The sequence below is a fragment of the Burkholderia sp. E168m22 genome (genome assembly GCF_001319805.1).
Taxonomy (GTDB): domain Bacteria; phylum Pseudomonadota; class Gammaproteobacteria; order Burkholderiales; family Burkholderiaceae; genus Burkholderia; species Burkholderia orbicola.
Genome location: NZ_BBSK01000013.1, coordinates 1 through 57,039, shown reverse-complemented (window position 1 = coordinate 57,039; position 57,039 = coordinate 1). Strand labels below are relative to the sequence as shown.

Below are 57,039 nucleotides of genomic sequence, written 5' to 3'. Positions count from 1 at the left end.
GCGTGGGGTCCGCGAACAGCGTCGACAGCGTGCGGCGCGTCGCTTCGTGCTCGATCGCGCGATGCAGCTTGCTGCACAGGTTCGCCGGCGTGAAGTGCACGCGGCCGTCGCTGGTATCCGCCGACGGGCTGACGGTGGCCGCGTTCGCGGTCCACATCGCCGACGCCGAGCTCGCCGCGGCGAGCAATTCGGGCGCCTGCTTCGCGGCCTTCGCGATCACGTCCGCGTCCTTGCCGGAGAAGCCGAGCTCGCGCAACAGGCGCAGCGACGGCCGCTCCTGCGGCGGCAGCACGCCTTGCGCGAAACCGAGATCCGCGAGCTGCTTCATCTTGCGCAGCCCCTGCTTCGCGGCGGCCTTCGGGTTCGCGGCCGACTTCTCGTTGTTGAGCGACGCCACGTTGCCGAACGACAGCCCGGCGTAGTTGTGGGTCGGGCCGACGAGCCCGTCGAAATTGGCTTCTTGTGCGTTCATCGTCGTTCCCTCGATCAGAAATGCAGGCCCGGCGACAGGCTCGCGGGCAAAGTCAGTTGCGTGCTTTCCACCGACGCCATCGGGTACGCGCAATAGTCGGCCGCGTAGTACGCGCTCGGGCGATGGTTGCCCGAGCGGCCCGTGCCGCCGAACGGCGCGGCGGACGATGCGCCATTGGTCGGCCGGTTCCAGTTGACGATCCCGGCGCGGATCGTGCGGCGGAAGTGCTCCCACACCTTCGCGTCGTCGGCCAAGAGCCCGGCGGACAGGCCGAACGCCGTGTCGTTCGCGCGCTCGATCGCCTCATCGAACGTCGCGTAGCGGACGATCTGCGCGAGCGGGCCGAAATGCTCTTCGTCGGGCAGGTTCGCGACGCCCGTCACGTCGACGATCGCCGCATTCACGAAGCCGAGGCGCGGATCGCGCTGTGTCATCGCGACGATCGGCTTCGCGCCCTGCTCGACCAGGCGCGCCTGCGCATCGACCAGCTTCGCGGCCGCGCGTGCCGAGATCACCGCGCCCATGAACGGCTGCGGATCGGCGTCGAACACGTCGGCGGTGATCTTCGACGTGACGTCTGCGAAGCGCGCGAGGAAGCGGTCGCCGAACGCGCCCTGCGGCACGAAGATGCGGCGCGCGCACGTGCAGCGCTGGCCGGCCGACAGGAACGCCGACTGGATCGTGTGATGCACGGCCGCGTCGATGTCCTCGACTTCGCCGATCACGAGCGGGTTGTTGCCGCCCATCTCGAGCGCGAGCACGATCTCCGGACGGCCGCCGAACTGCTTGTGCAGCAGCGTGCCCGTATCGGAACTGCCGGTGAAGAACAGCCCGTCGATCTGCCGATGGTTCGCGAGCGCGATGCCGGTGTCCTTCTCGCCCTGCACGAGGTTCAGCACGCCGGCCGGCAACCCGGCTTCCTGCCACACCTCGACCGTCGCGCGCGCGACGCCCGGCGCAAGCTCCGACGGCTTGAACACGATCGTGTTGCCGGCGATCAGCGCCGGCACGATATGACCGTTCGGCAAGTGGCCGGGGAAGTTGTACGGGCCGAACACCGCGACGACGCCGTGCGGGCGGTGACGCAGCACCGCGACGCCGTCGGCCATGTCCTGACGCTTCTCGCCGGTGCGTTCCTGATACGCCTGGATCGAGATGCCGACCTTCGCGGCCATCGATGCGACTTCGGTGCGCGCTTCCCACAGCGGTTTGCCCGTCTCGCGGCCGATCGCGGTCGCGATCGGTTCCTTGCGCTCGGTGAGCAACGCGGCGAAGCGCTTGACGATTTCGCAGCGCGCTTCGAAGTCGAGCGCCGACCAGCCGGCGAACGCGCGACGTGCGCTCGCGACCGCACGGTCGACGTCGGCCGCCGACGCGCTCTCGCCCTGCCAGGCGACGGCGTCGGTGCCGGGGTTGCGCGAAGCGAAGACGGGGCCCGAGCCTGCGACCCAGGCGCCGTCGATGAAGAGTTCCGTCATGATTCGTTTATCCCTGTTTGACTTTGAGCGGCAGTACGCGGACCGGATCGCCGGCCTTCACGTCGAGCGCGACGGCATCGTCGGCCGACAGCACGAACGCGCCGTTCGCGACCACGCCCGGCGCGACGCCGACGCGGAAATCGCCCAGCGACGTGTTCGACACCAGCGACCGAGGGGCGTCGTCCCGCGCGTCGGGCACGCCGATCGCGACCGGTACGACGACGCTCTCGCGCACCGTGCGCAGGTCGTTGACGTGGCATTCGAGCACGGGGCCCGCGTCGAAGATGTCGACGTGGTTCTGGTAGCGCAGCCCTTCGGCTTCGAGCATCTTGCGGGCCGGCAGCGTGTCGCGGTGCGTGAGCCCGACCGCGTCCTGCGCGTCCTGCGGCAGCAGGTCGACGTATACCGGATAGCGCGGCATCAGTTCCGCGAGGAACGACTTGCGGCCGTGCGAGCTCAGGTAATCGGCCGCGTTGAAGTCGATCTGGTAGAAGTGCGAACCGACCGCGCGCCAGAACGGCGACGTGCCGTCCTCGTCGAAGTGGCCGCGCAGTTCCGCGCAGATGCGTTCCGGAAAGCGGTCGCGGAACTGCGCGATGAACATGAAACGCGAGCGCGACAGCAGGCCGCCGACGCCGCCCGTGCGATAGCGCGGGCTCAGGAACAGCGAGCACACTTCCGCGTAACCCGTCAGGTCGTGCGAGATGTTCAGCGCGGACATCCGCGTCCACACGCCGAGCTCCTGGCTCGCATGCACGACCGTGCTCACGCGGTAGTTGTAGAACGGCTGCTCGAGGCCGACCTGCGTTTCGATCCCGCACACGCCCGCGATGTCGCCCGTCTTCGATTCTTCCATCACGAAGAAGTAGCCGGCTTCGCCCGGCGCGGCCCGGCCTTCGAGCGTGCGGCGCGAGCGTTCGATGCGCGCGGCGAGCGCGTCGCGGTCGGGCTTGAACGTGGTCAGGCCCGGCCCGGTTTCCTGCGCGAGCGACACGAGCGCGTCGACGTCGCCCGTTTGTACGACCCGAACGACGATCATGCTGCGTCTCCCTTCAAATCTTCCTCGTCGCGGCGGTGCAGCGGCACGCAGCGCACGACATCGCCGTCCTTCACGTCGAGCGCCGCGCGCACGTCGCCGGCCAGCGGCGCCTCGGCGCCGCCCGCATCGGCCGTGTCGCCCGGCAGGTCGGCCAGCACGCAGCGGAACGATTCGCCGCTGCCGGTCGACACCATGTACGCGACGTCGCCCTGCTGGTGCGCGGCCTCGCGCACGACGCGCTCCGACGCCTGCTTCACGCACGCGGTACGGTCGACCTGCGCGGTCAGCACCGGGCCCGCGTCGAAGATGTCGACGAAGCGGTCGGGCTCGAAGCCTTCCTCGAGATGGATGTCGTACGCGAGCAACGCCGTTTCGTTCGGCTCGCCGAGCACGCGCTGCGCGGCTTCGGGCAACAGCGGCACGTAGAGCGGATAGGCCGGCATCACTTCCGCGATGAACGTGCGGCTGCGGCCGCCCGACGCGATGTCGACGTCGGTGAAGTCGCGGCCGAAGAACTTGCGGCCCACCGCTTCCCAGAACGGCGATGCGCCGTTGCCGTCGCTCACGCCGAGCAGCAGCGTGAATACTTCCGGCGTGAAGCGGCGGCGGTTCGCGGCGATGTACATCATCCGGGCGCGCGAGATCAGGTGCGCGGCCGCGTCGCCGCGCAGCGACGGATCGACGTAGAAGCCCGCGAGCCGGCTCTTGCCGGTCAGCTCGTGCGACATCGTGAGCGCGTGGATCTTGCGGTTCACGTGCAGCTCGCGCGACGCGTGGATCAGCGCGTCGTTGCGGAACGCGTAGAACGGCTCCGAGTAGCCGGCCGCGGCCACGATGCTCGCCGTGCCGAGCAGCTTGCCGGTCGACGAATCCTCGAGCACGAAGAGGTAGAACTCCTCGCCGGCGAAGTCGACGTCCGCGCGAAACGAATCCTCGGAAAGCGCCACACGCGCTTCGAGCGCCGCGCGGTCGTGCGGCAGCGAGTGCAGGACCGGCTGCGCGGTGCGCGCCATGTGCGCGAGCGCATCGAGATCCGTGAGTTTGCCGGGGCGAACAAATAGCATCGTCGTTCCTGTCTGCGATGGGCGCGCCGATCAGCGCGCGGTGGCTTCCTGGGCCGCGAGCACTTGTTCGACCGCTTTCTCGAAGCGCTTCACGCCTTCGTCGAGCAGGTCGAACGGGATCACCAGCGACGGGACGAAACGCAGCACGTTCGGGCCGGCGATCAGCATGATCAGGCCGTTCTCGGCGGCGGTGGTGACGAAGTCCTTCGCGCGGCCGTCGAATGCGGCGGTGAGTTCCGCGCCGACCAGCAGGCCCTTGCCGCGCACGTCCTTGAAGATGCCGAAGCGCGCGTTGATGCGTTCCAGCGCGCCCTTCAGGCGCACGCTGCGTTCGCGCACGCCTTCGAGCAGCGCCGGGTCGCCGATCAGCTCGACGACCTTGTCCGCGATTGCCGATGCGAGCGGGTTGCCGCCGTACGTCGTGCCGTGCACGCCGACCTTGAAGTGCGCGGCCAGTTCGTTCGTCGTCAGCATCGCGCCGATCGGGAAGCCGTTGCCGAGCGCCTTGGCGGTCGTCAGGATGTCCGGCGTGACGCCCGTGTCCATGTAGGCGTAGAACTGGCCGGTGCGGCCCACGCCCGTTTGCACTTCATCGAAAATCAGCAGTGCGCCGTTGGCGTCGCACGCTTCGCGCAGCGCCTTCAGGAACGCCGGATCGGCGGGGATCACGCCGCCTTCGCCTTGTACCGGCTCGACGATCACGGCGCAGGTTTTCGGGCCGATCGCGGCCTTCGCGGCTTCGATGTCGTTGAACGGCAGGTGCTTGATGCCTTCCGGCACCGGGCCGAAGCCTTCCGAGTACTTCGGCTGACCGCCGACGCTGACCGTGAAGAACGTGCGGCCGTGGAACGACTGCACGAACGACACGATTTCGTACTTATCGGCGCCGTGGCGGTCGAAGGCGACGCGGCGCGCGAGCTTCAGTGCGGCTTCGTTGGCTTCCGCGCCCGAGTTTGCGAAGAACGCGCGATCGGCGAAGGTCAGCGATTCGAGGCGCTTCGCGAGGCGCAGCACCGGTTCGTTCGTGTAGCCGTTGCCGATGTGCCAGAGCTTGCGGCCTTGTTCGTCCAGCACCTTCAGCAGTTCCGGGTGGCCGTGGCCGAGCGACGTGACCGCGATGCCGCACGCGAAATCGATGTACTCGCGGCCGGCCGTGTCCCACACGCGGGAGCCCTCTGCGCGATCCGGCACGAACGGGGCGGGAGAAAATACCGGCACCATCACTTCGTCGAATGTCTGGCGGGTCACGGTCGAGGTCGTCATGGTCGTTCCTTTCGGTTTCGTAAGAGGGTTCAACAGGATCAAGTTTAGGTAAGGGTGACGCAAGCGTCTTGCGGAATTGCGACGGGTTCTATCGGAAGGTTTTGGTTTTGCCCTTTAGGGCCGGGGGGCGGCTACGCCGTGTCGGTATTTTGGGGCTTTTTCTCTCTTGTCTGGGGCTTACTTCCGGTGTCGCGAAGCACCTGCAATCGTGTCGGTCTATTAGCGTCGCCCCTGCGCGGGGCAGCGGTCACTTTTCTTTGTCTTGCCAAAGAAAAGTGACCAAAAGAAAGGCGCGGGGGTGTCAGGATTTCCGTGTTCAAGGCGGGTGGAGCAATTACACGGAAGGCCGAACGAATCGATCTGCGTAAAGGATAGCGAATTGGTTCATGGCCGTCTTCCAGTCATGCGCGGCACTTCCCCAATTCGCGGTGATGTTGCGCAAGGCCAGCCAGATGAGTTTGGTGGCGGCCTCGTCGGTCGGGAAGTGACCACGGGTCTTGATGATCTTGCGCAACTGCGAGTTGATATTTTCAATCGCGTTCGTCGTGTAGATGATCTTGCGCACACCCGGCGGAAACGCAAAGAACGGGATCACGCGATCCCAGGCGTTGCGCCACGCGCTGCTGACGGTCGGGAATCTCTGGCCCCACGGGCCATTCGCAAACGCATCGAGTTCAGCCTGAGCGGCTTCCGCGCTGGGAGCGGCGTAGATCGGTTTGATCGCGGCGGCCAATCCTCGGCGGTCCTTCCAACTGGCGTAATCGAGGCTGTTGCGGATTAAATGGACGATGCAGGTTTGCAGCGTCGTGGCGGGAAACACCACTGCCAGCGCTTCGGGCATGCCCTTCAGACCGTCCGTGACGGCGATCAGGATGTCGTGAACACCGCGCGTCTTCAGATCGTTGAATACCTTCATCCAGAATTTGGCCCCCTCGGTATTCTCGATCCACAGGCCCAGGATCTCCCGCGTGCCATCGGGCAGCACGCCCAGCGCGAGGTACACCGCCTTGTTGCGCACGACGGCGTCTTCGCGAATCTTGACCCGCAGTGCGTCGAAAAACACGACCGGATACATTGGCTCGAGCGGCCGGGCCTGCCAGGCGGTTACTTCGGCCATGACCTCGTCGGTGACCGAGCTGATGAAGTCGGGCGAGACCTCAGTACCGTACTGTTCCAGCAGGAAGCCTTGGATCTCGCGTACGGTCACGCCTCGGGCATACATGGCGACGATCTTGTCGTCGAAGCCCGTGAAGCGCCGTTCGTGCTTGGGAATCAGGATGGGTTCGAAGCTGCCATCGCGGTCACGCGGCACCTCGATACGGATCGGACCGTCTTCGGTCAGAACCGTCTTGGCCCCTTTGCCGTTGCGCTGATTCGTGGCGTTGGACGGCTTGGCAGCACCGGGTGGGTAGCCGAGATGATGGCTCATCTCGCCGCCCAGTGCCCGTTCGATCAGCGCCTTCTTGAGCGCCAGCGTTGCGGCATTGATGGCTTCAGCCGTCATCGGACCGTTGCCGAACTGCTCAAGCAGCCCGGCCGGAATCGCCGGCAGAGCCGCCGGCTGGGCTTTCGGTTTGCGAGGCATAAACTCTCCTTGGGAGCATGTTATGCCTTAAACACAAAATTCCTGACAGGCCCAAAGGCGCTCGGATATCGCATGACCTCCCGGTGCCATCGCCAACAAAGTGGTCCGCACAAAAGTGTCCGCGCCAGTCAGGAATCCGGAGTGGTTCGAGCAATGGTTCTGACACCGCTGCCTACGCAACAGAGCGGTATACCGCCCCCTAGCTCCGTCCTCGCTTCGCTCGGCCGACAGGTCCATCCCCACCAATTCCGACTTCACCTCCCTCGCAAGGGACCCGCCGTACTTTCAATTAACGGAATTCGCTGCTTTGCCCCGCGAGAAAAATGCGGGGCGCAAACATATCGTCGTCACGAAAAATCAATCGTCAAACGATCGGTCACTCAAAGGGGGAACACAGAAAAAGTGCCTGGCTGCCGACATCTGATGGAGGAAGCACGAACGTAACCACCCGCCCTGAAGTACCTTGCAGCCGAGCGCAGCGAGGATGGAGCTAGCGGACGGTATACCACTCCGCGGGGTAGCGAGTGGTGTCAGAACCATTGCTCGAACCACTCCGGATTCCTGACTGGCGCGGACACTTTTGTGCGGACCACTCGGGGCGCCATGGCACCGGTAAGTCATGCGATATCCGAGCGCCTTTCTTTTGGTTACTTTTCTTTGGCAAGACAAAGAAAAGTGACCGCTGCCCCGCGCAGGGGCGACGCTAATAGACCGACACGATCACAGGTGCTTCACGCCAACCGCGAGCAAACCACCAAACAAACCAAACCCAAACCTCAATCTTTCCCGCGCTCGACGAGCGCCCCACCCCGAGGCTCACTGCCCCCGCCGGTCTGCTTCTCGAGCCACGCTCTTCGATCCTCCCGAGGCGTAACCCCAAACCTTTCGCGGTAAGCGTTGGAGAAGTGCGCAGCAGAAGAGAACCCACAAGCGAGAGAAACCTGAACAACCGACTTGCTGGTCCGCTGCAACTGCGTCCGAGCCTTGAGCAACCGAAGATTGAGGTAATACTTGGAGGGCATCGCCCCGAGATACTGCCGAAAGAGCCGCTCCAACTGTCGGCGCGAAACGCCGACCAATCCGGCGATCTCATCGGTAGTAAGCGGATCCTCGACATTGGCTTCCATCAAGAGCAACGCGTCATTCAACCGAGGATGCCGCTCCCCCGGAGCAGTAACAAAAGGAATCCTCTGCCGCTCCTCGCCGCTGCGCAGTGTGCCGGCTCCCAGCGCATCGGCAATCCGCTCCGCGAGATCCGCCCCATGTTCCCGGCCAATCATGGCCAGCATGAAATCGACGGTCGCCTGCCCACCGGCACAGGTCGCCCGATCGCGATCGATCTCGAAGATCTGCTGCGTGACGATCGACCGCTCGAACTGCTCGGCGAACTGCTGATACGTCTCCCAGTTCACGCTCACGCGATACCCGGAAAGCTGGCCCGCCATCGCGAGCCACCACACGCCGTGGTGAATACCCGTCACGACCGGCGTACGCTGCCCGACCCGCGCGAGACTCGCGAGAAACAACCGGTAATCGGCAAACTGCTGAAACCGTTCGGACACGACGATCAACCAGTCGCACGCGATCGCATCGTTGAACGCCGCATCGGCATGCCACTGCGCGCCGCCCGCGAGCGGCACCGGCCGCCCGTCCCACGAACACACCTGCCAGCGGTACAGGAGCCGCCCGTCGATCTCGTTCGCGAGATTCAGCGCATCGACGATCGGCCCCACGCCCGACATCGACACGGGCGGCAATGCAACGATCGCCACCTGCGTCGTGCGGGTGGCGCCTGCGGGACGAGACACCGGTACCACGGTTGAAACCTGCCCTGTCGCGTTACTTGAGGCTGCCCGACAGGAACTGCTTGAGCCGCTCGCTCTGCGGGCGCACCAGCACTTCCTTCGGATCGCCCTCTTCCTCGGTCCGCCCCTGATGCAGGAACATCACGTGGTTCGACACGTTGCGCGCGAAGCCCATCTCGTGCGTGACGACGATCATCGTGCGGCCTTCCTCGGCCAGCTTCTGCATCACCTTCAGCACTTCGCCCACCAGTTCCGGATCGAGCGCGGAGGTCGGCTCGTCGAACAGCATCACGTCCGGATGCATCGCCAGCGCACGGGCGATCGCCACGCGCTGCTGCTGGCCGCCCGACAGATGCGACGGATACTGCTTCTCGACGCGCGGCGGCAAACCGACCTTCTCGAGATACTCGCGTGCACGCTCCTCGGCTTCCTTCTTCGAAATGCCGAGCACGTGCACGGGCGCTTCCATCACGTTCTCGAGCACGTTCATGTGCGCCCACAGGTTGAAGTGCTGGAACACCATCGCAAGCTTCGTGCGAATGCGCTGCAACTGCTTGTGATCGGCGACTTCGAGCGCGCCGGCGCGATCGGTCTTGGTGCGCACGGCCTCGCCGTCGACGACGATCTGCCCCGCATTCGGCCGCTCGAGAAAATTGATGCAGCGCAGGAACGTGCTCTTGCCCGAGCCGCTCGCGCCGATGATGCTGATGACGTCACCAGCCTTCGCGTTCAGCGACACGCCCTTGAGCACCTCGTTGTCGCCATAGCGCTTGTGAATGTCGACCGCGGCCAGCTTGACGGAAGCGGACGCGCTCGTTTGGGTGATCTCGGCCAACTGGCTCTCCTCGAAGTAATTCAATGACGGGCGGCCGCGAGGTACGCGAGCCAGTGGCGCTCCGCGCGGCGAAACGCCGCGACGAGTGCGAACGATACCGCAAGATAGATCAGCGCGGCGATTCCGAACGACTGGAACGCCATGTAGGTCGCGGAATTGGCGTCGCGCGCGACCTTCAGGATGTCCGGCACGGTCGCGGTGAACGCGACCGTCGTCGCGTGCAGCATCAGGATCACCTCGTTGCTGTACAGCGGCAGCGCGCGACGCAGCGCCGACGGCAGGATCACGCGGCGGTACATCGTGAACGGCGACATCCCGTACGCGCGCGCCGCCTCGACCTCGCCGTGCGGAATCGCGCGGATCGCACCGGCGAAGATCTCGGTGGTGTACGCGCAGGTGTTCAGCGCGAACGCAAGAATCGCGCAGTTGAAACCGCTGCGGAAGAACGCGTCGAGCAGCGAGTGCGAACGCACGAACTCGAGGCTGTACATGCCCGTGTACATCAGCAGCAACTGCACGTAGAGCGGCGTGCCGCGGAACACGTACGTGTAGAACCGCACGGGCATCGACACCCACTTGTTCCTCGACACGCGCGCGACCGCGAGCGGCACCGCGCACACGAAGCCGAGCGAAATCGATGCGACGAGCAGCCACAGCGTCACCGCGAGGCCAGACAGGCGCTGGCCGTCCCAGAAAAGGAACGCCTTGCCGAATTCCTGGAGGATCTCGATCATAGTTCTGCGTGCCGCACGCCCATGGAATAACGCTTCTCGAGCTGGATCAGCACGAGGTTGGAGACGGTCGTGATCGCGAGATAGATCAGCGCCGCGACGAGGATGAAGAAGAACATGTTGAACGTGCTCTTGCCGGCGTCCTGCGCGGCCTTCACGACGTCCGCGAGACCGATGATCGACACCAGCGCGGTCGCCTTCACGAGCACCTGCCAGTTGTTGCCGATGCCCGGCAGTGCGAAGCGCATCATCTGCGGAAACATGATCCGCACGAACACACGCGCGCCGCTCATCCCGTAAGCCGAGCCGGCTTCGAGCTGGCCGCGCGGCACCGACAGGAACGCGCCGCGAAACGTCTCGGTGAAGTACGCGCCGTAGATGAAGCCAAGCGTCAGCACGCCGGCCACGAACGGATCGATGTCGATCTGGTTCCAGCCGACGAGGTCGGTGAACTGGTTCAGCCAGATCTGGATGCTGTAGAACAGCAGCAGCATCAGCACGAGATCGGGCACCGAGCGGATCAGCGTCGTATAACCGGTCGCGATCGCTCGCAGCACCCGGTTGTGCGACAGCTTCGCCACCGCGCCGATCAGCCCCAGCGCCACCGCAGTGGCGAGCGACAGCACCGACAGCTCGATGGTCTGCACGGTGCCGGCCCAGAGGACGGGACCAAAGCCGTAAAGGAACACGCGCGTCTCCAGAGTTGAATGAATGCCGACGCGACAGCCTGTCCCGCGCCGGGGTGACGCGGATAGTCGCAAGCGAAATTGATTGCCTCAAATCACCGTGCGCGCGATTGCTGCGTCGCAACAATTCGTCCCACCATTTCTGCGCACGGCCTACACCGCTGTTTCAAAAGGAAAAAACCCGCTTCCTGACAGTCGGATGACGCGCCGGGAAGCGGGTTTTTTGCAATTTTCCGGTCGCTTTTTCGATATAGCGCCGGGCTGGCCGTCCGGCCGAATGGGCAGGTCCAGGCCCACGCCACACAATCGCTCGCTCATGCCCGCGACGCGCTGCGCGACTGGCTGAAGAAACGCCGCGCGTGAACGTCAGCGCCCTTTCAGGATGTCGGAGCGCGAGGTCGTATAAACGAGCCCGTCCGGGCCGAAATGGACGTTGAAGAACGCGTCAGTGTTGACGCCGTCCTCGAGCCAGCGCCAGCTCCAGACCGTCTCGGGCTTCAGCGGATATTGCGCAATGTCGCCGGGCTTGCCGAGCAGCCGCCGCACCTCGTCCTCGTCCATCCCCGGGCGCACTTTCGCGAAATTCTCGGCGGTCAGCACCTGCGTCGCGCCCGTGTAGCGCCCGTTCGCATCGAGATCGACGAACCACGTCTGGTTGCCCATCGGGCCGCGCGGATACTCGAGACGCTTCGAGCCGTCGGTGAACGTGCGCTCGGTCTCGGGCTTGCCCATCGTGCCGCGCACGTCGGCCTCGGTCGATTCGCCGACCTTCAGCCCTTTCAGCAACAGCGGCGCGGGCTTGATCGCGTTGAAGAAGTCCCTGATACGTTGCACGTCGAGATGGCCTTGGTCGTCGCAACCGGTCAGCGCCAGCGCAGCGGCCAGCATCGTCACGGAAAGCAGCCGGAAACGAAAAATCATCGGAAGAGTTGCGCGTCGAGAAAACACGCGGCAAGGATACCCGCGCGACGCCAAAAGCGCGAGACGGGCCGTGCAGCCCGTCCCGTGTTCAATGCGTCGTTTCGGTTTCGGTCCGGGTTTCGGACGCCCGGTTCGCCGGCGGCGCCGTACGCGGCCCGGCCAGCGGTGCGCCCAGCCGGCGGCGCGTGCGCACCAGTTCGGCAAGCTGCCACGAGCCGAGCGCGAGGCAGCCGAACAGCACCTCGCGCCCACGCTTGACCACCGCGAGCGACAGCGCCGTCTCGCGATCGACGCCGAACATCTGCGCGAGCAGCACGACGGTCGCTTCCTGCACGCCAAGCCCGCCCGGCACCATGAACGCCGCATGCCGCACCGCCTGCGTCATCGCCTCGATCGCGATCGCGCCGCCGATCGACACCGGATGGCCGAGCAACGCAAGCGCCCAGTAGATCTCGAGCACACCGAGCACGTAGCCGGCCAGTTGCCAGAAGAAGGCGCTGAACAGCAGGCCCGTGCGCGACATCAGCGAATCGATGTCGGCGTCGAGCCGGCGGCCGTCGACGCCCTGCAGCAGCCGGTGCGAATCGCCGAGCAGGCGGCCCGCGAAACGCTCGATCGCATGGAAGATGCCGCCGCGCCGCATCAGCACCACGCCGAGCACCGGCAACGGCAGCGTCAGCAGCAGCGCGAGGGCGATCGTGCCGCCGCCCATGTTGTCGGTCGTCGCGAGCAGCAGCACGAGGCCGAGCGCCGCGAACGCATACTGGACGACGATCGTCACAAGCACCTCGACGATCACCGACGCGGTCACGCGGCTCGCGTCGGGCACCTGCCAGCGCGCGAGCCGGATGCCGACGATCTCGCCGCCGATCCCCACCACGGGCAGCAGCCGGTTCACGGCCTCGCGCACGGTCGCGATCCACCACAGGAACGGCAGCGAACTGCGCCGGTCGAGCAGCTGGTGCCAGGCATACGCATCGAGCAGCAGCGGCAGCGCGTGGAACGGCACGAGCCACAGCAGCGCATAGCCGGCGCGCGCGAGCATCTGCGACACGTCGCCGACGCCTTCGTGCAGCCCCAGCGCGAGCAGGATGCCGATGCCGATCGGCCAGCCGAGCCACTTGATCCACTTGCTCATGACGGCTGCGCTCCCGGTGCGCGCGACGCGTGCGCGCCGCGTCGGGCCGCAGGCTCGCCGAATACATCGGCAAAGCCGCCGGTCGCGACGCCCGCCGCCTTCAGCGCGGCCGCGACGCGCGGCGACAGCAGCGCATCCAGTTCGTCGACCGGCCGGTAGCCGGCCATCGTCGGCGTGATCGGTCCGTCGCCGGCCTCGGCCGGATGGCAGTAGATCTCGCCGACACCCGACGGCAGCTTCGCGAGCGCATCGAGCAGCACGGCCTCGTCCATCGCGCCCGTGTGCTCGATGCCAACCACGTAGTCGTTGTGCGCGAGCCCCGCGCGGTCGAGCCGCGCGCGCACCAGCGCGATCCACGGCTTGAGCAGCGCCGGCGCGCTCGTTTCGTACGGCAGCCGCACCGCGCGCAGCCCGTAGTCGCGGCCGATCTCGATGATCATCGACAGCACGGTCGGATGCAGGTGGAAATGCTTGTGCGCGTTCACGTGGTCGAGCGGCAGGCCGCTCGCCGCGAACGCGTCGAACTGCGCGCGGATCTCGCGGCGCAACTGTGCGCGCACGTGCGGCAGGAAGAAGAAGCGACAGCCGTCCTTCGCCATCGCGTCGCCGAAGCGCCCGTCGGGCCCGACGAGCGCGGGAATCTCATGCGCGGGCAGCGTGGCCGGCCCGTCCGCGAGCACCAGATGCAGGCCGACCGCGAGCGACGGCAGCCGCCGGGCGCGTTCGATCGCATCCTGCGCGGCGGGGGCGCCGACCATCAGGCTGGCGGCGTTCAGCACGCCGTCGCGGTGCGCGCGCTCGACCGCCGCGTTGACGCGCGGGTGCAGCCCGAAGTCGTCCGCGGTGAAGATCAGCGCCCGCGCCGCCCGCTGCGTCGTCACGGATTACGCCTCGTGCGCGCGCAGGAAGCGGAAGAACTCGACGCCTTCGCGCAGGCGACGCTTCATCATGTCCCAGCTCGTCAGCATCTCGCGCACGATTTCCCAGATCTTCGACGGACGGAAGTAGAACTGGCGATAGAACTGCTCGAGATGGTGATAGATCTCGTCGCGCGACAGGTGCGCATAGCCGATCGCCGCAAGCTGCACGCCTTCCTTGCTGACCAGGTTGATGGTCTTGTTCTCTTCCATCCAGCCGTTTTCCACGGCCTGCTTGTACAGCGTCGTGCCCGGATACGGCGCGGCGAGCGACACCTGGATCGTGTGCGGATTGATTTCCTTCGCGTACTCGATCGTCTTCTTGATGGTTTCCTGCGTCTCGCCCGGCAGGCCGAGGATGAAGGTGCCGTGGATCTTGATGCCGAGCTTCTTGCAGTCCGCGCTGAAGCGGCGCGCGAAATCGGTGCGCACGCCCTTCTTGATGTTCACGAGGATCTGGTCGTCGCCCGATTCGAAGCCGACCAGCAACAGGCGCAGGCCGTTTTCCTTCATGATCTTCAGCGACTTGTACGGCACGTTGGCCTTCGCGTTGCACGACCACGTGATGCCGAGCTTGCCCAGGCCGATGGCGATGGCTTCGGCGCGCGGCAGGTCGTCGGTGAAGGTGTCGTCGTCGAACATCAGTTCCTTCACTTCCGGCATGTTGTCGCGAATCCACTTCGCTTCCGCGAGCACGTTCTCGACCGAGCGCGTGCGGTAGCGATGGCCGCTGACCGTCTGCGGCCACAGGCAGAACGTGCAGCGCGACTTGCAGCCGCGGCCCGTGTAGATCGACACGTACGGGTAGTTCAGGTAGCCGATGAAGTAGTTGTCGATCTTCAGGTCGCGCTTGTAGACGGGCGCGACGAACGGCAGTTCGTCCATGTTCTCGAGGATCGGACGCGCTTCGTTGTGCTCGATCGAGCCGTCCTTCGCGCGCCAGCTCAAGCCCTTGATCTCGGGGAACGGCTTGCCTTCGGCGAGCTCCTTGCAGGTGTAGTCGAATTCCTCGCGGCACACGAAGTCGATCGCCTCGCTCGCCGTGAGCGAGTTGTGCGGATCGACCATCACCTTCGCGCCGACCATGCCGACCAGCATCGACGGCTTCATCTTTTTCAGATCCTGCGCGAACATCGCGTCGGTCGGGAACGACGGCGTGCTCGTGTGGATGATCACGAGATCGTAGTCGTTGGCGATCTTCAGCGTTTCCTCGACCGACAGGCCGTCGGCCGGCGCATCGACGACGCGGCTGCCCGGCACGAGCGCGGCCGGCTGCGCGAGCCAGGTCGGATACCAGAAGGAACGGATTTCGCGCTTCGCCTGATAGCGCGAGCCGGCTCCGCCGTCGAAGCCGTCATACGAAGGGGCCTGCAAGAACAGCGTTTTCATGAATGCTCCGGTAGCCTGCATAGTTTGTTTCGTTACAACGATTCAGTCAAAAAACCGCGGGCCGCCATGCCGGCGCCCGCCTCTCTGTCATGTCGCGCCGCGCGGCTTCGCCGTGCGACGCGTCTCGGCCCGCGGGCCGGGTTCGATCGACGGCCCTAGCGGCCGTCCACTGCTTCCACGGCCGCCGTCGCGCGTTCGCCGCCGACGACCGTCATCCTGGCGCCGCGCCACACGACGTGTGTGCCGAACACGGCCGCGAGCCACTCGAGCGCGAGCAGCGTGTCGCGCACCGCGACGAGCGGCAGGTCGCGCCAGAACGCGCGCCAGCCGTCCTCGCCGCGCGCATGCAGCACGAGCCGGCCGAATGCGCCGACCGCGGCCGCCCCGCCCGCCAGCGTGCCGGCGAAGGTGCCGTCGAGGCGCAGTGCGAGCGCCGCGCCGATCGCGAGCCACGGCACGGTAAACGTAATGAACAGGAACGCGAAGCCGGCCGGGTTCAGCGAACGGATCGTGCGCAGCCAGCGCGTCTCGCGGTGCCACAGCGGCCCGAACGACGGTTCGATCACGTCGGTCGCGACCTCGACCTCCGACAGCACGGTGCGCCGCCCGAGGCGACGCGGCAGTTCGGCCAGCCAGAAATCGTCGGCCAGTTCGTCCTTCAGCGCGACGAGCCCGCCGATCCGGTCGAGCGTGTCGCGCGTGAGCGCGAGCGTCGCGCCGAAGCCGAAGCGGCTCGAGCGGCCGAGGTGCGTGATGCGCACCGACGGCGCGAACCACGCGTCGACGAACTGCGCGCCGATCCGCGTCCAGAAGCCGCCGACGCTGCGCGCATGATACAGGCACGTGACGACCCCCACCGACGGGTCCGCCAGTGGCGCCGTGACACGCTCCAGATAGTCGGGCTGCACCGCGATGTCGCTGTCCGCGATCACGATGCGGCCGTATTTCGCGCGCTCGGCGAGATTGATCAGGTTGCTGACCTTCAGGTTTTTGCCATGCACGCGCGCGTCGATCACGAGCGTGATGTCGCACTCCGGGTGATCGGCGCGCAGCCGCTCGACGACGGCGATGGCCGGATCGGCCGACGATGCGACGCCGAACAGCACCTCGTAGCGAGGATGGCGTTGCGTGCAGAAGGTCGCGAGGTTTTCATACAGGTGCGGCTCCGCGCCGCACAGCGGCTTCAGCACACTGACCGGCTCGAAGCCGTCGCGCAACGCGGTGCGCGGCGTGCGCGGCCGCGGCGCGAAGGCCGCGACGACCGCGTAGCCGGCTGCGGCCAGCGTGAAGACGATCAGCAGCCAGTCGAGCAGCGTTGCGGCGGGCGTCATGCGCGAGGCCTCCCGGCGAACGGGGCGCCATGGCAAACGCTTGAGCGTGATTGAGCGTGATGCGGTATTCCGACAACGACGAACGCGGGCACGACCCGACTCCTTGTTCCAGCACCGTCTGTAATGGGGGAGGCACGACCCGTCGTTCGGGTGCGGCCATGCCCGGCTTCGCGTGGCGTATCCCCGCGCAGCGCCCGGACGGCATGCGGGAAGACTCGAATGGCTCCATCGGCACAAGATGGGCAGGCGCCGGATTTTAGCAGTCCGCGGCCCCCCGCGCGCGGCGCTTCGAGAAACGGACTAGTGCAATTCCGGCAAAGCTGAGCGGTCGACGGACCTGATCGGCCCGGCCACGTTCACGTTAGCGTAAGTACTTTGCAGGCGTATTGCAGTCTTTAAAATCAAACGTTTCGTGCAAATTTGTATGTCGATGCGGTTTCACTTCCAATCGCCGTAAAGTTTGGTAATTAATCAGCGATTAGCTTGATTTTTGCAACGATCGTCGCAAGCAACCCTGCCCCCCTGTAAGGCGCATGGGTATCCGCGCGCCGCCAGCACGTTCCGGAACCCTTTGGCAAAATCCTTGGCATTTGTTGCGTCAGCGCATCACCACGCCACCCCGTTTCGAAGGTCTTCCGATGACACCGTTTTCCGTACTCGATCTCGCCCCCATTCCGGCCGGCGCCGACGCCTCGCAGGCGTTCCGTAACACCGTCGATCTCGCGCAGCATGCGGAACGCTGGGGCTACCAGCGCTACTGGCTGGCCGAGCATCACAACATGCCGGGGATCGCGAGTGCGGCCACCGCCGTCGTGATCGGCCACGTCGCGGGTGCCACCCGGACGATCCGGGTCGGCTCGGGCGGCATCATGCTGCCGAACCATGCGCCGCTCGTGATCGCCGAACAGTTCGGCACGCTCGCGTCGCTGTATCCGGGGCGCATCGACCTCGGCCTCGGCCGCGCGCCCGGCACCGACCAGACCACGTCGCGCGCGCTGCGCCGCGACCTGATCGGCAGTGCCGATTCGTTTCCGGACGACGTCGCGGAGCTGCAGCGCTACTTCGCGGAGCCGGTACCGGGCCAGCGCGTGCGGGCGGTGCCCGGCGCGGGGCTCGACGTCCCGGTGTGGCTGCTCGGTTCGAGCCTGTTCAGCGCGCAGCTCGCGGCGATGCTCGGGCTGCCGTTCGCGTTCGCGTCGCATTTCGCGCCGGACTATTTGATGCGGGCGCTCGAGATCTATCGCGCGCAATACCGGCCGTCGGCCGCGTGGCCGAAACCGCATGCGATGGTGGGCGTCAACGTGTTCGCGGCCGAGACCGACGACGAGGCGCGGCGCCTGTTCACGTCGCTGCAGCAGCAGTTCATCAACCTGCGGCGCGGCACGCCGGGCAAGCTGCCGCCGCCCGTCGACGTGCTCGAGGCGAACGAACTCGAGCTCGCGACCGTCGCGCATTCGCTGTCGTTCGCGGCGGTCGGCTCGCGCGATACGGTGCGCGACAAGCTGCGCGACCGCATCGCGCAGACGGGCGCCGACGAGCTGATCATCACCGCGCAGATCTACGATCATGCCGCGCGGCTGCGCTCGTTCGAACTGACCGCGCAGATCCGCGACGAGCTCGCGAACGAGGCTCGCTGACCGCACGACCGCGCGCGGCCTGCCGTCTGCCCCGCGTCACTGCGGGTGCACGGCCTCCAGCCCGTCGAGCAGCGCCTTGTGGAACGCGTCCGGGTCCTGGATCTGCGGCGCGTGTCCGAGCGCCGGAAATTCGACGAGCTGCGCGCCGGGAATCGCGGCCTGCGTGCGCTTCGCGAGCTCAGGATAGCGGCCGAGCTTCGCGTGCACGTCGGGCGGGGCGACGTCCTTGCCGATCGCGGTCGTATCCTTGTCGCCGATCATCAGCAGCGTCGGCACGCGAATCGCGCCGAATTCGTAGACCACGGGCTGCGTGAGAATCATGTCGTAGATCAGCGCGGAATTCCACGCGACCGCGTCGCGGCCAGCGCCGCGATACATCCCGGCGAGCATCTGCACCCAGCGCTCGTACGACGGCGCCCACTTGCCCGCGTAGTAGGTCGACTGCTCGTAGCGGCGGATGCCGTCGGCGTTGGTCTTCAGTTCGCGCGCATACCAGTAGTCGACCGACAGCGGCGGCACGCCGAGCGCCTTCCAGTCCTCGAGGCCGATCGGATTCACGAGCACGAGCTGGTCGGTCGCCTTCGGATACATCAGCGCATAGCGGATCGCGAGCATCCCGCCCGTCGAGTGGCCGATGATCGTCGCCGACTTCACGCCGACCGATTCGAGCAGCGCGTGCGTGTTGCGTGCGAGTTGCTGGAAGCTGTACTGGTAGCGCTCGGGCTTCGACGACTTGCAGAAGCCGATCTGGTCCGGCGCGATCACGCGATAGCCGGCGCGGCTCAGCACACCGATCGTGTCCTCCCAGGTCGCCGCGCAGAAATTCTTGCCGTGCAGCAGCACGACGGTGCGGCCGTTCGGGTGCGCGGGCTGCACGTCGAGGTACGCCATCTCGAGGGTTTCGCGCTGCGACACGAACGCGTACTCGTGCACGGGCGCCGGATACGCGAATCCTTCCAGGCGCGGGCCGTAAGCGGGCCCGTCGTTGGCGGCGGGCGTGGCGGCAACGGCCGCAACCGGCATCGCGCACGCGGCGGCGGCACTCGCGCCGAGCACGGCGGCACGTGCGACGGACAACATCTTGCAAATCGAAAGCATGGCGATCACGGTGATTGGGGACGCGCGCGGGCAGCCGGGCCGCAGCGGGGCTGTCTCGCGCCCCGCGATTCTACGCGGTCGCGTGACGACGGCGCGCAACACTCCGGGGCCACGCGACTTCCGCGCGGTTGACGAACTCGGGTATCGTGTGACGTGACCCTGAAACGCGTGCAGGCGAATTCCCATGAAAAACGTCCTCAGCATTCAGTCGCACGTCATTTACGGCCATGCCGGCAACAGCGCGGCCGTGTTCCCGATGCAGCGTCTCGGCATCAACGTCTGGCCGCTCAACACCGTCCAGTTGTCGAATCACATGCAGTACGGCCACTGGGCCGGCAGCGCGATCGACGCCGCGAAGATGGAACAGCTCGTCGACGGCATCGCCGCCATCGGCGTGCTCAAGCGGTGCGACGCGGTGCTCTCCGGCTTCCTCGGCTCGCCGCCGCAGGCGCGCGCGGCGGTCGAGATCGTGCGCACGGTGAAGGCGATGAATCCGAACGCGTGGTACTTCTGCGATCCGGCAATGGGCCAGACGGGCGGCATCCGGCCCGAGCCCGGCGTCGAGGAATTCATTGTCCAGGAGGTGCCCGCGCTCGCGGACGGCATGTCGCCGAACCACACCGAACTGCAGAAGCTCGCCGGGCGGCGCATCGAGACCGTCGCCGAAGCCGTCGACGCATGCCGCGCGCTGATCCGCCGCGGCCCGCAGATCATCCTCGTCAAGCACCTGCACGACCGCAACAGTCCGGCCGACCGTTTCAACATGCTCGCCGTCACCGAGACCGAAGCGTGGATCGGCCAGCGGCCGCTGTATGCGTTTCCGCGCCACCCGGTCGGCGTCGGCGACCTGACCAGCGCGATCTTCGTCGCGTGCCGGCTGCGCGGCGACTCGGTGCGCGCCGCGTTCGAGCACACGCTCGCGGCCGTGCACGCGGTCGTGAAGGCCACCTACGACGCGCGACGCTACGAGCTCGAACTCGTCGCCGCGCAGGACGAGATCGCCCGCCCGAGCGAATGGTTCGGCGCGTGGGTGACCGACGCCTGACGCGTCGGCACTGCCCTGCGCTGCTCCAGCGCGCCGCTGTCCCGCTGTCCCGCTGTCCCGCTGTCCCGCTGTCCCGTTGCAGCCGACCTGCTGACGCCGCATCCCGATGCCGGTCCGCTGCCCGTGCAAACGTTTCCGGACTTCACATGAATGACACCGATTCCTCGCTATGCTCGCGGCGGCACGCACCAACGCAGCCGCATCCTGCGACCCGGTGTGCGCCGTTCCCGCAGGTCCCGCCAACCGGCTCCCTCTTTACCCCACGATAACGACCATGACCCGATCGAACCGTCGTGACTTCCTGCGCGTCGCCGCCGGCACTGCCGGCGCCGCCGCGCTGAACCTGTTTCCGCCCGTGATCCGGGATGCGCTCGCGATTCCCGCGAACCGCCGCACCGGCACGATCCGCGACATCGAACACATCGTGATCCTGATGCAGGAAAACCGCTCGTTCGACCACTACTTCGGCACGATGCGCGGTGTCCGCGGCTTCGGTGACCCGCGCCCGTTGCGCCTCGCGAACGGCAAGTCGGTGTTTCACCAGCCGGTCGGCCCGGCCGAACTGCTGCCGTTCCACCCGGGCGCCGACAAGCTCGGCCTGCAGTTCCTGCAGGACCTGCCGCACGGCTGGCAGGACATGCACGCCGCCTGGAACAAGGGCCGCTACGACCAGTGGGTGCCGAACAAGGGCACCACGACGATGGCGTACCTGAAGCGCGACGACATCCCGTTCCACTACCAGCTCGCCGACGCGTTCACGATCTGCGACGCGTACCACTGCGCGATCCCGAGCTCGACCGACCCGAACCGCTACTACATGTGGACGGGCTACGTCGGCAACGACGGCACGGGCGGCGGGCCGGTGCTCGGCAACGAGGAAAAGGGCTACGGCTGGACGACCTATCCGGAAGTGCTCGAACAGGCCGGCGTGTCGTGGAAGATCTACCAGGACGTCGGCACGGGGCTCGACGCGAACGGCTCGTGGGGCTGGACGCAAAACCCGTACATCGGCAACTACGGCGACAACTCGCTGCTCTACTTCAACCAGTACCGCACCGCGCTGCCCGGCACGCCGCTGTACGACAAGGCGCGCACCGGCACCAACATCAGCGCCGGCGGCACGCTGTTCGACGTGCTGCAGCAGGACGTGAAGAACGGCACGCTGCCGCAGGTGTCGTGGATCTGCGCGCCCGAAGCGTATTCCGAGCACCCGAACTGGCCGGCGAACTACGGCGCGTGGTACATCGAGCAGGTGCTGAAGGTGCTGGTGTCGAATCCCGACGTGTGGAGCAAGACCGCGCTGTTCATTACGTACGACGAAAACGACGGCTTCTTCGATCACGTGCCGCCGCCGTTCGCGCCGCAGTCGCGCGAGAACGGGCTGTCGACGGTCGCGACGACCAACGAGGTGTTCGCCGGCGACGCGTCGCACATGGCCGGCCCGTACGGGCTCGGGCCGCGCGTGCCGATGCTGGTCGTGTCGCCGTGGACCAAGGGCGGCTGGGTCTGCTCGCAGACCTTCGATCACACGTCGCTGCTGCAATTCATCGAGGCGCGCTTCGGCGCGCAGTATCCGGTCACGGCCGCCAACGTGTCGCCGTGGCGCCGCGCGGTGTGCGGCGACCTGACGTCGGCGTTCGAGTTCGCGACCGCGGACGCCGCATGGCCGACGCTGCCCGACACCAGCGGCTACGCGCCGCCCGACCGCGTGCGCCATCCCGACTACATCCCGGTGCCGCCGGTGCTGCAGAAGCTGCCGAAACAGGAAGCCGGGCTGCGTCCGGCGCGCGCGCTGCCGTACGAGCTGTTCGTGCACGGCCGCGTCGAAGCCGCCAACGGCCAGTTCCGGCTGACCTTCGCGAACACGGGCCGGGCGGGCGCCGCGTTCCAGGTCCAGTCGCGCAACCGCGTCGACGGCCCGTGGGCGTACACGGTCGAAGCCGGCAAACGTATCGCCGATACGTGGAGCGCCGCCGCATCGCTCGGCCTGTACGACCTCGACGTATACGGCCCGAACGGCTTCTACTGCCATTTCCGCGGCCCGTTCGCGACCGGCGTCGGCAGCGCGAACGTGAACCCCGAGGTGATCTACGGCTACGACGTCGCGAACGGCAACATCACGCTGCGCCTGATGAACCGCGGCCACAAGGCCGTGCGGCTCAAGGTCACGAACGCGTACGGCCACGGTCACGCGCGCACGTTCGACCTCGCGCCGGGCGCGCACGTCGACGATTACTGGGACCTGCGCGGCAGCCACGGCTGGTACGACCTCACCGTCAGCGACGGTCGCCTGCTCGGCTTCCTGCGCCGCTTCGCCGGCCACGTCGAAACGGGCCGCCCGAGCACCAGCGACCCGCTGATCCGCACGACCGCGTCGCACGACGACGCCGAAGCCGCGTCGGACGCCCTGTCCGACTGACGTCGACCCACGCGCGGCGCGGCCCTTCTGACGGGCCGCGCCGCGTTTTTGCCCGCACCGCCCCTCTTCTCTGCGCCCGTTGCGTTCGCGACGGGAAACTCCCGATACCGGCCGCCCGCGCACGCGCGGAAGCTATGCGCAAATCCGCATCGAATGCGCGACAAATTTCCAAGACCCGCGCATATCGGCGACCTATATATCGAAGCAATCGGGGCTCTTCGCGGAGCCTGACGGGAGATGTTTCCGAGGATCACGATGCCGACCTCCCCGCCCGATTCCGAGAAGCGGTCGAACCGCCCGCCCGTCGCACGCGCCCGGCCCGCCCAGGCGCGCGCGGTACCCACTCGCCGGTGTCGAACAAGAGGAACAACATGAAATTCCGTCATTCCCTGCTGTCGGTGTCGATTGCATCCGCGCTTGCCCTTCTCTCGCAACAGGCTGCCCAGGCTGCCGACACAACCGACGTGAAGGTCGGCTTCGCCGCGCCGCTCACAGGCGTGAACGCCGGCTACGGCAAGGATCTGCAAAACGGCGTGCAGCTCGCGCTCGACGATGCGGCCGCGCAGAAGGTGCAGATCGCCGGCAAGCCCGCCCGCTTCAATCTCGTCGTGCAGGACGACCAGGCCGACCCGCGCATCGGCGTGCAGGCCGCGCAGGCGTTGGTCGACCAGAACGTGTCGGTCGTGGTCGGTCACTTCAATTCGGGGACGACGATTCCGGCGTCGGTGGTCTACGACAAGGCCGGCATTCCGGTGATCGACCCGGCCGCGACCAACCCGACGCTCACGTCGCGCGGGCTCGCGAACATGTTCATGGTGATCGCGACCGACGGCCAGAATGCCGGCAACGCGGGCAAGTACGCGGTCGAGGTGACGAAGGCGAAGCGCATCGCGATCATCGACGACCGCACCGCGTTCGGCCAAGGCGAGGCCGACGAATTCGAGAAGGCCGTGAAGGCCGCCGGCGGCACGATCATCGGTCGCGAGTTCACCAGCAACCAGGCGGTTGATTTCCGTGCGCAGATCACGAGCCTGAAGGCCAAGAATCCCGACCTGATCTTCTTTGGCGGCCTCGATTCGCTCGCCGCCAACTTCATCAAGCAAATGCGTCAGCTCGGGCTGAACGCGCAATTCGTCGGCGGCGGCGGCGTGAAGGACAACGAGTTCATCAAGATCGCGGGGCCGGCTGCCGAAGGCGCGATGGCGTGGGAATACGGTCAGCCGCTCGACGAGCTGCCGCAAGGGAAGGATTTCGAGGCGCGCTTCAAGAAGCGCTTCGGCGTCGACGTGTTGTCGTATGCGCAGTTCGGCTATGACGCGGCGTGGGCGGCCATCAAGGCGATGCAGGCGGCCGGTTCGACCGATCCGAAGGCCTATCGTCCGGCGCTGAAGAAAATCGACTTCCAAGGCGTGACCGGCCGCATCTCGTTCGCGAACGACGGCTCGCTGAAGAGCGGGATGTCGACGCTGTACCAGGTGAAAAACGGCGCGTGGAAGACGATCGTGACGAAGGGAGGCTGATCGGCGAGAGGGGCGGCCGGCGGCGGGAACGCCGTCTGGCCGCGGAGATCGAGGCGATTACGCCGCTCTCGTATGACGACTGATGTTAAAGCGATGCCAGCGGACCCGCGACCTCGCGAGCCCCGTGACGCAACGGTCAGCCCGCCTCGGCCTCGGCTGCCTCGTGCGCGCGGCGCAGGCGCTCGCGGCTGTTGGTGAGGTGCGTGCGCATCGCGGCGCGCGCCGCTTCCGGATCGTGGCGCGCGATCGCCTCGTAGATGTCCTCGTGCTCGTGGTTCAGCCGGCCGACGTAACGCTCGAGGTCGTCGCCGGCAAAGCGCGCCGAATTCACCCGCGTACGCGGAATGATCGACGTGCCCAGCTGCGTCATGATGTCGACGAAATAGCGGTTGCCGGTGGACTGCGCGATCTGCAGATGGAACTGGAAGTCGAGCTGCGCGGTGTCACGCCCGCCGCCCGCGCCCGTCGCGATCGCGTCGAGCGCGCGCCGCAGCGCCGCGAGGTCGGCATCGCTCGCGCGCTGCGCTGCCAGGCTCGCGCACTCGCTTTCGAGGCTGATACGCAGCTCCAGCACCGCGAGCACGTCGCGCAGCGTCGTGATCGTCGCGGGATCGATGCCGAGCGTCTGACGGCGCGACGGCTCCAGCACGAAGCTGCCGATGCCGTGGCGCGTCTCGACGAGGCCGCTCGCCTGCATCCGCGAGATCGCCTCGCGCACGACCGTGCGGCTCACGCCCTGCGCCGCCATGACTTCGGTTTCGGTCGGCAGCTTGTCGCCGGGCCGCAGCGTGCCGTTTTCGATCTGCGCGGTCAGCGCGTCGACGACATCTTGTGCGAGGCTGCGTGCGCGACGGCGCGGCGCTGCGGGAAGCGTAGGCACGGACATGTGGCCGGTTCCTTTTTGAATGATCGTAATGTGAGCCGAGGGTTTACGCGGGGTTTGAGCGAAAGCCGATGATTCATTATACTGCGTCACAAGTCATCCGACGACTGATGATCGGCACACGGATCTCCTGTCGACTCAGGTCGGCTGTTCAGTACCGCCCGGTCCCGTGCGTGACGATCGACCCGCGTTCGCGTTCTGCGCTCCGCCGGCCCGGTTGTCGCTTCCACCCCATTCGGGTTGCGTCGACATGCGGGGCTTGCGCGCCGCGCACGTCGGTTGTCGAATGATCGCACCTCCCGCCGCGCGCGGCAAAGCTTTTGCCGCACGGCACCGCCCACTCTTTCGCCATCGCCGCCCATGAACGCCGTCACTGCCTCGCCCTCCCACGACACGCCGCGCATCGTCGACCTGCAAGCGATTCCGGTCGCCGGCCACGACAGCATGCTGCTCAACCTGAGCGGCGCGCACGGCCCGTTCTTCACCCGCAACCTCGTGATCCTGAAGGACAGCGCGGGCCGCACGGGCGTCGGCGAAGTACCGGGCGGCGAAAGCATCCGCCGCACGCTCGACGACGCGCGCGCGCTCGTCGTCGGCCAGCCGGTCGGCAACTACCATGCGGTGCTCAACGACGTGCGGCGCACCTTCGCCGACCGCGACGCGAGCGGCCGCGGGCTGCAGACCTTCGACCTGCGCACGACGATCCACGCGGTCACCGCGCTCGAAGCCGCGCTGCTCGACCTGCTCGGCCAGCATCTCGGCGTGCCGGTCGCCGCGCTGCTCGGCGAAGGCCAGCAGCGCGAACGGGTCGAGATGCTCGGCTACCTGTTCTACATCGGCGACCGCACGAAGACCGCGCTCCCCTATCGCGACGGCCGCGGCGCGACCGACGACTGGACGCGCGTACGCGACGAAGCCGCACTGACGCCCGAAGCCGTCGTGCGGCTCGCCGAAGCCGCGCATGCGCGCTACGGCTTCAACGACTTCAAGCTGAAGGGCGGCGTATTCGAAGGGGCCAGCGAGATCGAAGCCGTGACGGCGCTCGCCGAGCGTTTCCCCGACGCGCGCGTGACGCTCGATCCGAACGGCGCATGGTCGCTCGACGAAGCCGTGCGGCTGTGCCGCGATCAGCATCACGTGCTCGCGTATGCGGAAGATCCGTGCGGTGCGGAGAACGGTTACTCGGGCCGCGAGGTGATGGCCGAATTCCGCCGCGCGACGGGGCTGCCGACGGCGACCAACATGATCGCGACCGACTGGCGGCAGATGGGCCATGCGGTGCAGTTGCACGCCGTCGACATCCCGCTCGCCGATCCGCACTTCTGGACCATGCAGGGGTCGGTGCGGGTCGCGCAGATGTGCCGCGACTGGGGCCTCACGTGGGGTTCGCATTCGAACAACCACTTCGACGTGTCTCTCGCGATGTTCACGCACGTCGCGGCCGCGGCGCCGGGCCAGGTCACCGCGATCGATACGCACTGGATCTGGCAGGACGGCGAACGGCTGACGCGCGAGCCGCTGAAGATCGAGAACGGGCTGGTGGACGTGCCGAAGCGGCCGGGGCTCGGCATCGACATCGACATGGATGCGGTCGCGCTCGCGCACGAGCTGTACAAGCAGCACGGCCTCGGCGCCCGCGACGACGCGGCGGCGATGCAGTACCTGATCCCGGGCTGGACGTTCAACAACAAGCGCCCGTGCCTCGTACGCTGAGCGTGGGAGGGACCGGGCGGCAAGGTCGCCCGGTCATGCGCGGCTGGGCGCCCCTGACCGGATGTGCCTAACCGGGCGCCCCTAACCGGGCGTCCCTATCCCCCGCGCCATCCCCAACGCGGCGAACAGTCAGACGATCTGCTTGAGCGCCGCGTCGAGCGCGAGCACCGCGACGCGGTCGCCTTCGGTCGTGAGCGGCGCGCGCATCACGATCTGCCGGTTGTGGCCGACAGCCGCCGGCGAATCCCACAGCAGCTCCACCTTCGGTCGATTGAACAGGCTGCCGCGGCGCGGCGGCACGACCGCCGGCTGCGCGCCCTGCTCGCCCGCGGCGGGCGCGGTGGGTGCGACCTGGCCGGGCCAGCGCACCGACAGTTCGCGCGCATCGTACTGACCGACCTTGCGGCTTTCCATCCAGACGATCGCGGTGCGCGTCAGCACGTCGAGCGAAATCGCATACCGGCCCACCGCGAAGCGGCGCGCGGCCACGTTGGTCCGCCACAGCGGCCGCGGCCGGCAGATCCAGACGATCGCCGCATAGAGCGCCGGCGCGGCGACGAGCCAGCCGTTGGTCGCCGTCACCGCGTGCAGGGCGCGGCGCCAGCCGGCCGCCCACGTGAACGCGCCGATCGACCACACGGCGAACAGGAAACCGATCAGCGCGAACGCGCGCAGCGCCTGGCGCAGCCACTGCGGCAACGGATGGAACGGCCGCTCGGCCCGGGCGGCGGCGCCCGGCAGCGCCAGCAGCAGGAAGATCAGGATGAGGTAGAGGAATGCCCACGGCGACGACACCATCGCCGACAGCGACGAGCGATAGCCCATCTGGGACATCGAGAACAGCCAGCGCGCGAGCAGCACGAGACCGATCGCGCGCAACGCGAAGATCACACCGGCGCCGGGGGCCGGCGCTGCGCGCGTGGTTTTCGTTCTCGCCAAGACTGCTCTCCTCTGGATATTCATACTGGGCCGGATTTCACGGCACGGCCATTATAGGGACATTACCGTCTGGACAGATGGCCGGATGGCGTGCCGGGCCGCTTCGAGGGCCGTTCGCGGCGCCGGGCGCGGCGAGAATACAACACATCCGCGCCGCAGATGTGACAACGCCCCGCCGGAGAACCCGGACGGGGCGTCGTGACGGCCGCGCGCCGCCATGCGGCGGCGGCCCGCAATCAGCTTGCGTTGACTTCGCGGAGCACCGTGCGGCGCTTCTGGCGCAGCAGTTCCTCGTAGCCCTTCACGTAGTTCTGCGCCATCACCTTCGACGAGAAACGGGCTTCGAACGCGGCGCGAACCTTCTCGCGCGGCAGCGTATCGAGGCGCTTGAGCGCGGCGACGGCCGACAGTTCGTCTTCGACGACGAAGCCCGACACGCCGTTGTCAATCACTTCCGGCACCGAGCCGCGCTTGAACGCGATCACCGGCGTGCCGCAGGCCATCGCCTCGATCATCACCAGGCCGAAGGGCTCCGGCCAGTCGATCGGGAACAGCAGCGCATGCGCGTTGCCGAGGAATTCGGTCTTCTCCGACTCGCTGATTTCGCCGATGTACTCGACGTGCGGCAGCGCGAACAGCGGCTTGATCTTCTCTTCGTAGTACGCGCGGTCGGCCTTGTCGAGCTTCGCGGCGATCTTGATCGGCAGGCCGGCCTGCTCGGCGATGCGGATCGCCGTGTCGACGCGCTTTTCCGGCGAGATGCGGCCGAGGAACGCGAGGTAGCTCGGCTTCACGTTCGGGATCGGCGTCAGCAGGTTTTCCGGCAGGCCGTGATAGACGGTCGACAGCCAGTTCGCCTGCGGCAGCGGGATGCGCTGGTTGTCGGAGATCGACACGACCGGCACGTCGCTGAACGCATTGAAGATCGGCTGCAGTTCCGGCAGGTCGAGACGGCCGTGCATCGTCGTCAGATGCGGGACCGGCTGACGCGAGAACAGCGAGAACGGGTAGTAGTCGATGTGGCAGTGCAGGACGTCGAACTCTTCCGCGCGGCGGCGCACCTGCTCGAGCAGCAGCATGTGCGGGGCCATCACGTCGCGGATCGTCGGGTCGAGGCGCAGCGCCTGCGGCCAGCACGCTTCGAGCTTCGCGGAGGTCTGCGAATCGCCGCTCGCGAAGAGCGTGACGTCATGCCCCATCTCGACGAGTGCTTCGGTGAGGTAGGACACCACCCGCTCGGTACCACCGTACAGTTTCGGGGGCACCGCTTCATGCAACGGAGCGATTTGGGCGATTCGCATGCGTAACTCCTAAAAAATCGGCAAAAAACCAGGTATGGGTCGGCAACCTGCCGGTGGTCCGGGCTGGATACATGTCGTCCGAACCTCGGACGAATCAGCCTGCCGGGGGCGTCGAACCCGCGCTGCACAAGGAGCGTCGGCGACGCGACAGGCATAGAACGTTTGAAACGAAGACCCGTTGACAGGGGTTCGTAAAAAACCTGGAATCGAACCCGGAGCCGATTATCTAGGGTTAATCCCGATACGGCGCACGACATTTCAAACACTTTACTTTGTTACAAAGGAGCAACACTTTGCAACCCGCGGACTCGGGTGTCCGTTCTAGAGTGGAAGGCCGTTTTGGCGATCCTTGTTAACCCGTAGCTGCCGGCAGCGTGATTCCGGCACACGAGGCACGACGGGATGCCGGATTTTATCTCAAAATCGATCGCGAGCCTCTGGCCAAGGCAAGATTCGCGCAGCGCGACGCGCGGCCTTGTTTACAATGCCGGATTATTCAGTCCGAGCGAACGTCGGCCTGCGATCCAGCCGCCACGCTCAATCACCGAATCACCGCACGCATATTTTGGAATCTCTCACCCCTGCCCAGCGCAACGCCCACAACGCGAAGCTGTCGAGCTACGCGCACCGGCCGATCGCGTTCCTGTTCCGCTACATCCGCCTCCACCCGGTCGCACACCTGGTCGTGCTCTGCAGCGTGCTGGCCGCCGTCGGCTGCGCGCTCGGCTCGCAATACGCGATCAAGCACCTGATCGACGTGCTGGCGACCGGGCGCCATCATCCCGGCCCGCTGTGGAGCGCGTTCGCGCTGCTCGTCGGCCTGATCGCGGCCGACAACCTGCTGTGGCGCGTCGGCGGCTGGGTCGCCGCGCACACGTTCGTCGCGGTCACCGGCGACCTGCGGCGCGACCTGTTCCAGTATCTGATCGGCCATTCGCCGACGTATTACTCGGAGAAGCAGCCGGGCACGCTCGCCAGCCGCATCACGGCCACGTCGAACGCGGTCTACACGTCGGAGAACACGATGGCGTGGAACGTGCTGCCGCCGTGCATCGCGGTGATGGGCGCGATCCTGATGATCATCGTCGTCAATCCGCTGATGGCGGCCGGCCTGCTCGGCTGTTCGGCCGTGCTGTCCGTCATCCTGTTCAAGCTCGCCGGCCGCGGCTCGGCGCGCCACCACGCATTCGCGGCGAAGGCCGCGGCGGTCGACGGCGAGCTCGTCGACGTGATCGGCAACATGGGCCTCGTGCGCGCGTTCGGGATGACGCTGCGCGAACAGAAGCGCTTCAGCGCGACGGTGAAGGCCGAGATGGATGCGCGCCAGCAGAGCCTGCTCTATCTCGAGAAGCTGCGGCTGCTGCATGCGGTGATCACCGCGATGCTGTCCGCCGGCCTGCTCGGCTGGGCGCTGTGGCTGTGGGACCAGGGCCGCGCGACGTCGGGCGACATCGTGCTCGTCAGCTCGCTCGGCTTCACGATCCTGCACGGCACGCGCGATCTCGCGGTCGCGCTCGTCGACGTCACGCAGCACGTCGCGCGCCTGTCCGAGGCGGTGAAGACGCTGCTCGAACCGCACGGGATGCCCGACCGCTCGGACGCGCAGCCGCTGTCGGCCAAGGGCGGCCGCGTCGACTTCGAGCGCGTGACGTTCGCGTACCCGCACCGCCGCGCGATCCTCGACCACTTCGACCTTCATATCGAGCCGGGCCAGCGCGTCGGCCTGATCGGCAAGTCGGGCGCCGGCAAGTCGACCGTGCTCGCGCTGCTGCAGCGCTTCTACGATACGCAGGACGGCGTCGTGAAGGTCGACGGCCAGGACGTGAAGGGCCTCACGCAGGACAGCCTGCGCCACGCGATCGCGCTGGTGCCGCAGGACATCTCGCTGCTGCACCGGACGATCTACGACAACATCGCGTACGGCCGCCCCGACGCGACCCGCGACGAAGTGCTCGCCGCCGCGCGCGACGCGCGCTGCGCGGAGTTCATCGAGGCGATGCCGGAAGGCTATGACACGATCGTCGGCGACCGCGGCGTCAAGCTGTCGGGCGGCCAGCGCCAGCGCATCGCGATCGCGCGCGCGATCCTGAAGGATGCGCCGATCCTGCTGCTCGACGAAGCGACGTCGGCGCTCGACAGCGCGTCCGAGGAAGCGATCCAGAGCGCGCTCGACCGCCTGATGGTCGGCCGTACGGTGATCGCGATCGCGCACCGCCTGTCGACGCTGCGCAACTTCGACCGCATCATCGTGATGAACAACGGCAAGGTAATCGACGACGGCCCGCCCGACGTGCTGCGCAACCGCCCCGGCCTGTACCGCGACCTGCTCGCGAAACAGCACGGCCGCCATCATGCGGCGCCCGACGGCAACACGCCGACCGGCGAACGCGTGGCCTGACGCACCGGTATCCGCCGACAAAAAAGCCGCCGTGCTTGCGCACGGCGGCTTTTTCAATTGCAGCGCAAGCAATAAATCGGATCAGACCTGCTGCAGATCACGCAGGAAATTGTCCCGCCACACCGACACGTTGTTCTCGCGAAGCTGCGCGATCATGTCCGCGTAACGCGCACGCCGCTCGGTGAGCGACATCGTCAGCGCCTGCGACAGCGCATCGGCCATCCCGTCGATATCGATCGGATTGACGATCAGCGCGCCCGTGAGCTCGCGCGCGGCGCCCGCGAAGCGCGACAGCACCAGCACGCCCGGATCGTCCGGATTCTGCGCGGACACGTACTCCTTCGCGACGAGGTTCATCCCGTCGCGCAGCGGCGTGACGAACCCCACGCGCGCGAGCCGGTACAGCGCGGCCAGCACCTGACGGTCGTACTGACGGTGAATGTAGAGGATCGGCGCCCAGTCGAGCTCCGCGTAGCGCCCGTTGATGCGCCCCGACTCCGCTTCGAGCTGCAGGCGGATGTCCTGGTACGCGCGCAGGTCCGCGCGCGTCGACGGTGCGATCTGCAGGAACGACACGCGGTTGCGGATCGACGCCTGGTGCTCGAGCAGCTTCTCGAAGGCCCGGAAGCGCTCGACGAGCCCCTTCGAATAATCGAGCCGGTCGACGCTCATGATCAGTTGCCGCCCGCGCAGCGACGTTGCGAGCGTGCGCACCGCCTTGCCGTGCTCGCCCGCCTGCGCGAGCGACGCGATTTCGTCCGGATACACGCCGATCGGATAGGCGGCCGCGCGCAACGTCTGGCCGAATGCCCGTACGCGCACCGTGTGCCCGTCGTGCTCGACCTCGCCGTCCGCTTCGAACTCGACGTAGTCGCAAAACGCGCGCAGGTCGGGCTCGGTCTGGAAGCCGAGCAGATCGAACGCGCACAGCGACTCGACGAGCTCGCGGTGCGGCGGCACGTTGACGAGCACCTGCGCGGCCGGAAACGGGATGTGCAGGAAGAAGCCGATGCGGTTCTTCACGCCGGCGTCGCGCAGCGCGCGCGCGAACGGAATCAGGTGATAGTCGTGCACCCAGATCACGTCGTCGTCCTGCAGCAGCGGCACGAGCTGCTGCGCGAGCCAGACGTTGACGCGGCGGTAGCCGTCGAATTCGTGGCGATCGTACTGGATCAGGTCCGCGCGGTAATGGAACGCGGGCCACAGCGTCGCGTTCGAGAACCCGCGGTAATACTGGTCGTAATCGCGGCGCGTCAGCCCGACGGTCGCGAACGTCACCGGCCCGCGCTCCTCGATGCGGATCTGCGGCTGCGGCGCGCCGGACGCGACCACTTCGCCGCTCCAGCCGAACCACATGCCGCCGGTTTCCTTCAGCGCGTCATAGACGCCGATCGCGAGGCCGCCCGCCGCCGGTTCGCCTTCCGAAATCGGCGCGACGCGGTTTGAAACGATGATGAGCCTGCTCATGCGTGCGGTTGCCCCGCACCGAGCCAGCCTGCGATCTGCTCATGCAGCGCGTCGACCGAATCGAGCCGCATGCGCGCGGACGTCTCGCCGGCGCCGACCTTGATCGACAGGCCGCCGCGCGCGTTGACCACCGCGAAGCCCTTCTCGTCGGTCAGGTCGTCGCCCGCGAACAGCGGCACGCGGCCCGCAAACGGCGGCTCGTCGAGGAACGCGGCCAGCGCGCGGCCCTTGTCGACGCCCTTCGGCTTGATCTCGAACACCATCTTGCCGGGTTGCAGCACGTACGCATCCGCATAGTCAGCGACGAGGCGCTCGGCCGCTTCGCGCGCCACCGCCTCGCGCTCGGGCGCATTGCGGAAGTGCAGCGCGACGGCCGCGCCCTTGATTTCGAGCAGCATGCCCGGATGGCGGTCGACCACGCCGGCAAGCTCACGCTCGATGCGCAGCAGGCGTTCGTCGTTGAAGCCGATACGCTGCGTGTCGCCGTTCGCATCGCGGCGCTCCGCGCCGTGCAGGCCGGCGATCGGCAGGCCGGGCATCTTCAGGAACGTGTCGAGGTTGTCGATCCCGCGCCCGGACACGATCGCGACCGCGCCGTGCGAGCGGCGCGACAACTCGTCGAGCAGCGTCAGCAGCGACGGCGGAACGTGAATGGCGTCGGGGGTCTGCGCCAGTTCGACGAGCGTGCCGTCGAAGTCGAAGAAGAACGCGGTATCGGTCAGGGACAGGAAAGCCGGAACGGATTGCATCGATTCGATAGTCTGAGGGCGACCCGACAATGCCGGCCGCCACTGCGCGAATGGAGTTGTGCGCATCTTACCGCGCCTGCGCCCCCAGATGGGCGAAACCGCGGCTGCGCGGACATCGCATCGGCCGCCACGTCAACTGCGACATATTGCCCCGCTCGCCCGCACCGTATCGGTTTCGAAAGGACGCGGGCGCGCGAATTGCGCTACAGTCGCAACCGCCTGCCGCGCGGCGCATGGCATCGCGCCGGCCGGCCCCCTTTCGTCCGATCGAGCCCCAGGATGTCGTCTGCCCGCCTCGCGCCGCACCGGCGCCTCTCCCGCCTCATCCGCACGGCTGCGGCCCTCGCCGCCGCCGTGGCGCTCACTGCGTGCACCCACGACGAGCCGCGCTGGAACCTGACCAACGTCACCGGCCACCTGCCCGACCTGTCGTTCAAGCTGACGGGAGGCGACGGCCATCCCGTCGACGCCGATGCGTTCCGCGGCCGCGTCGCGCTCGTCTACTTCGGCTACACGCACTGCCCCGACGTCTGCCCCGAAACGCTGGCGCGGCTGATGGAAGTGCTGGCGAAGCTCGGCCCACGGGCGGACGACGTGCGCATCCTGTTCGTCTCGGTCGATCCCGCGCGCGATACGCCGCAGGCGATGCAATCCTATGTCGCCGCGTTCGACGCCGCGCATGCGCGCGGCCTGACCGGGACCGACGGCCAGATCGAATCGCTGGCCAAGCGCTATCGCGTCGCATACCAGATGGAAAAACGCGATCCGTCCGGCGGCTACGAAGTGACGCACAGCTCGGCCGTCTACATCTTCGACGCGACCGGGCGCGCGCGGCTGCTCGCGACCGATCGCGATTCGCCCGACGCCATCGCCGCCGATGTGCGCCGGATCATCGACACTGCCTCCACGACCTGAATTCCGCCATGAAAACCAAAACGACGCTCAAGACGCTCACCCTTCTCACCGCACTGTGCGCCGCCGCCCACGCGTATGCCGCCGGCGCGATCAGCGCGCAGAACGCGTGGGTGCGCTGGCTGCCGAACAAGCTGCCCGCGGGCGGCTACGTGACGCTCGTGAACACCGGCGACAAGCCGATCGATCTCGTCGATGTCGACAGCCCCGATTACGGGATGGCCATGCTGCACCAGACGGTCTCGAACGGCTCGACGCAGAAGATGGAGATGGTCGACAAGCTGACGATCCCCGCGCGCGGCAAGGTCGACATCGCGCCGGGCGGCTATCACTTCATGCTCGAGGAACCGAAGCACGCGATCAAGCCGGGCGACACCGTGCACCTGCGCCTGAAATTCTCCGACGGCGAGACGGTCGATGCGCCGTTCGCCGTGAAATCGCCGGCCCAGGCGAAGTGATGCGCGCGCGATGAATCTCCTGTACTGGCTCGATCCGTGGGAGCCGTCGCCGACCGTGGTCGTCGCGGTGCTGACGGCCGCCGTGCTGTTCGCACGCGGCGTGAAGAAGGCGAAGGTGTCGCCGCTGCGGCAGTTCTCGTTCTGGTTCGGGCTGACGGCGCTCTACATCGCGCTGCATACGCGGCTCGACTATTTCTTCGAGCACGAATTCTTCATGCACCGCGCGCAGCACCTCGTGCTGCATCACCTCGGGCCGTTCTTCATCGCACTGTCCTATCCGGGCGCGGCGATCCGCGCGGGCATTCCGTTCAGCTGGCGGCAGCGCTTCGTGCGCCCCGCGCTCGCGTGGGCGCCGGTGCGCGCGACGCTCGACGTGGTGTTTCATCCGGTCGTCGCGGTCGTGCTGTTCGTCGGGCTGATCTATTTCTGGCTGCTGTCGCCGATCCACTTCATCGCGATGCTCGACTGGCGTCTCTATCGCGTGATGAACTGGAGCATGGTGATCGACGGGCTGCTGTTCTGGTGGCTCGTCGTCGATCCGCGTCCCGCGCCGCCCGCGCGGCTGTCGCCGGGCCGCCGGATTCTGATCGTCGTCGCGGCGATCCCGCCGCAGATCGCGCTCGGCGCGCTGATCTTCTTCACGCCGCACGAGCTGTATCCGATCTACTCGATCTGCGGCCGCGCGTTCACGTGGCTGAGCCCGCTGCGCGACCAGCAGATCGGCGGCCTGCTGCTGTGGATTCCCGGCTCGATGATGAGCGTGATCGGCGCGCTGATCGCGCTGCGGCACTGGCTGCGGTTGTCCGCCCGCGGGCGCCTGATCGGCGAGCGGGCCACGCAGCGCACGGACGAGCCGCCCGTCGCACGCGCCGCGCACTGATTGCCGCGCAGCGCGGCGCACATCACGCGCGCGCGCTGCTCATCCATACGTGCGGGATGCCATCCTCGTCGTGCACGTCCGAACTCGGCGTGAAGCCAAATGCCCCGTAGAAACGCTGCAAGTGAGCCTGCGCATGCAGGCTCACCGGCGTATCCGGCCATTGCGCGCGGATATGCTCGAGCGCGCGCGACAGCAGCCCGTTGCCGAGGCCCGCGCCGCGAAACGCGGCGGTCGTCAGCACGCGGCCGATGCGCACGTCGGTATGCTGCGCGTCGGGCAGCAGCACGCGCAGATAGCCGGCCAGGCGGCCGGCCGGATCGAAGGCCGCGAGGTGCCACGCGGCCTGGTCCGCATCGTCGATGTCGCGATACACGCAGTTCTGCTCGACGACGAATACGGCGCTGCGCGCTTCGAGGATCGAATAGATTTCGCGCGCCGTCAGCGCGTCGAAGGATTTCCAGCGCCAGTCGAGATCGGCGGTGCTCGGGGATGCGGCGGGTGCGGATGCGTTCATGTGCGGTCCTGATTCGGGCGCGCCGGCCGGCGCGCGGCAACCGTCGATTATGCCTCGAAGCGCCCGACGCGCGCGACCGCCCGCCACGCGCGAAAAAAAGGCCCCGCATCGCGCGGGGCCTGCTCGTCACACCGTCATGCTGGCATCTGGCCGAAGCGGCCGCTGTTGAAGTCCTCGATCGCGGTCCGGATTTCCTCTTGCGAGTTCATCACGAACGGGCCGTAACCAACGACGGGCTCGTCGATCGGCTCGCCGCTCAGGATCAGCAGCTTCGCGTCGCCGTTCGCTTCGATCTCGACGTCGCTGCCGTCGCGGCCGAGTTGCACGAACTGCGCTTCGCGCGCCACCGTCTCGCCGTTCACCAGCACGGTGCCGCTCAGCACGACCACCGCGAGCGTGCGCCCTTCGGCGACCGGGAACCGCGCATGGCCGCCCGCCGCGAGCCGCACGTCCCACACGTCGATCGGCGTGTGCGTGCGGGCCGGGCCGCGCCGCCCGTCGAGCTCACCGGCGATGATCCGCGCCCGCCCTGCACCGTCCGGCAGCTCGACCACCGGGATATCGGCGTTCAGCAGCGTCTGGTAGCCGGGCGCGCCCATCTTGTCCGCGGCCGGCAAGTTCACCCACAGCTGCACCATCTCGAGCGGGCCGCCCCGCTTCGTGAACGCCTCCGAGTGGAATTCCTCGTGCAGGATCCCGCTCGCGGCCGTCATCCACTGCACGTCGCCCGGGCCGATGGTGCCGCCCGCGCCGGTCGAGTCGCGGTGCGCGACTTCGCCGTCATAGACGATCGTCACCGTTTCGAACCCGCGGTGCGGATGCTGGCCGACTCCGCGCGGCACGGTCGCCGGTTCGAACGTCGCGGGGCCGGCGTAATCGAGCAGCAGGAACGGGCTCAGGTGCGTGCCATGAGACTGGTAGCTGAACATCGAACGCACCGGAAAACCGTCGCCGACCCAATGGCCGCGCGGCGCACTGTACACACCCTGGATCTTCTTCATTGCCCTTCTCCATATTGCGGCGAAACCCGTGTTTCGCATCCATGAGTGACAATATAGTGATGGAACGATCGATCCGGTAGACTGCCGAAATCGCACTCAGCGTTCCATTTCATGAACGATAAAGCGCGAGATCTGAACGATCTCTACTACTTCGTGCAGGTCGTCGAACACGGCGGCTTCGCGCCGGCCGGGCGCGCACTGGACATGCCGAAATCGAAGCTGAGCCGCCGCATCGCGCTGCTCGAGGCGCGGCTCGGGATGCGGCTGATCCAGCGTTCGACGCGCCGCTTCACGGTCACCGACGTCGGCCAGACCTATTACGCGCATTGCCGCGCGATGCTCGTCGAGGCCGATGCCGCCGACGAGGCGATCGCGCTGCTGCACGAGGAGCCGCGCGGCATCGTGCGCGTCAGTTGCCCGATCGTGCTGCTCGATTCGCTGGTCGGCACGATGATCGCCGCGTTCATGGCCGCGTGCCCGCGTGTCGAGATCCATCTTGAGGCGACCAACCGGCGCGTCGACGTGGTGGGCGAAGGGATCGACGTCGCGATCCGCGTGCGCCCGCCGCCGCTCGAGGACAGCGATCTCGCGCTGCGGGTGCTCGCCGAACGCGGCCAGTGCCTCGTCGCGAGCCCCGCGCTGCTGCGCGAGCAAGGTGTACCGGCCGTTCCCGCCGATCTCGCACGCCTGCCGAGCCTCGATCACGGCGTGCCGCAGTCCACGCACGTGTGGCGGCTGCGCGGGCCCGACGGCGCGCATGCGGAAATCCATCACGAGCCGCGCTTCGTGACGGGCGGCATGCTCGCGCTGCGCGCGGCGGCCGTTGCAGGCGTCGGCGTCGTGCAGTTGCCGACGATGATGGTGCGCGACGAGGTTTCGCGCGGCGAACTGGTCACGGTACTGCCCGACTGGGCGCCGCGCCGCGAAATCGTGCACGCGGTGTTCGCGTCGCGCCGCGGGCTGTTGCCGGCGGTGCGGGCGCTGCTCGACTTTCTGGCCGAGCGGTTCGCCGAGCTCGAACCCGACTGAGCGGGGCCGCATCACGCCCAACCACGCGCTGCAGACCACGCACGGGTGCCGTAGACTGCGGTACGCGCAGTGCGCCTTCAGTGCGCCTTTTTGACAACCCCAATCGCTTTCCCGCCATGTTCACGCTGTCCAACGACCCTACCGCCGCCAAGGCCGATCAATACGCGACGCTCATCGAGCAGGCACGTTCGCTCGTCGAATCCGAACGCGACCTGACCGCGAACGCGGCGAATTTCTCCGCGCTCGTCTATCACTCGCTCGATCGCCTGAACTGGGCCGGCTTCTACTTCTTCGACGGCACCGAGCTCGTGGTCGGGCCGTTCCAGGGCAAGCCCGCGTGCGTGCGGATCGCGCTCGGCAAGGGCGTGTGCGGCACGGCCGCGCAGACCCGCGAGACGCAGGTCGTGCGCGACGTGCACGACTTCCCCGGCCATATCGCGTGCGATGCGGCGTCGGAATCGGAAATCGTCGTGCCGCTGGTGGCCGGCGACGGCACGCTGATCGGCGTGTGGGACGTCGACAGCCCGGTCGCCGCGCGCTTCGACGACGAAGATCGCAAAGGGATGGAGGCGCTGTGCCGCGTGTTCGTCGAACACGCGTGGCAGAAGGCGCGCGGTTAAGCGCCGCTGCGCCGTGTCGTTCGCGGCGCCGGCCGCCGCAAACGGCACGGGCCCCGCGAAGGGGCCCGTTTCATTGCAACGCCGCGCCGCCGTGTGCGGCGCACGGCCGGCGTCAGGCCGCGTGCGTGCCCGACAGCGCCGCGAACGCCTGCGGCTTCGCGTCCTCGGTCAGCACCTCGAAGCCGGTTTCCGTCACCACGACCATGTGCTCCCATTGCGCGGACAGCGAATGGTCCGCCGTCACGACCGTCCAGCCGTCGGCCAGCACGCGCGTATCGCGCTTGCCCGCGTTCAACATCGGCTCGATCGTGAAGATCATCCCCGGCCGCAGCGGCAGGCCGGTGCCCGGGCGACCGTAGTGCAGCACCTGCGGCTCGTCGTGATAGACGTCGCCGATGCCGTGCCCGCAATACTCGCGCACCACACTGAACCCTTCGCGATGCGCGACCTGCTGGATCGCATAGCCGACGTCGCCGAGCGTCGCGCCGGGACGCACCGCGCGGATGCCGGCGTGCATCGCCTCGTAGGTCGCCGCGACGAGCCGCCGCGCGAGTTCGCTCGGTTCGCCGACGAAATACATGCGACTCGTATCGCCGAACCAGCCGTCCTTGATCACCGCGATGTCGAGATTCACGATGTCGCCGTCGCGCAGCGGCCGCGACGTCGGAATGCCGTGACAGACCACGTGATTGACCGACGTGCACAGCGTCTTCGGATAGCCGTGATAGCCGATGTTCGCAGGAATCGCGCCCAATTCGTCGACGATGTATTCGCGGCAGCGCGCGTCCAGCTCGTCGGTGGTGACGCCCGGCTTCACGTGCTCGGTGATCATCGTGAGCACCTGCGACGCAAGCTTCGCGGCTTCGCGCGACTTGGCGATTTCCGCGGCACCGCGGATCGGGATTTCGCGTTTCGCCATCACGCCACCTGCTCGATGCTTTGCGCGGCCGTCTCGACCGGCCCCACGTCGCCGCCCCGCGCCTCTGCCTCGATCAACATCTTGCAGATGTCGCCGTAGGACAGCGCCGGGTTGAGTTCCGCCAGCATCCCGACGCGCAGCCAGTGTTCGGCCTGCGCGTTGATCGAACGGCTCAGCGCCGTGCTCGTCGAGCGCAGCCGTTCATGCATGTGCTCGGAAATCTTGATGATGCCCATATATCCCCAATTAAACGAAACGTAGCTGTTTCGTATATTACGCCGCGTACGATGACCGGGCAAGCCGTTCGCGTCCCCCTTCCCGCCGAATAGACCCAGGAAATGTCGTTGACACCGAATTCCAGTTTGCTGGAAAATAAATCCATCATGAAAGAATCAGCGATCACCGCGGCCGACGACACCGGCATCAACGAGCGCATTGCCCGGCGCGTGCGTGACCTGCGCACCGTTCGAGGCTACACGCTCGACGCGCTGGCCGCGCGTTCGGGCGTCAGCCGTTCGATGATCTCGCTCATCGAACGCGCGTCGGCCAGCCCCACAGCCGTCGTGCTCGACAAGCTCGCGGCCGGCCTCGGCGTGTCGCTGGCCAGGCTGTTTGGCGGCGACCAGGACGACGCGCCCGCACAGCCGCTCGCACGGCGCGCGAAGCAGGCCGAATGGCGCGATCCAGCGTCCGGCTATGTGCGGCGCAACCTGTCGCCGGCCGGCTGGCCGTCGCCGATCCAGCTCGTCGAGGTCGACTTCCCGCCCGGCGCGCGCGTCGCGTACGACAGCGGCGGGCGCGAAAGCGCGCCGCACCAGCAGGTGTGGATCATCAGCGGCCGCGTGGACGTCACGTTGGGCGATACGCTTCACGAACTTCGTGAAGGCGACTGCCTGGCCATGCGGCTCGACCAGCCGCTGATCTTCAGCAACCCGTCGTCGCATGCCGCGCGCTATGTCGTCGCGATTTGCGATGCATCCGCCGCCGGCATGCGCGGCGCGTGATACGCGCGCCGCATGCGCAACCGGTTTAGACCCAACAGGAAGGAACCCGCATGAACTCCCCGACCCAGCGCGACGACGTGCGCCTGATCGATTGCAGCGAGGCCGAGCACGCCGCGGCCATTCTCGAGATCCTGAACGACGCGATCGTGAACTCGACCGCGCTGTACGACTACCGGCCGCGTCCGCCGGAAGCGATGGTCGCGTGGTTCGCGACGAAGCGCGCCGGCGGCTTTCCGGTCTTCGGCGCCGTCGACGCAGCAGGCACGCTGCTCGGCTTCGCGAGCTGGGGTACCTTCCGCGCATTTCCGGCGTTCAAGTACACCGTCGAACACAGCGTCTACGTGCGCAACGACCAACGCGGTCGCGGGCTCGGCGAACTGCTGCTGCGCGAAGTAGTCCGCCGCGCGCGCGAAGCGCAGGTGCACGTGCTGGTCGGCTGCATCGACGCGACCAATGCCGGGAGCATCGCACTGCATACGAAGCTGGGATTCGTGCACTCGGGCACGATCGCGGAGGCGGGATTCAAGTTCGGCCGCTGGCTCGATGCGGCGTTCTATCAGTTGAAGCTCGAGACGCCGGCGCAGCCGGTGGATGGGTAATCGGCTGGCGGCCGTCGTGCGCACCGTGCGCGACGGCTTCCAGGCGATGCAGAAAAAAGAAAAGCCCCGCCGAAGCGGGGCTTTTTCTGGAGGCGCGAGCCGGAGTCGAACCGGCCTAAACGGCTTTGCAGGCCGCTGCATAACCGCTTTGCTATCGCGCCAAAAGCGGACTGTACGGATGCCGTGAGGCAAGCGACAGATTTTTATTCGAGGACCGGAAGTCCATCAAATAAAAAGGGAAGCGTGGCTTCCCCATTACTTGGAGCGGGAGACGAGTCTCGAACTCGCGACCTCAACCTTGGCAAGGTTGCGCTCTACCAACTGAGCTACTCCCGCATTGTCCTGCATCTGCAGCGCTTTGCCGTACCACGCGCTGCCAGAAAAAATCTGGAGCGGGAGACGAGTCTCGAACTCGCGACCTCAACCTTGGCAAGGTTGCGCTCTACCAACTGAGCTACTCCCGCGTATTGCTACGCTACTGCTTCCCCGTCACACACTTACTTCGTCGTGCAGCGGAGAAGCGAGATTATGTCGAAGGCACATTCGTGTGTCAAGGGCTTTTCCAGCCCTTTTTACAAAAACCGCCGCCGCACCGGCGCGGCTCACGCACCGCCGCGCTCGCGAATCTGAGGCCACGCGAGCTTCATGTAGTACAGCATCGACCAGATGGTCAGCACCGCGGCCAGATACATCAGCCACTCGCCCCACACGCGCGTATCGATCGTCACGACGCCGAGCGGCAGCGGCCCGTAGAACAGCAGCATCGGAATCGCGACCATCTGGCACGCGGTCTTGAACTTGCCGAGCTGGTTCACCGCGACGCTCTTCGACGCGCCGATCTGCGCCATCCACTCGCGCAGCGCCGAAATCGCGATCTCGCGACCGACGATCACCAGCGCGATCGCCGCGTCGACCCGCGAAATCTGCACGAGGATCAGCAGCGCGGCCGTCACCATCAGCTTGTCCGCCACCGGGTCGAGAAAGGCACCGAACGACGACGTCTGGTTCCACTTGCGGGCAAGGAAGCCGTCGAACCAGTCGGTCAGCGCGGCGAGGATGAAGATCGCCGCCGCCGCGAGATTGCGGTGCGCGCCGCCCATCACCGTGTCCGGCAGATAGAACACGCCGACGACGAGCGGAATCAGCACGATCCGTACCCACGTCAGGAAAATCGGGAAATTGAACGGCATGGCATGCGGGACAGTAAAGGATTCGCAATTGTGCCGTGTCGACCGGCCTGCCACAAGAACGCTGGCAATGCAGCCGGCCGCACGGCCGCGTCAGTGAAGCTGCTTGTAGATCTGCTCGGCGAGCGCGTGCGAAATGCCCTCGACGCTCGCCAGTTCCTCGACACTCGCGGCCACCACGCCGCGCAACCCGCCGAAGCGCGCGAGCAGCCGCTGCCGGCGCTTCGCGCCGACGCCTTCGAGCTCCTCGAGCCGCGACGTCTGGCGAGCCTTCGCCCGCTTCGCCCGCATGCCGGTGATCGCGAAGCGGTGCGCCTCGTCGCGAATCTGCGCGACGAGCATCAGCGCGGCGCTCTCCTTGCCGAGTTCGAGCGGCGCGCGGCCATCCGCGAACACCAGCGTCTCGAGGCCGACCTTGCGCCCCTCGCCTTTCGCAACGCCGACCAGCATCGACGTGTCGAGGCCGAGCTCGGTGAACACCTGCCGCGCGATCTCGACCTGACCCTTGCCGCCGTCGATCAGCACGATGTTCGGCAGCAGGCTCGACGCCTCGGCCTGGCGAGTCGACTCGCCGTCGATGCCGGCCGCTTCGTCGACGGCCGCCGCCTGCGCGGCCTGCTCGACCATCTTCTCGTAGCGGCGGGTGAGCACCTGCCGCATCGCCGCGTAATCGTCGCCCGGCGTGATGCCCGTGATGTTGTAGCGGCGGTATTCGCTCGACTGCATCTTGTGATGGTGATAAACGACACACGACGCCTGCGTCGCCTCGCCCATCGTATGGCTGATGTCGAAGCACTCGATCCGCAGCGTCGCGAGATCGTCGCTGTCGTAGCTGAGCGTGTCCGCCAGCGCGCGCGTGCGCGCCTGCTGCGAACCCTGCTCGGACAGCAGCCGCGCGAGCGCGAGCCGTGCGTTCTGCTCGGCCATCGACAGCCACGCGCGCCGCTGCCCCTGCGGCTGCCGCACCAGCGACACCTTGTGGCCGGCCTGCTCGGACAGCAATTCCAGCAGGTCGCGGCTCGCGGGCGCATGGCTGACGACGAGCACCGGCGGCACGCGGTTGCCGAGATAATGTTGCGCGATGAATGCGTCGAGCACCTCGGCCTCGACCGACGCTGCCGCCGCCGCGCCGCGCGCGCTGCCCGCCTCTTCCGCAGGCTGATCGGGCACCGTGTCGACCGGCGCATCGGCCGTCGCATCGACCGCCTCCGCCGGCTCGACCTCTTCACCGAGACCGCCTTCGGCGAGCGTCAGCGCACTTTCGACGTGCGTCGGGAAATACGCCTTGTCACCCAGGTGCCGGCCGCCGCGCACCATCGCGAGGTTCACGCACACGCGTCCGCCCTGCGCGACGACGGCCAGGATGTCGACGTCGCTGTCGCTGCCGACCTCGATCGCCTGCTGGTGCAGCACCGTCGCAAGCGAGCTCATCTGGTTGCGCACGGCCGCCGCCTGCTCGAATTTCAGCTCGGCCGCGAACGCGTGCATCTTCTGCTCGAGTTCCTTCATCACTTCGGACTGCCGGCCGAGCAGGAAGCGCGCGGCATTCGACACGTCGACCGCGTAATCCTCGTCGGAGATCGCGCCCACGCACGGCGCCGTGCAACGCCCGATCTGATGCAGCAGGCACGGCCGCGTACGGTTGTTGAAGACCGAATCCTCGCAGGTGCGCAGCTGGAACACGCGCTGCAGGATCTGGATGCTCTCGCGCACGGCCCACGCGCTCGGGAACGGCCCGAAGTACTGGTTCTGCTTGTCGACCGAGCCGCGGTAGTAGGCCATCCGCGGAAAGCGGTGCGCGGTGAGCTTCAGGTACGGATACGACTTGTCGTCGCGAAACAGGATGTTGTAGCGCGGCGCGAGCGCCTTGATCAGGTTGTTCTCGAGCAGCAGCGCTTCGGCTTCCGAACGCGTGACGGTCGTTTCGATGCGTGCGATGCGCGTGACCATCATCGCGATGCGCGGCGACAGTTGCGTCTTCGTGAAATAACTCGACACGCGCTTTTTCAGGTCGCGCGCCTTGCCGACGTAGAGGACGGCGCCCGCCGTGTCGTAATAGCGATAGACGCCCGGCATGTGCGGCAGCTGCGCAAGGATCTTCTTCGGTTCGAACGGAGTAGCGGAGGCTTCTGGGGATGTCATGCGTGATCCGGGCGCCTTGTAACGCGGAACGGGTCTATTAGAATCGCCAGTTTAGAGCATTCACCGGCCCGCTTCGATGCCACGCACCACCGCTGCCCCCCTCTCCGCCGTGCCGCTCGCGCCGGGCGAACCGATTGCCTGCGACCTCTTCTGCACGGTGATCGACAATTTCGGCGACATCGGCGTGTGCTGGCGCGTCGCGCGCCAGCTCGCGCACGAGCACGGCTGGCAGGTTCGCCTGTTCGTCGACGACCTGCACACGTTCGCGCGCCTGCTGCCGCAGGTCGATCCCGACGCGGAGCGGCAAACGGTCGACGCGATCGCGATCGAGCACTGGCATGCGGAAGTCGGCGACGCGCTGGACATCGCCGATGTCGTGATCGAGGCGTTCGCGTGCGAGTTGCCCGGCCCGTATCTCGCGGCGATGGCGCGGCGCGCGCGCCGCCCCGTGTGGATCAACCTCGAATACCTGAGCGCCGAGGCCTGGGTCGCCGATTTCCATTTGCGGCCGTCGCCGCATCCGCGCTATCCGCTACTGAAGACGTTCTTCTTCCCGGGCCTGTCGGCCGGCACCGGCGGCGTGCCGAAGGAGCGCGACCTCGACGCGCGCCGCGCGGCCTTCGACGCCGATCCGGCAGCCCGCGCCGCGTGGTGGCAGCGCGCGACCGGCGAAGCGGCGCCGGCGCCCGGCACGACGGTCGTCAGCCTGTTCGCCTACGAAAACCCGGCCGTCGACGCGCTGCTCGCGCAGTGGCGCGACGGCCCGTCGCCGGTCGTCGCGCTCGTGCCGACCGGACGCCTGTCGCCCGCCGTCGCGCGTTTTTTCGGGGTCGAGTCGTTCTCGGCGGGCGTACGGGCGCGCAGCGGCAACCTGACCGCCCACAGCCTCGCATTCGTTCCGCAGGCAGACTACGATCCGCTGCTGTGGGTCGCCGATCTCAATTTCGTGCGCGGCGAGGATTCGTTCGTCCGCGCGCAGTGGGCGCGCAAGCCGTTCGTGTGGCACATCTATCCGCAGGCCGACGACGTGCACCTGCCCAAGCTCGATGCCGCGCTCGCGCACCTGTCGGCCGGCCTCGCCGATGCGCCGCGCGCCGCGCTCGAGCGGTTCTGGCATGCGTGGAACGGCGCCGGCACGCCCGACTGGGCCGATTTCTGGCAACATCGCGCCGCGCTTGACGCGAATGCGCTCCGCTGGGCCGACGCGCTCGCGGCCGTCGGCGATCTCGCCGGAAAGCTGGCGGAATACGCAAAATCTCAGTTAAAATAAGCGGTTATCCGACGGCTGACCACGCAAGCGCTCGCGTTTGGGCTCCTGGCGCCCACCGGAACGCACCGCCGCTTGCGCCGTCAGCCGTTGCGCAACGCTCAGGCACCTATTTATTTGATTTGATCAGGACAGTTTTTTATGAAAACCGCACAGGAACTCCGCGTAGGCAACGTCGTGCAGATCGGCAGCGAAGCATGGGTCATCGCAAAAGCGGAATACAACAAGTCGGGCCGTAACTCGGCCGTCGTCAAGATGAAGATGAAGAACCTGCTGTCCAACGCAGGTCAGGAATCGGTTTACAAGGCTGACGACAAGTTCGAGGTCGTCGTGCTCGACCGCAAGGAAGTGACGTACTCGTACTTCGCCGACCCGATGTACGTGTTCATGGACGCCGACTACAACCAGTACGAAGTCGAAGCCGAAATGATGGGCGAAGCGCTGAACTACCTCGAAGACGGCATGGCTTGCGAAGTCGTGTTCTACAACGAGAAGGCGATCTCGGTCGAACTGCCGACGGTCCTCGTTCGCGAAATCACCTACACGGAACCGGCCGTCAAGGGCGACACGTCGTCGGGCAAGGTGCTGAAGAACGCGAAGCTGGCGACCGGCTTCGAGCTGCAAGTGCCGCTGTTCTGCAACACCGGCGACAAGATCGAAATCGATACGCGCACGAACGAATACCGCAGCCGCGCGTAATCGTCAGCGATTTCCGCATCGAACAAAGCGCCCTTCGGGGCGCTTTTTGTTTGTCTGGCGCCAACAGCTGCCACAAACCGGAGCCATGCGCAGCACAAAAGCCACCGGTAAAGATATTCAATTTGTATCATCGGTAACTGTTTTATAGCGCCGGAGAAATAATGCGCGTGACGCGTTCGGCGGGGCATAAAATCAGTCTTTAATCCGACATGCGGCTGCGGCCCGCTGGCCGACAGCCCGCCTCTCTTGACTCGACTCGCGTCCACCATGCCACACGCCCTGATTGTCGAAGACGATCCCAACAGCCTGTCAGGCCTCACCGCGCTGCTCGCCGCAGACGGCTTCTCGGTCGACACGGCCACGTCGCTCGCCGAAGCGCGCACGGCGCTCGGCCGCTCGATTCCCGACGTCGTGCTCGTCGACCTGAATCTGCCGGACGGCAGCGGGTTCGATCTGCTCCAGCACCTGCCGCAGCAACAGCCGAACGGCTCGCTGCCCGTGATCGTGCTGACGGGCAACGCGACGGTCGAGAGCGCCATCGAGGGCCTGCGTCACGGCATCTGGGACTACCTGCTGAAGCCGATCAACATCCCGCGCCTGCGCAGCCTGCTCGCGCGGATTCCCCGCCCGTACGAACTGATCGACGAAGTGCAGTCGCTGCGTGCGTCGCTGCGCCATCTCGGCCGCTTCGGCGCGCTGGTCGGCCGCAGCGACGCGATGCAGCACGTGTACGACATGATCGAGCACAACGCCCGCACCGAAACGGCCGTGCTGTTCTCGGGCGAAGCGGGCACCGGCAAGAAGCTGGCGGCGCGCACGCTGCACGACCTGAGCCGGCGCCGCAAGGGCCCGTTCGTGTCGTTCGACTGCCGCATGCTCGTGCAGGCCGGCCGGCACGGCGCGTCGCTCGACAGCGTGCTGTTCGGCCATGAGCGCGGTGCGTTCGACGGCGCCGAGCGCCGCGAGACGGGCCTGTTCGAGCAAGCCGGCGGCGGCACGCTGTTCCTCGACGAAATCACCGCACTGCCGCTCGTGCTGCAGGAAGCGCTGCTGCATGCGCTCGATTCGCAGAACTTCATGCGGATCGGCGGCACGAGCTCGATTACCAGCGATTTCCGACTGATCGCGGCCACCCGCCGCCCGGCGCGCGAAGCGGTGGCGAACGGCACGCTGCGCGAGGATCTGTGGCTGCGCCTCGACGCAGCGTCGATCACGATGCCGCCGCTGCGCGAGCGTGACGGCGACGCGCTCGCGATCGCGGACGCGCAGATCGACGAACTGAACCGGGAAGCGCGCGCAACCGGCCGCAGCACGACCGACAAACGCGCGGCCCCGGGCTTCGTGCGCGAATGCCTGTCGTACGAATGGCCGGGCAACGTGCGCGAACTGCAGGAGCGCGTGCGTTTCGCGTACGACGCATCGGGCGACTTCATCGAGACGCTGCGCGCGGGCGAAGCCAGCTTCTCCGCCGGCGCCGCGCTGAACGGCAGCAGTGTGCAGATCAAGGTCGGCACCCCGCTGTCCGACGTCGAGGATCTGCTGATCCGCGCGACGCTCGACGCGGTCGGCGGGACGCGCCACCGCGCGGCGACGCTGCTCGGCATCAGCCCGAAGACGCTGTACAACAAGCTGCAGCGGATGAAGGTGAACTGAGCGGGGCGGCCCCTGGATTCGAGGCGCTGGCCGGATCTGACCGTTAGTTGCGCATGAATCCATTCCAGCGCCTACCCGAATCAGGCCATCGCAATCCGTGATAAAAAAGCCGCGCTATTGCGCGGCTTTTTCGTTTGAAGCAACCGGAACGGCGCGACCCCGCCGTCCTCTGCCCGCTTACGCCAGCGCGCTGCTCAGCAGCGCCTGCGCCTGCAGATACTCGGGCTGCGCGATCAGCTTGTCCCACTTGAGCGCCTTGCCGCGCGCGCGCATCCGCTTGAGGCGCCGCACCGACTCGGCCGAGGTCCGCGCCTTCAGTCCATTCAGCACGACTTCGGCCGCGTCCGGCTGGTTGCAGACGAGCACCATGTCGCAACCGGCGGCGAGCGCGGCATCGGCTGCCTGCGTGAGCGTGCCGCCTTCGCGGGCGGCCTCCATCGACAGGTCGTCGCTGAAGATCGCGCCCGTGAAGCCGAGCTTGCCGCGCAGGATGTCCTGCAGCCACACGCGCGAGAACCCGGCCGGCCGCTTGTCGACCTGCGTGTAGATCACATGCGCCGGAATCACCGCGGCAAGCGACAGCCCGAGCCAGTCGTACGGCGCGACGTCCTGCGTGAGGATCGCATCGAGCGTGCGGTCGTCGGTCGGCAGCGCGACGTGCGAATCGGCCTCCGCGAAGCCGTGCCCGGGAAAATGCTTGCCGCAGTTCGCCATGCCGGCGAGCGACAGCCCGTGATTCAGGCTCTTCGCGAGCAGCGTGACGACGCGCGGGTCGCGATGGAACGCCCGATCGCCGATCACCTTCGAGTGCCCGTAGTCGAGATCGAGCACGGGCGTGAAGCTCATGTCGATCCCGCACGCGCGCAATTCGGCGGCCAGGATGTAGCCGACGGCGGTCGCGACCTTCGTCGCGAGCAGCACGTCGCGATCCCACAGTTCGCCGAGGCGGTGCATCGCGGGCAGCACCGTGAAACCGTCGGTACGGAACCGCTGCACGCGCCCGCCTTCGTGATCGACGGCGATCAGGATGTCTTCGCGCACCGCGCGGATCGCGTCGGTCAGCGCGGTCAGTTGCGCGCGATTCTGGAAGTGCCGCGCGAACAGGATCACGCCGCCGGTATTCGGATGCGCGAGGCGCCGCGCATCGTCGCGCGACAGGGTCGTGCCGACGACGTCGAGCATGACCGGGCCGGGAGTCGTTTTCATTGAATCGGGGATTCCGTCAGGAGGAGGTTCGGGAAACAGGTACAGGAGCAGGCGCGGCGTCCGTCTCGGCAACCACGAACGACACCGCGTAGTCGCGTTCGTCGCTGACCGTCACGCGCGCCGTGATGCCGCGCGCGGCCAGCCAGTCGGCCAGCTCGCCCGATGCGACCACGTATGGCTCGCCGCTCGGATGGTTGAGCGTCTGCAGCGCGCGCCACGTCATCGGCCAGTGCATGCCGAGCCCGATCGCCTTCGAGAACGCTTCCTTCGCGGAGAAGCGCGTCGCGAGAAACGCGATGCCGCGTGCCTCGGAGCGCGCGCGCCGCGCGTGGAACACGCGCAGTTCGTCGGGGCCGAGCACCTTCTCGGCAAACCGGCCGCCCGTGCGTTCGAGCACGGCCGCGACGCGGCTCACCTGCGCGATGTCGGTACCGATGCCGTAGATCGCCATGTCAGTCTCCGCCGGGGTAGCCCGGCGAAGCCGGGCCAAGCGCGTCGCAAACGGCGTGCGGGGCGCGGCGGCCTCGCATCGTCAGCGCGCGCCGCCGTGCAGCGCGGCGACGCGTGCGGAGACCATGATCGCCTTCATCTCGCGCACCGCGTTGTCCCAGCCCGCGAAAATCGCGTGCGCGACGATCGCGTGGCCGATGTTCAGTTCGACGATGCCGTCGATCGCGGCGATCTGCTGCACGTTCGTGTAGTGCAGCCCGTGGCCCGCGTTGACCTTCAGGCCAAGCCGCGCGCCGGCCTGCACGCCCGCGACGATACGCTCGTATTCGCGCTGCTGCTCGGCTTCGTCGCGCGCTTCGGCGTAGCGGCCCGTATGCAGCTCGATCACCGGTGCGCCCGCTTCGTGCGCGGCGCGGATCTGCGTGTCGTCCGGGTCGATGAACAGCGACACGCGCACGCCCACGTCGGCGAGCTGCTTGCACGCCGCGCGCACGGCCTCGAAGTGGCCGGCGACATCGAGACCGCCTTCGGTCGTCAGTTCCTCGCGCTTCTCCGGCACGAGGCACGCGTCGTGCGGACGCACTTCGCACGCGATGTCGAGCATCTCGGCCGTGACCGCGCATTCGAGGTTCATGCGCGTCTTCAGCAGCGGGCGCAGTTCGCGCACGTCGGCGTCGACGATGTGACGACGATCCTCGCGCAGGTGCAGCGTGATCGCATCCGCGCCCGCTTCTTCGGCGGCGAGCGCCGCGCGGATCGGATCGGGATAGCGCGTGCCGCGCGCATTGCGCAGCGTCGCGACGTGGTCGATGTTCACGCCGAGGTCGATGGCGGTGGGCGTTGTCAGGAAGAAGCTCATAGGTTTTGCAGGTCGATCAGGATCTGACGCGTGGCGAGCGGCGTGCCGCCGAGATAGGTGTTCAGCAGGAAGCGCATCAGCGTCTTGCTTTGCGCAACCGTCTGGGCTCGATGGTAATCGTCCTGTTCCATGTCGAGCAACGTCTGCCCGGTGATGACCGGCCAGTGCGACGGCACGTCGTCGTCCGCATTGCGCACGCCGCGCTCGGGATCGAACACGTAGCGGCGCTCGGGTTCGACCGCGCGGCGGGCAACCGTGCGGTTCAGCGCCATCGCATAGCCGGTCTCGCGCAGCAGCACGCGCTCGAACGAGCGCAGCACCTGCACCGCGGGTTCGCCGTGCGCGAGGCGCGTAAGGGTCAGCACGTAATGATTGAACAGCGGCGGCTGGGGATCCTCGCGCGCGCAGAACTTCACGAGCAGCTCGTTCGCGTAGAAACCGCACAACAGCCCGTCGCCGCCGAGCGGCAGCATCCCGCCGACCCACTCGGCGCCCGTCAGCGTGCGCACCTCGGATTTGCCGGACCAGGACAGCAGCAGCGGCTGGAACGTCTGCAAGACGCCGCGCAACGCGGAGTGCGGGCGCTTCGCGCCCTTCGCGACGAGCGCGAGCCGGCCGTGGTCGCGCGTCAGCACGTCGACGATCAGGCTCGTTTCCCGATACGGATAGCTGTGCAGCACGAACGCCGGCTGCTCGGCGACGCGGAAATCGGACGTGCGAGACGTCGCGCGCCGCGCCTTGCGCGGCGGTTCGGGCGGTGCCGGCAGCGGCGCGTCGTTCGCGCCGGCCGTCACCGCGTCTTCGGTCGACGTCAGCGCGTCATTCGTACCCATAGGCACGCAGCCCCGCCTCGTTGTCGGCCCAGCCGCTCTTCACCTTCACGAAGGTCTCGAGGTACACGGGGCCGTCGAACAGCTTTTCCATGTCCATCCGCGCCTCGGTGCTGATCTGCTTGAGCTTCTCGCCCTTCTTGCCGATCACCATCGCCTTGTGCGAATCGCGCTCGACGAGGATCGTCGCGAAGATGCGCTTCAGGCGGCCTTCCTCCTCGAACTTGTCGATCAGCACGGTGCTCGTGTACGGCAGCTCGTCGCCGGTCCAGCGAAACACCTTCTCGCGCAGGATTTCGGCCGCGAGAAAACGCGAGCTGCGGTCGGTCAGCTCGTCCTCGCCGTAGATCGGCTCGCCTTCCGGCAGGTACGGCTTGATCGTGTCCAGCAGGCGCTTGATGTCTTCCGGCTTCTGCGCCGACAGCGGCACGAGCTCGGTGAATTCGCGCAGCTCGCTCACCTTCTGCATGAACGGGAACAGCGTGGCCTTGTCGTTCACGCGGTCGATCTTGTTCGCGATCAGCAGCGTCGGCATGCCGGGCGGGATCAGGTCGAGCACCTTCTGGTCGTCGGGCCCGAAGCGGCCGGCCTCGATCACGAACAGGATCACGTCGACCGACGTCAGCGTCGACGTGACCGCGCGGTTCAGCGAACGGTTCAGCGCGGTGCTGTGACGGGTCTGGAAGCCCGGCGTGTCGACGAACACGAATTGCGCGTCGTCGAACGTGTTGATGCCGGTGATGCGGTGGCGGGTCGTCTGCGCCTTGCGCGACGTGATGCTGATCTTCTGGCCGACGAGTGCGTTCATCAACGTCGACTTGCCGACGTTCGGGCGGCCCACGATCGCGATCATGCCGCAACGGAAACCGGTAGGAGCGGGAGTGTTCATATCGTTTGGGAGACAGGTTCGGAAACGGCCGCGCGGCGCGCGGCACGATCGCTGGGCAATTCAGTGGTCGGCATCGGCCACGCGCGCCTGCGCGGCAGCAAGACTCGCGCCGCCGGGCGGCGTGTCGGCGTCGGGCGCCGCGGCATCGCGTGCGCGCGCAGGCGTACGCGCGGCGGAGTCGGCACTCGCGGCAGGCTTGTCGGCCGACGACGATGCCGGATCGGTTGCATGGCCGGCTTGCTTGTCGGCTGCGCGCGGCGCGGCCTCGGCGGGCTTTTCCGCAGCCTTGTCGGGCCGCTCGGCCGGTTTGTCGGCAACCTTGTCGGCCGCCGGCTTCGCCGCCCGTTCGCCTTTGTCCGCGGCCGGCTCGACATGCGCCGCGCGAATCGCGGCCATCGGCGCGATAGCCGGCTCGGCGCCCGTCGCCGCGGCCGCGGCGGTGGCAGCCGGCACCGCGCCCGCCGCCCTCGCCTCGCGCGCCGCCGCACGTTCCTTCCGCTCGGGCGAGCGCAGGTCGAGCGCTTCCTGCACGCCCTTCACGCCCGGCACGATCTCGGGTTCGACATGCTTGGACCCGCGCGCATTTTTCGAACGCTTCGGCTTCGCAGCCAGCATCGGCGCGGCCGCCATCACTTCGTCGAGCGCCTTCTTCGCGGCAGCCTGCTCGGCCGCGCGCCGGCTCGCACCGGAGCCCGATACCTTCACGTCCAGCTTCGGCACCGTGCACTCGACCTCGAACTGCTGATTGTGCGCCGCACCATGCGTTGCGACGACCGTATAGGTCGGCAGCGCGATCTTGTGCCCCTGCAGATATTCCTGCAGCAGCGTCTTCGCGTCCTTGCCGAGCGTACGCGGATCGATGTGGTCGAGAATCGGGATATAGAGGCGCTTGATGACCCCTTGGGCGGCTTCGAAGCCCCCATCGAGGAACACGGCCCCGATGATGGCTTCGAACGCGTCCGCGAGGATCGACGGGCGACGGAACCCGCCGCTGCGCAGTTCGCCCTCGCCCAGCCGCAGGCCGTCCGAGATATTCAGGGCCTGAGCAATTTCATACAACGACTGCTGCTTGACGAGATTGGCGCGTACGCGCGACAGGTCACCTTCGTCCAGCTTGCCGAAACGCTGGAACAAAAGGGCGGCCACCGCGCAATTCAGAACGGAATCGCCGAGAAACTCGAGCCGTTCATTGTGCGTGGCACTGTGACTGCGATGGGTCAAAGCCTGGCGCAACAATTCCGCATTGCGAAATTCGTAGCGCAGCCGGCTTTCCAACTGGGATGAGGGCATGTGCAGGAGTATAACGCGGGCGCCCGGTCGGGCCGAAACGGCACGGCCGGACACGAAAAGGCGTGACGAGGCGGTGTTACCGCCGGTTCTTAAAGTAGTTCGGCAATACGCGACGCGGCCCGTGCGTCGCGTATTGCGTGTGAATCGAATGCGGTCAGTTGAAGGAGCCGATGCGCTTCAGGTCGCTGAAGTTCATCCAGATGAAGAACGCGCGGCCGACGATGTTCTGGTCGGGCACGAAACCCCAGTAGCGGCTGTCCGCGCTGTTGTCGCGGTTGTCGCCCATCATGAAGTAGTGACCGGGCGGCACCTTGCAGATCACGCCGCGGCTGTTGTACGTGCAGTTGTCGCGATACGGATAGTCGTATGCGCCCATCACGAACGGCGGCACGGCCGGGTTGTTGAGGATCGCGTTCTTCTTGTTGCCGATCGTTTCCTCGAACTGCTTCGCGTAATTCTGGCGCTCGTCATCGAAGAAATCGGGCAGCGGCGTTTCGGGCACCGGCTGGCCGTTGATCGTGAGCTGCTTGTCCTGGTACGCGACGGTATCGCCCGGCAGGCCGATCACGCGCTTGATGTAGTCGACCGACTCGTCCTTCGGATAGCGGAACACGACGACGTCACCGCGCGACAGCGGGCTGCCCTGCGTGATCTTCGTGTTGGTGACCGGCAGGCGCAGCCCGTACTCGAACTTGTTGACGAGGATGAAGTCGCCGACGAGCAGCGTCGGCACCATCGAGCCCGACGGAATCTTGAACGGCTCGACGACGAACGAACGCACGACGAACACGGCCAGGATCACCGGAAAGAAGCTCGCCGTGTACTCGAGCCACCACGGCTGGCGCAGCTTTTCGTCACGCAGCTTCGAACGCGTCTGCACCGCGTTTTCGTCCGCGAAACGCTTGTCGATGCGCGACTGCTGGCGATCGAACTCCTCGATCGCCGAGTCGGCCGCCTTGCGACGCCGCGGCAGGAACACCAGTTTGTCCAACACCCACGCTACGCCCGTCACGACGACAAGCACAAAAAGAATCAGCGCAAAATTCATAAAAGGATCAGTCCTGTTATTTGTCTTCGACGCGCAAGATCGCGAGGAACGCCTCCTGCGGGATCTCGACCGAACCCACCTGCTTCATCCGTTTCTTACCTTCTTTCTGCTTCTCGAGCAGTTTCTTCTTCCGCGTGATGTCGCCGCCGTAGCACTTCGCGAGCACGTTCTTGCGCAGCGCCTTGATGTTCTCGCGCGCGACGATGTGCGCGCCGATCGCGGCCTGGATCGCCACGTCGTACATCTGGCGCGGAATGATCTCGCGCATCTTCGCGGCGACTTCGCGGCCGCGGTATTGCGACTGCGACCGGTGCACGATGATCGACAGCGCGTCGACCTTGTCGCCGTTGATCAGCATGTCGACCTTCACGACGTCCGACGAACGGTATTCCTTGAACTCGTAGTCCATCGACGCATAGCCGCGCGACACCGACTTCAGACGATCGAAGAAGTCGAGCACGATTTCCGCCATCGGGATCTCGTACGTGAGCTGCACCTGGCGGCCGTGATACTGCATGTTGATCTGCGAGCCGCGCTTCTGCTCGCACAGCGTGATCACCGAGCCGACGTAGTCCTGCGGCATGTAGAGATTCACCGTGACGATCGGCTCGCGGACTTCAGCGATGCGGCCGGGCTCCGGCATCTTCGCCGGGTTCTCGACCATGATCGTCGAGCCGTCGCTCTGCACGACCTCGTAGACGACCGTCGGCGCGGTCGTGATGAGATCCATGTCGAATTCGCGCTCGAGCCGCTCCTGCACGATTTCCATGTGCAGCAGCCCGAGGAAGCCGCAGCGGAAACCGAAGCCGAGCGCCTGCGACACTTCCGGCTCGTACTGCAGCGATGCGTCGTTCAGCTTCAGCTTCTCGAGCGATTCGCGCAGCGCGTCGTACTGGTTCGCCTCGACCGGATACAGCCCCGCGAACACCTGCGGCTTCACTTCCTTGAAGCCCGGCAGCGGCTCGGCGGCGGCCTTGGCCGCGTGCGTGACGGTATCGCCGACCTTCGCGGCCGTCAGTTCCTTGATGCCGGCGATGATGAAGCCCACCTGCCCCGCCGACAGCGAGTCGAGATTGCGCGACTTCGGCGTGAACACGCCGACGTGCTCGACCGGATATTGCGCGCCGGTCGCCATCATCTTGATCTTGTCCTTCGGACGCAGCGTGCCGTTGACGATGCGCACGAGCATCACGACGCCGACGTAGTTGTCGAACCACGAATCGATGATCAGCGCCTGCAGCGGCGCGGCCGGATCACCCTTCGGCGGCGGCACCTTCGCGATCAGCGACTCGAGCACGTCTTCCACGCCGAGGCCCGTCTTCGCGCTGCAGCGCGTCGCGTCGGTCGCATCGATGCCGATCACGTCCTCGATCTCCTCGATCGCGTTCTCGGGGTTCGCGGCCGGCAGGTCGATCTTGTTCAGCACCGGCACGACCTCGACGCCGAGCTCGATCGCCGTGTAGCAGTTCGCGACCGTCTGCGCCTCGACGCCCTGGCTCGCGTCGACCACCAGCAGCGCGCCTTCGCACGCGGACAGCGAACGGCTGACCTCGTACGAGAAGTCGACGTGCCCCGGCGTGTCGATCAGGTTCAGGTTGTAGACCTTGCCGTCGCGTGCGCGATAGGACAACGCGGCAGTCTGCGCCTTGATCGTGATGCCGCGCTCGCGCTCGATGTCCATCGAGTCGAGCACCTGCGCTTCCATTTCACGGTCGGCGAGGCCGCCGCATACCTGGATGATGCGATCCGCGAGTGTCGAC

The 57,039-nt window shown here is 66.9% G+C and carries 51 protein-coding genes and 3 tRNA genes (1 of these 54 only partly in view); 16 read left to right on the top strand and 38 right to left on the bottom strand.

Annotation, left to right across the window (positions count from 1 at the left end; genetic code table 11):
• The 15 genes from astB to hpnI form a co-directional block, all read right to left on the bottom strand.
• Positions 1-472, bottom strand: the beginning of a protein-coding gene (astB, locus tag AP428_RS03205; protein WP_011544989.1) for an N-succinylarginine dihydrolase. 869 nt of this gene lie to the left of the window's left edge; only the first 472 of its 1,341 coding nucleotides appear in the window; it begins with the start codon at positions 470-472; its stop codon lies off the left edge, out of view.
• Between the two features lie 14 nt (positions 473-486).
• Positions 487-1,950 carry a succinylglutamate-semialdehyde dehydrogenase gene (gene astD / locus AP428_RS03200; protein ID WP_054927563.1) on the bottom strand — a complete coding sequence of 488 codons (1,464 nt, stop codon included), beginning with the start codon at positions 1,948-1,950 and terminating at the stop codon, positions 487-489.
• A gap of 7 nt (positions 1,951-1,957) precedes the next feature.
• The gene (gene astA, locus AP428_RS03195) at positions 1,958-2,989 is read right to left on the bottom strand and encodes an arginine N-succinyltransferase (protein ID WP_011544987.1); all 1,032 of its coding nucleotides are present in this window, start codon (positions 2,987-2,989) and stop codon (positions 1,958-1,960) included.
• Positions 2,986-4,053 (bottom strand): arginine/ornithine succinyltransferase subunit alpha, encoded by a 1,068-nt coding sequence (gene aruF / locus AP428_RS03190; RefSeq protein WP_011544986.1) that lies wholly within the window; start codon positions 4,051-4,053, stop codon positions 2,986-2,988. Before aruF ends, astA begins: the two co-directional genes overlap by 4 nt.
• A 30-nt stretch (positions 4,054-4,083) precedes the next feature.
• Complete coding sequence (locus AP428_RS03185; protein WP_054927562.1) at positions 4,084-5,316, bottom strand: aspartate aminotransferase family protein; 1,233 nt, start codon at positions 5,314-5,316, stop codon at positions 4,084-4,086.
• A gap of 334 nt (positions 5,317-5,650) precedes the next feature.
• Positions 5,651-6,901, bottom strand: a complete 1,251-nt coding sequence (locus AP428_RS03180; protein WP_054927561.1) for an IS256 family transposase — start codon at positions 6,899-6,901, stop codon at positions 5,651-5,653.
• Positions 6,902-7,677: 776 nt separating this feature from the next.
• A complete protein-coding gene (locus AP428_RS03175; protein WP_011544983.1) occupies positions 7,678-8,718 on the bottom strand; it encodes a GlxA family transcriptional regulator in 1,041 nt (346 codons plus the stop codon).
• Between the two features lie 22 nt (positions 8,719-8,740).
• Entirely contained in the window at positions 8,741-9,541 is an 801-nt protein-coding gene (locus AP428_RS03170) for an ABC transporter ATP-binding protein (protein ID WP_006488736.1), read from the bottom strand.
• Between the two features lie 20 nt (positions 9,542-9,561).
• A complete protein-coding gene (locus AP428_RS03165; RefSeq protein ID WP_006476443.1) occupies positions 9,562-10,275 on the bottom strand; it encodes an ABC transporter permease in 714 nt (237 codons plus the stop codon).
• Positions 10,272-10,961: an ABC transporter permease gene (locus AP428_RS03160; RefSeq protein WP_011544981.1), complete on the bottom strand. Its 690-nt coding sequence runs from the start codon at positions 10,959-10,961 to the stop codon at positions 10,272-10,274. Before AP428_RS03160 ends, AP428_RS03165 begins: the two co-directional genes overlap by 4 nt.
• Positions 10,962-11,324: 363 nt before the next feature.
• Entirely contained in the window at positions 11,325-11,879 is a 555-nt protein-coding gene (locus tag AP428_RS03155) for a hypothetical protein (RefSeq protein WP_006488732.1), read from the bottom strand.
• Between the two features lie 88 nt (positions 11,880-11,967).
• Positions 11,968-13,017: a lysylphosphatidylglycerol synthase domain-containing protein gene (locus AP428_RS03150; RefSeq protein ID WP_054927560.1), complete on the bottom strand. Its 1,050-nt coding sequence runs from the start codon at positions 13,015-13,017 to the stop codon at positions 11,968-11,970.
• Positions 13,014-13,898 (bottom strand): hopanoid biosynthesis-associated protein HpnK, encoded by an 885-nt coding sequence (hpnK, locus tag AP428_RS03145; protein WP_054927559.1) that lies wholly within the window; start codon positions 13,896-13,898, stop codon positions 13,014-13,016. The genes AP428_RS03150 and hpnK overlap by 4 nt, the downstream gene beginning before the upstream one ends.
• 3 nt (positions 13,899-13,901) lie before the next feature.
• A complete protein-coding gene (gene hpnJ, locus AP428_RS03140) occupies positions 13,902-15,344 on the bottom strand; it encodes a hopanoid biosynthesis associated radical SAM protein HpnJ (protein WP_374105011.1) in 1,443 nt (480 codons plus the stop codon).
• Between the two features lie 134 nt (positions 15,345-15,478).
• Positions 15,479-16,654: a bacteriohopanetetrol glucosamine biosynthesis glycosyltransferase HpnI gene (hpnI, locus tag AP428_RS03135; RefSeq protein ID WP_054927558.1), complete on the bottom strand. Its 1,176-nt coding sequence runs from the start codon at positions 16,652-16,654 to the stop codon at positions 15,479-15,481.
• Positions 16,655-17,292: 638 nt separating this feature from the next.
• On the opposite strand from hpnI, the gene AP428_RS03130 reads away from it, so the two are divergent.
• Positions 17,293-18,291: an LLM class flavin-dependent oxidoreductase gene (locus AP428_RS03130; RefSeq protein WP_012328176.1), complete on the top strand. Its 999-nt coding sequence runs from the start codon at positions 17,293-17,295 to the stop codon at positions 18,289-18,291.
• Between the two features lie 36 nt (positions 18,292-18,327).
• Here the strand turns inward: AP428_RS03130 and AP428_RS03125 are convergent, their stop codons facing one another.
• Entirely contained in the window at positions 18,328-19,389 is a 1,062-nt protein-coding gene (locus AP428_RS03125; RefSeq protein WP_027813499.1) for an alpha/beta fold hydrolase, read from the bottom strand.
• A 184-nt stretch (positions 19,390-19,573) separates the two neighbouring features.
• Between AP428_RS03125 and pdxY the strand changes: the two genes are divergently transcribed.
• The 3 genes from pdxY to AP428_RS03110 all read left to right on the top strand — a co-directional run bounded on the left by pdxY (position 19,574) and on the right by AP428_RS03110 (position 24,373).
• Positions 19,574-20,434, top strand: coding sequence for a pyridoxal kinase PdxY (pdxY, locus tag AP428_RS03120; RefSeq protein ID WP_027813498.1), 861 nt, complete (start codon positions 19,574-19,576; stop codon positions 20,432-20,434).
• A gap of 274 nt (positions 20,435-20,708) precedes the next feature.
• Positions 20,709-22,853 carry a phosphocholine-specific phospholipase C gene (locus AP428_RS03115; protein WP_054927557.1) on the top strand — a complete coding sequence of 715 codons (2,145 nt, stop codon included), beginning with the start codon at positions 20,709-20,711 and terminating at the stop codon, positions 22,851-22,853.
• Between the two features lie 371 nt (positions 22,854-23,224).
• Complete coding sequence (locus AP428_RS03110; RefSeq protein ID WP_054927556.1) at positions 23,225-24,373, top strand: branched-chain amino acid ABC transporter substrate-binding protein; 1,149 nt, start codon at positions 23,225-23,227, stop codon at positions 24,371-24,373.
• Between the two features lie 136 nt (positions 24,374-24,509).
• On the opposite strand, the gene AP428_RS03105 is transcribed toward AP428_RS03110, so the two are convergent.
• On the bottom strand, positions 24,510-25,259 hold the full coding sequence (locus AP428_RS03105; RefSeq protein WP_054927555.1) for a FadR/GntR family transcriptional regulator: 750 nt from the start codon (positions 25,257-25,259) through the stop codon (positions 24,510-24,512).
• A gap of 357 nt (positions 25,260-25,616) precedes the next feature.
• On the opposite strand from AP428_RS03105, the gene gudD reads away from it, so the two are divergent.
• A complete protein-coding gene (gudD, locus tag AP428_RS03100; RefSeq protein WP_054927554.1) occupies positions 25,617-26,969 on the top strand; it encodes a glucarate dehydratase in 1,353 nt (450 codons plus the stop codon).
• 129 nt (positions 26,970-27,098) lie between these two features.
• Here gudD and AP428_RS03095 read toward each other — a convergent pair whose 3' ends face one another.
• Positions 27,099-27,908 (bottom strand): hypothetical protein, encoded by an 810-nt coding sequence (locus AP428_RS03095; protein WP_054927553.1) that lies wholly within the window; start codon positions 27,906-27,908, stop codon positions 27,099-27,101.
• 236 nt (positions 27,909-28,144) lie between these two features.
• Positions 28,145-29,209: a glycosyltransferase family 4 protein gene (locus AP428_RS03090; RefSeq protein ID WP_006476459.1), complete on the bottom strand. Its 1,065-nt coding sequence runs from the start codon at positions 29,207-29,209 to the stop codon at positions 28,145-28,147.
• 565 nt (positions 29,210-29,774) lie between these two features.
• Here AP428_RS03090 and AP428_RS03085 point away from each other — a divergent pair.
• Positions 29,775-31,607 carry an ABC transporter ATP-binding protein gene (locus AP428_RS03085; RefSeq protein WP_023475440.1) on the top strand — a complete coding sequence of 611 codons (1,833 nt, stop codon included), beginning with the start codon at positions 29,775-29,777 and terminating at the stop codon, positions 31,605-31,607.
• Between the two features lie 81 nt (positions 31,608-31,688).
• Here the strand turns inward: AP428_RS03085 and otsA are convergent, their stop codons facing one another.
• Both otsA and otsB read right to left on the bottom strand, forming a co-directional pair.
• On the bottom strand, positions 31,689-33,074 hold the full coding sequence (gene otsA, locus AP428_RS03080) for an alpha,alpha-trehalose-phosphate synthase (UDP-forming) (protein WP_006476461.1): 1,386 nt from the start codon (positions 33,072-33,074) through the stop codon (positions 31,689-31,691).
• Complete coding sequence (otsB, locus tag AP428_RS03075) at positions 33,071-33,823, bottom strand: trehalose-phosphatase (protein WP_054927552.1); 753 nt, start codon at positions 33,821-33,823, stop codon at positions 33,071-33,073. Before otsB ends, otsA begins: the two co-directional genes overlap by 4 nt.
• A gap of 279 nt (positions 33,824-34,102) precedes the next feature.
• Here otsB and AP428_RS03070 point away from each other — a divergent pair, with 279 nt between their 5' ends.
• The 3 genes from AP428_RS03070 to AP428_RS03060 are packed head-to-tail and all read left to right on the top strand — an operon-like array spanning position 34,103 to position 36,073.
• On the top strand, positions 34,103-34,738 hold the full coding sequence (locus AP428_RS03070) for an SCO family protein (RefSeq protein WP_054927551.1): 636 nt from the start codon (positions 34,103-34,105) through the stop codon (positions 34,736-34,738).
• A gap of 8 nt (positions 34,739-34,746) precedes the next feature.
• Entirely contained in the window at positions 34,747-35,193 is a 447-nt protein-coding gene (locus AP428_RS03065; RefSeq protein ID WP_054927550.1) for a copper chaperone PCu(A)C, read from the top strand.
• A 10-nt stretch (positions 35,194-35,203) separates the two neighbouring features.
• Positions 35,204-36,073 (top strand): cytochrome c oxidase assembly protein, encoded by an 870-nt coding sequence (locus tag AP428_RS03060; RefSeq protein WP_006476465.1) that lies wholly within the window; start codon positions 35,204-35,206, stop codon positions 36,071-36,073.
• A gap of 22 nt (positions 36,074-36,095) precedes the next feature.
• Here the strand turns inward: AP428_RS03060 and AP428_RS03055 are convergent, their stop codons facing one another.
• Positions 36,096-36,587 (bottom strand): GNAT family N-acetyltransferase, encoded by a 492-nt coding sequence (locus tag AP428_RS03055; protein WP_034206801.1) that lies wholly within the window; start codon positions 36,585-36,587, stop codon positions 36,096-36,098.
• A 134-nt stretch (positions 36,588-36,721) separates the two neighbouring features.
• Positions 36,722-37,588 carry a pirin family protein gene (locus AP428_RS03050; protein ID WP_054927549.1) on the bottom strand — a complete coding sequence of 289 codons (867 nt, stop codon included), beginning with the start codon at positions 37,586-37,588 and terminating at the stop codon, positions 36,722-36,724.
• A 111-nt stretch (positions 37,589-37,699) separates the two neighbouring features.
• On the opposite strand from AP428_RS03050, the gene AP428_RS03045 reads away from it, so the two are divergent.
• Both AP428_RS03045 and AP428_RS03040 read left to right on the top strand, forming a co-directional pair.
• The gene (locus AP428_RS03045; RefSeq protein ID WP_054927548.1) at positions 37,700-38,617 is read left to right on the top strand and encodes a LysR family transcriptional regulator; all 918 of its coding nucleotides are present in this window, start codon (positions 37,700-37,702) and stop codon (positions 38,615-38,617) included.
• 116 nt (positions 38,618-38,733) lie between these two features.
• Positions 38,734-39,237 (top strand): GAF domain-containing protein, encoded by a 504-nt coding sequence (locus tag AP428_RS03040; protein WP_054927547.1) that lies wholly within the window; start codon positions 38,734-38,736, stop codon positions 39,235-39,237.
• A gap of 112 nt (positions 39,238-39,349) precedes the next feature.
• Here the strand turns inward: AP428_RS03040 and map are convergent, their stop codons facing one another.
• Together map and AP428_RS03030 are read right to left on the bottom strand one after the other, a co-directional pair.
• Positions 39,350-40,156, bottom strand: a complete 807-nt coding sequence (gene map, locus AP428_RS03035; protein ID WP_012328169.1) for a type I methionyl aminopeptidase — start codon at positions 40,154-40,156, stop codon at positions 39,350-39,352.
• The gene (locus AP428_RS03030) at positions 40,156-40,392 is read right to left on the bottom strand and encodes a ParD-like family protein (protein ID WP_054927546.1); all 237 of its coding nucleotides are present in this window, start codon (positions 40,390-40,392) and stop codon (positions 40,156-40,158) included. Before AP428_RS03030 ends, map begins: the two co-directional genes overlap by 1 nt.
• A 147-nt stretch (positions 40,393-40,539) precedes the next feature.
• Between AP428_RS03030 and AP428_RS03025 the strand changes: the two genes are divergently transcribed.
• Both AP428_RS03025 and AP428_RS03020 read left to right on the top strand, forming a co-directional pair.
• On the top strand, positions 40,540-41,160 hold the full coding sequence (locus AP428_RS03025; protein ID WP_054927545.1) for a helix-turn-helix domain-containing protein: 621 nt from the start codon (positions 40,540-40,542) through the stop codon (positions 41,158-41,160).
• A 50-nt stretch (positions 41,161-41,210) separates the two neighbouring features.
• Positions 41,211-41,759: a GNAT family N-acetyltransferase gene (locus AP428_RS03020; RefSeq protein ID WP_027809764.1), complete on the top strand. Its 549-nt coding sequence runs from the start codon at positions 41,211-41,213 to the stop codon at positions 41,757-41,759.
• A gap of 87 nt (positions 41,760-41,846) precedes the next feature.
• On the opposite strand, the gene AP428_RS03015 is transcribed toward AP428_RS03020, so the two are convergent.
• The 5 genes from AP428_RS03015 to uvrC all read right to left on the bottom strand — a co-directional run bounded on the left by AP428_RS03015 (position 41,847) and on the right by uvrC (position 45,088).
• A tRNA-Cys gene (locus AP428_RS03015) sits at positions 41,847-41,920 on the bottom strand.
• A gap of 99 nt (positions 41,921-42,019) precedes the next feature.
• Positions 42,020-42,095: transfer RNA gene (locus tag AP428_RS03010), tRNA-Gly, on the bottom strand.
• A gap of 52 nt (positions 42,096-42,147) precedes the next feature.
• Positions 42,148-42,223 (bottom strand) — tRNA-Gly (locus AP428_RS03005).
• Positions 42,224-42,361: 138 nt separating this feature from the next.
• Positions 42,362-42,949, bottom strand: coding sequence for a CDP-diacylglycerol--glycerol-3-phosphate 3-phosphatidyltransferase (gene pgsA / locus AP428_RS03000; protein ID WP_011544951.1), 588 nt, complete (start codon positions 42,947-42,949; stop codon positions 42,362-42,364).
• A gap of 90 nt (positions 42,950-43,039) precedes the next feature.
• Positions 43,040-45,088, bottom strand: coding sequence for an excinuclease ABC subunit UvrC (uvrC, locus tag AP428_RS02995; protein WP_054927544.1), 2,049 nt, complete (start codon positions 45,086-45,088; stop codon positions 43,040-43,042).
• A gap of 76 nt (positions 45,089-45,164) precedes the next feature.
• Here uvrC and earP point away from each other — a divergent pair, with 76 nt between their 5' ends.
• The 3 genes from earP (at position 45,165) to AP428_RS02980 (ending at position 48,707) form a co-directional block, all read left to right on the top strand.
• Positions 45,165-46,358, top strand: a complete 1,194-nt coding sequence (gene earP, locus AP428_RS02990) for an elongation factor P maturation arginine rhamnosyltransferase EarP (protein WP_054927543.1) — start codon at positions 45,165-45,167, stop codon at positions 46,356-46,358.
• A gap of 138 nt (positions 46,359-46,496) precedes the next feature.
• Entirely contained in the window at positions 46,497-47,054 is a 558-nt protein-coding gene (gene efp, locus AP428_RS02985; RefSeq protein ID WP_006476487.1) for an elongation factor P, read from the top strand.
• 267 nt (positions 47,055-47,321) lie between these two features.
• Positions 47,322-48,707 (top strand): sigma-54 dependent transcriptional regulator, encoded by a 1,386-nt coding sequence (locus tag AP428_RS02980; protein ID WP_054927542.1) that lies wholly within the window; start codon positions 47,322-47,324, stop codon positions 48,705-48,707.
• A gap of 177 nt (positions 48,708-48,884) precedes the next feature.
• On the opposite strand, the gene nagZ is transcribed toward AP428_RS02980, so the two are convergent.
• The 8 genes from nagZ to lepA all read right to left on the bottom strand — a co-directional run.
• Complete coding sequence (gene nagZ / locus AP428_RS02975; RefSeq protein ID WP_054927541.1) at positions 48,885-49,913, bottom strand: beta-N-acetylhexosaminidase; 1,029 nt, start codon at positions 49,911-49,913, stop codon at positions 48,885-48,887.
• Positions 49,914-49,929: 16 nt separating this feature from the next.
• Entirely contained in the window at positions 49,930-50,364 is a 435-nt protein-coding gene (gene acpS / locus AP428_RS02970; RefSeq protein WP_023475505.1) for a holo-ACP synthase, read from the bottom strand.
• A gap of 81 nt (positions 50,365-50,445) precedes the next feature.
• Complete coding sequence (pdxJ, locus tag AP428_RS02965; protein ID WP_054927540.1) at positions 50,446-51,222, bottom strand: pyridoxine 5'-phosphate synthase; 777 nt, start codon at positions 51,220-51,222, stop codon at positions 50,446-50,448.
• The gene (gene recO, locus AP428_RS02960; protein ID WP_006476492.1) at positions 51,219-52,055 is read right to left on the bottom strand and encodes a DNA repair protein RecO; all 837 of its coding nucleotides are present in this window, start codon (positions 52,053-52,055) and stop codon (positions 51,219-51,221) included. Before recO ends, pdxJ begins: the two co-directional genes overlap by 4 nt.
• Positions 52,042-52,941, bottom strand: coding sequence for a GTPase Era (gene era / locus AP428_RS02955; protein WP_006476493.1), 900 nt, complete (start codon positions 52,939-52,941; stop codon positions 52,042-52,044). The genes recO and era overlap by 14 nt, the downstream gene beginning before the upstream one ends.
• Positions 52,942-53,001: 60 nt before the next feature.
• The gene (gene rnc, locus AP428_RS02950) at positions 53,002-54,231 is read right to left on the bottom strand and encodes a ribonuclease III (RefSeq protein ID WP_054927539.1); all 1,230 of its coding nucleotides are present in this window, start codon (positions 54,229-54,231) and stop codon (positions 53,002-53,004) included.
• 154 nt (positions 54,232-54,385) lie between these two features.
• Positions 54,386-55,279 (bottom strand): signal peptidase I, encoded by an 894-nt coding sequence (gene lepB / locus AP428_RS02945; RefSeq protein WP_011544943.1) that lies wholly within the window; start codon positions 55,277-55,279, stop codon positions 54,386-54,388.
• Between the two features lie 16 nt (positions 55,280-55,295).
• The coding region (lepA, locus tag AP428_RS02940; protein ID WP_054927538.1) for a translation elongation factor 4 at positions 55,296-57,039 on the bottom strand (1,744 nt) is incomplete at its 5' end.

Bases quoted from the DNA above. Each gene is read 5' to 3' on its own strand.
- pdxY (WP_027813498.1), top strand. From the start codon at position 19,574: ATGAAAAACGTCCTCAGCATTCAGTCGCACGTCATTTACGGCCATGCC.
- AP428_RS03060 (WP_006476465.1), top strand. From the start codon at position 35,204: ATGAATCTCCTGTACTGGCTCGATCCGTGGGAGCCGTCGCCGACCGTG.
- map (WP_012328169.1), bottom strand. From the start codon at position 40,156: ATGGCGAAACGCGAAATCCCGATCCGCGGTGCCGCGGAAATCGCCAAG.
- rnc (WP_054927539.1), bottom strand. From the start codon at position 54,231: ATGCCCTCATCCCAGTTGGAAAGCCGGCTGCGCTACGAATTTCGCAAT.
- AP428_RS03070 (WP_054927551.1), top strand. From the start codon at position 34,103: ATGTCGTCTGCCCGCCTCGCGCCGCACCGGCGCCTCTCCCGCCTCATC.
- recO (WP_006476492.1), bottom strand. From the start codon at position 52,055: ATGGGTACGAATGACGCGCTGACGTCGACCGAAGACGCGGTGACGGCC.
- hpnI (WP_054927558.1), bottom strand. From the start codon at position 16,654: ATGACGCCCGCCGCAACGCTGCTCGACTGGCTGCTGATCGTCTTCACG.
- era (WP_006476493.1), bottom strand. From the start codon at position 52,941: ATGAACACTCCCGCTCCTACCGGTTTCCGTTGCGGCATGATCGCGATC.
- earP (WP_054927543.1), top strand. From the start codon at position 45,165: ATGCCACGCACCACCGCTGCCCCCCTCTCCGCCGTGCCGCTCGCGCCG.
- efp (WP_006476487.1), top strand. From the start codon at position 46,497: ATGAAAACCGCACAGGAACTCCGCGTAGGCAACGTCGTGCAGATCGGC.
- AP428_RS03105 (WP_054927555.1), bottom strand. From the start codon at position 25,259: ATGTCCGTGCCTACGCTTCCCGCAGCGCCGCGCCGTCGCGCACGCAGC.
- AP428_RS03020 (WP_027809764.1), top strand. From the start codon at position 41,211: ATGAACTCCCCGACCCAGCGCGACGACGTGCGCCTGATCGATTGCAGC.
- astD (WP_054927563.1), bottom strand. From the start codon at position 1,950: ATGACGGAACTCTTCATCGACGGCGCCTGGGTCGCAGGCTCGGGCCCC.
- otsB (WP_054927552.1), bottom strand. From the start codon at position 33,823: ATGCAATCCGTTCCGGCTTTCCTGTCCCTGACCGATACCGCGTTCTTC.
- AP428_RS03125 (WP_027813499.1), bottom strand. From the start codon at position 19,389: ATGCTTTCGATTTGCAAGATGTTGTCCGTCGCACGTGCCGCCGTGCTC.
- nagZ (WP_054927541.1), bottom strand. From the start codon at position 49,913: ATGAAAACGACTCCCGGCCCGGTCATGCTCGACGTCGTCGGCACGACC.
- astA (WP_011544987.1), bottom strand. From the start codon at position 2,989: ATGATCGTCGTTCGGGTCGTACAAACGGGCGACGTCGACGCGCTCGTG.
- pdxJ (WP_054927540.1), bottom strand. From the start codon at position 51,222: ATGAGCTTCTTCCTGACAACGCCCACCGCCATCGACCTCGGCGTGAAC.
- AP428_RS03040 (WP_054927547.1), top strand. From the start codon at position 38,734: ATGTTCACGCTGTCCAACGACCCTACCGCCGCCAAGGCCGATCAATAC.
- pgsA (WP_011544951.1), bottom strand. From the start codon at position 42,949: ATGCCGTTCAATTTCCCGATTTTCCTGACGTGGGTACGGATCGTGCTG.
- AP428_RS03025 (WP_054927545.1), top strand. From the start codon at position 40,540: ATGAAAGAATCAGCGATCACCGCGGCCGACGACACCGGCATCAACGAG.
- otsA (WP_006476461.1), bottom strand. From the start codon at position 33,074: ATGAGCAGGCTCATCATCGTTTCAAACCGCGTCGCGCCGATTTCGGAA.
- uvrC (WP_054927544.1), bottom strand. From the start codon at position 45,088: ATGACATCCCCAGAAGCCTCCGCTACTCCGTTCGAACCGAAGAAGATC.
- AP428_RS03130 (WP_012328176.1), top strand. From the start codon at position 17,293: ATGACACCGTTTTCCGTACTCGATCTCGCCCCCATTCCGGCCGGCGCC.
- AP428_RS02980 (WP_054927542.1), top strand. From the start codon at position 47,322: ATGCCACACGCCCTGATTGTCGAAGACGATCCCAACAGCCTGTCAGGC.
- AP428_RS03045 (WP_054927548.1), top strand. From the start codon at position 37,700: ATGAACGATAAAGCGCGAGATCTGAACGATCTCTACTACTTCGTGCAG.
- AP428_RS03110 (WP_054927556.1), top strand. From the start codon at position 23,225: ATGAAATTCCGTCATTCCCTGCTGTCGGTGTCGATTGCATCCGCGCTT.
- aruF (WP_011544986.1), bottom strand. From the start codon at position 4,053: ATGCTATTTGTTCGCCCCGGCAAACTCACGGATCTCGATGCGCTCGCG.
- AP428_RS03155 (WP_006488732.1), bottom strand. From the start codon at position 11,879: ATGATTTTTCGTTTCCGGCTGCTTTCCGTGACGATGCTGGCCGCTGCG.
- AP428_RS03065 (WP_054927550.1), top strand. From the start codon at position 34,747: ATGAAAACCAAAACGACGCTCAAGACGCTCACCCTTCTCACCGCACTG.
- gudD (WP_054927554.1), top strand. From the start codon at position 25,617: ATGAACGCCGTCACTGCCTCGCCCTCCCACGACACGCCGCGCATCGTC.
- AP428_RS03050 (WP_054927549.1), bottom strand. From the start codon at position 37,588: ATGAAGAAGATCCAGGGTGTGTACAGTGCGCCGCGCGGCCATTGGGTC.
- AP428_RS03030 (WP_054927546.1), bottom strand. From the start codon at position 40,392: ATGGGCATCATCAAGATTTCCGAGCACATGCATGAACGGCTGCGCTCG.
- acpS (WP_023475505.1), bottom strand. From the start codon at position 50,364: ATGGCGATCTACGGCATCGGTACCGACATCGCGCAGGTGAGCCGCGTC.
- AP428_RS03055 (WP_034206801.1), bottom strand. From the start codon at position 36,587: ATGAACGCATCCGCACCCGCCGCATCCCCGAGCACCGCCGATCTCGAC.
- lepB (WP_011544943.1), bottom strand. From the start codon at position 55,279: ATGAATTTTGCGCTGATTCTTTTTGTGCTTGTCGTCGTGACGGGCGTA.
- AP428_RS03180 (WP_054927561.1), bottom strand. From the start codon at position 6,901: ATGCCTCGCAAACCGAAAGCCCAGCCGGCGGCTCTGCCGGCGATTCCG.
- AP428_RS03150 (WP_054927560.1), bottom strand. From the start codon at position 13,017: ATGAGCAAGTGGATCAAGTGGCTCGGCTGGCCGATCGGCATCGGCATC.
- AP428_RS03115 (WP_054927557.1), top strand. From the start codon at position 20,709: ATGACCCGATCGAACCGTCGTGACTTCCTGCGCGTCGCCGCCGGCACT.
- hpnJ (WP_374105011.1), bottom strand. From the start codon at position 15,344: ATGCAGGCTACCGGAGCATTCATGAAAACGCTGTTCTTGCAGGCCCCT.
- AP428_RS03185 (WP_054927562.1), bottom strand. From the start codon at position 5,316: ATGACGACCTCGACCGTGACCCGCCAGACATTCGACGAAGTGATGGTG.
- AP428_RS03090 (WP_006476459.1), bottom strand. From the start codon at position 29,209: ATGCGAATCGCCCAAATCGCTCCGTTGCATGAAGCGGTGCCCCCGAAA.
- AP428_RS03165 (WP_006476443.1), bottom strand. From the start codon at position 10,275: ATGATCGAGATCCTCCAGGAATTCGGCAAGGCGTTCCTTTTCTGGGAC.